This is a genomic window from Haladaptatus ordinarius (assembly GCF_054177595.1).
In genome coordinates this window covers 1-53,201 of record NZ_JBPEHH010000020.1, presented here as the reverse complement: position 1 = coordinate 53,201, position 53,201 = coordinate 1, and the positions used below count along the sequence as shown (strand labels likewise).

Sequence of the window (53,201 nt, the reverse complement as noted above, 5' to 3'; positions counted from 1 at the left end):
CATCCTAACCGAGTGGTATGACCACCGACGAGTGCGACGGCTGTGGGGCGGCAGTTCCCATCGCGGGCGGTATCGCTAACCTCTGGAACACGAACCCACAGTCGTCCGGCGGAATGACACTGGAGTTCGAGGACGGGAGCGAACACTTCCTCTGTTATGCCTGCATCGACCAGTTACCGGACTATCCGACGAAAGAGGACGTGGCGGCCTTAGAGGAGTGACCCCGCCGGTGTCATTTTGCTCTCCTGAGCAGGCGTCCGTCTCTCGCTCGCCGGTTTCGAATCCCGCTACTATATATTCTGATTCATCTACTTTGGCACAAAAATCTTCGGTGGTGAACCCGGAGGCTTTACGCCGCGGCCACGCGTTACCCCAACAGTGAACCCCGAGCGGATTCGAAACGAATTTCCCGCGCCCTCCTTTCGCGGCAACCAGCGAGACGCCCTCCGAGACATCAGAGACGCCTTCGAGGACGGTAACGACGTGGTGCTGGTTCGTGCCCCGACGGGAAGCGGTAAGTCGCTACTCGCCCGCGCCATCGCGGGGTGTGCCCGCCGCGTGGACGACGCCGCACCGAGCGACGCGACAGGGGCGTACTACACGACGCCGCAGGTGTCGCAACTCGACGACGTGGCCGGCGACGACCTGCTGGACGACCTCAAAATCATCCGCGGGAAGCGAAACTACTCCTGTATCCTGCCGGGCGAACACGACACCCCCGTCGATAGAGCGCCCTGTGCCCGCGAGAAGGGGTACGACTGCTCGGTGAAACATCGCTGTCCGTACTTCTCCGACCGCGCCATCGCCAGCAACCGCGAAATCGCGGCGATGACGCTCGCCTACTTCATGCGCACCGCTGGCTCGGAGGTGTTCCGCAAGCGCGACGTGGTGGTCATCGACGAAGCCCACGGGCTCGCCGAGTGGGCCGAGATGTATGCGACCATCGACCTGAATCCTCGAACCGTTCCCATCTGGGACGACCTGAAGATTCCCGAGGTGACCGGACTGGACAGGGCGGTGGAGTACGCCGAACGCCTCACGGGAACCTGCAAGCGCCGCAAAGACGACCTCGTCGCCAAGCCGGAACTCACCGCTCCGGAGGCAGCCCGCCGCGACCGGTTCCAGGAACTCGTCTCCGAACTCGACTGGTTCGTCGAGGACTACCGCAACCCGGACAGCGCGACGGAGTGGGTGGTCGACCAACCCGACGGGAAAGGTGGCCCGATTACCATCAAGCCGATGAACCCCGAGCGCTACCTCGCTCACACCGTCTGGGAGCGCGGGAACAAGTTCGCGCTCCTCTCTGCCACCATCCTGAACAAGGCGGCGTTCTGTCGGCAGGTCGGTCTCAACCCCGACCGCGTCGCGCTCGTGGACGTAGGCCACACCTTCCCGGTCGAGAATCGCCCGCTCTACGACGTGACCCAGGGGAAGATGACCTACGAGCACCGCGAGGAGACCCTGCCGAGGATAGCGCGAATCGTCGTCCGTGTCATGCAGGCCCACCCGGACGAGAAGGGAATCGTCCACGCCCACTCCTATCACATCCAGCAGCAACTCGCCGAGACGCTCCGCGAGTTCGGCGTCGGCGACCGGGTGCGCGCCCACGAACGCGATTCACGCGACGCCGACCTCGAAGCGTGGAAAGCCAGCGACAACCCCGACGTATTCCTCTCGGTGAAGATGGAAGAAGCCCTCGACCTGAACGATGACCTCGCACGCTGGCAGGTGCTTTGTAAGGCTCCGTTCTCGAACACCGGCGACTCGCGGGTCGCCCACCGACTCGAAGACGGCCAGTGGGCGTGGTACTACCGGACCGCGCTGCGAACCGTCATCCAAGCCTGCGGGCGCGTCGTTCGCTCGCCGGACGACTACGGCGCGACCTACCTCGCCGACTCCAGTCTCCTCCAGCTGTTCGACCGCGCTCGCACCGACATGCCCGACTGGTTCGCAGAGCAGGTCGACCGGATGTCCCACCCCGACCTGCCGGCGTTCGACCCCGGCAGTGCGAGTCGGGGGAGTAGCGGACGAGGTAGCGGAAGCGAGGGCGAGAGGAGTGGACGAGTTCGTAGCGACGCGGGGTCGAGCGGGCAGACGGGACGCTCGCGCGACCGAAAGAGTCCGATGGCGGACGTGTGGGAGACGGAATAGCCGACCACAGCGTCGCTCACAGCAGGGTTACGGTGTACGCGACCGCCGAGAACACCATCAGGCCGACGAAGAAAAGCGAGATCAGTTTCTGTCGAACGTTTTCCATACGACTGGCAAAACTATCCGGGGAAATAAATCTTCGGTAACGGTCGACACGCCGTCGCGGTCGGTCAGTCGACCTTCGCGTCTACGACGACGTGCCAGACGCCTTCGCTGTGGCTTTTCACTTTACGGCGGTCTATCACCTCGATTTCACGCCCGTGGTCGCTGGCTGTGTCCCGAAGCCTGCCGACGGGACGCTCCCAGAGTCGATTCTCGGGCGTCGTCTCGTGGAGGTGGACGACGCCGCCGGGTTCCAGCGCTGCGAGTGCGGTATCGAGGTATTCGTGGGCATCGTAGTAGCCCATGAGGACGCGTTCGGCACTCGCGTCGACGTCTCGACAGTCGGCCCGGTACGCGTCGATTCTGTCGGTCACGTCGTTCAACACGGCGTTTTCGAGGAGGAACCGAAACGCGGTCGGGTTGCGCTCGACCGCCGTCACCTGCGCTCCGGCGCGGGCCATCGGGAGCGTGAAGTAACCGATTCCGGCGAACATGTCGAGGACGCGCTCGCCGGGTTCGACCAGTTCGCCCATCCGGACGCGCTCTCGCTGGTTGCCGGGGGCGAACATCATACTCCGCAAGTCGAGTGCGTACTGCGTTCCGTGTTCGGTGTGGATGGTCTCCGTGTCGCCCGACCCCGCGACGACCGTCACGTCGGGTTCGCGGTGCTCACCCGAGATTCCACCGCGGGCGAGGACGGTCTCGGCCTCACCGTGCAGGGAGAGCAGTGCTTCCCCAACCTCCGCTTGCCGGGTGCAGTCGCCGAACTGTACGAGCACGACGCTGCCGACGACGGCCCACGATTTCGGCACGCGAGCGAGTTCGTCGTCGGACCACCCGTCCGCGCTGAGGTACGATTCGAGGTCTGGAAGCCGCCGCTCCGGATTCGCCTGTTCGACGACGTCTATCACCGGCGTCATCTCGGGTTCCCGGCTCACCGGTAGTTCGACCGTCTCCTCGTCGTGTTCGCACACCTTCCTGGAGTCGTCGTAGATGCCCTCCGCCGTGAGGTCGGCGATGGCGTCCTCGGCCCGCGACTTCTCGACCAGTGCGGCGAGATTACGCATCGGGCACCACGTAGAGACCGTTTCGGCTCTTGAACACCGAGACCATCTCGGCGTCCTCGTCCACGTACGAGGGGCGGGCGATGGTCTTCGTCTGGTACGTCTCCGGGTCGAGCACCTGCACTGCGTGGTCGTCTTCGACCGTCACGAGCGTCGTCTCCTGTGCGTCGTCGATGGTTCCCAGTTTCCGCGCGTCGGGGGCGTGTCCGTCCTCGAAGCGCGCTTCGTACTCCTCGCCGGTCGTGATGCGTCTCCCTTTCAGATTTCCTTGCACGCTTCGGACGAGCACCGGTCCCTCGTCGTCGTCGGGGCTGATGATGTCGCCCGGCGTGAACGGCGGGAGGCGGACAGCGTAGGTGACGCGGTACACCTCGTTGCCGTCCTCGTCTTCCGTGACGAGCGTCTCGGAGTCGCTGAAACTGCCGCCGAACTCCTCGACCAGTTTGTTCGAGATTTTCTTGCCGATGTTGTTGGTCGAGACCTTGAGATTTAGTCCGTCCGGCGTCTCGTCTACGTCGGTGACGAAGGCGTTTCGGTCGCCCGTCGCCTCCATGTCCGCGACGATTTCGGTGGCTATCTCGCGGGCGCGCTGTTTCTCTTCGGCCGTCGGCGTTCGTTCGACGCCCCGGACCTGCACGATGCTGGCGTAGTAGTCCCCCGCGATACGACCACAGCGGGTACAGGTCTGGCGGGCGAGCATGACGGGGACGACGACCTCCTCTTCGACGAACGTTCCCCGGACGACCCCCGAGAAGTAACAGTGCATCCGGATGGTGTTCTGGTCTACCTGCTCGGCTTCGACCTGCCAGGAGACGTCCTCTGCGTCCACGTGGACGGCGAGCGACTCGCTCACCTCTTCGATAGCGATGTCCGTGTAGTCGCGCGCACCGACGTCTACCCACCGCCTCCCTCGGTAGACTGCACCACACTGGGCACACACTCGGACTTCGATTCGTTCCGGGGCGTCCACGAGGTCGAACCGGTCGAAATAACACGCGTCACAGAGCTTTCGTTCCCGGCGGGATGCGGACGCTGGGTAGTCCCGTTCCGTGGTGTCCACCGAGATGGGGTCACCGCAGTTCGGGCAGAATTCGCGGGACTCGGTCATTACCGGTCGTTAGTCGTTCTCGCTTTTAAGCCTGTAGAAGACTCACGTGAGAACGGCCTCGTCTTCGTCGACCGCATCGCGCCACGAGTTCGTCGGCTGCCAGCCGAGCGTCGACTCGGCTTTCGCGGTCGAGAGTGCCGAGTCGTGTCCCGAGACGCGACAGTCGTCCGGAACCGCTCCGAAGAATTCGTGGAGGGCATCTTCGATTGGCCGGTCGAGATAGTTCTCCTCTGCTCCGACGAGAAACGGTTCGTGACCGTCGAATCTCGCCGTGATGGCACGTTCGATGGCGGTCGCGACGTCGCGAACGTCGACGTACGACCAGAAGTTGCCCGCACCGGTCGCGAGGTCACCGCGAGCGTCGACGCAGTCGTACTCGCCGGGAAACTGTACCCACGAGGCGCGAATCGACGCGACGGAGACGCCGTATCGCCGGGCGACCATCCGACCGATTTCCTCGCCGACGACTTTCGACGTTCCGTACGGGTCTTCTGGCTGGAGCGGGTGGTCTTCGTCCAGTGGCAGGTACTCCGGCAGCGACGGCTCTCCGGCGAGGGGAAACCCGTACGCGCTCTCGCCCGACGCCCACGCGATGCGTGCATTCGCCCGCCCGGCGGCGGTGAGAACGTTGTACGCGCTGATGACGTTGTTCTCGAAGACACGCATACCGGCGTGGCGTTCCGGCGACGGGAGCGGAGTCCAGTGGACGACCGCGTCGGGATTCTCGCTCGAAACGACCTCCGCCGTCTCGACCTGTTCGGTCAGGTCGGCAGCACGGAACGAGAGTCCCCGATACGCTTCGAGTTCCCACTCCGTTCGAGAGAGGCCGACGCAGGTCACGTCCCACCCCCGTTCGGCGAGATGAACGGCGAGCCACGGGGCGGTACGGTCGAGACTCCCGGTAACGAGGACCGTCCCGGTCATCGACGTACCCTCCCCGGTTCGTAGAACATACTCATCGGTACGCCACATTCGTGGGTAAGCGTTCTGGCCCACCCGGAGTGCAACAATCTCTCTTCGGCGATGCCCGTCTCTCTCCGCCGTCTTTCACCCAGCTATGAACGACGGAAGTGGGGGTCTCGGACATTCTTCGTCCGTGGACCGTACTACCTTCCTCGCGTATGCGACGAATCTTTAAACGGTCTGAATCCCTAGACTGGCGCATGAAGTGGAAAGCAGATTGGGGACTTCGAGCCAGAATGGGGCTGACGATGTTCCTATTGTTCGGATTGTACATCGTGTTCATCGGCGCGCTCGCGTACATGGACGTGGGCGTGTTGGTGATCGCGCTCGTGTTCGGCGGTTTCTCGCTCGCTCAGTTCTTCTTCAGCGACAGACTCACGCTGTGGAGCATGGGCGCACAAGAGGTGAGCGAGGAGGAGTATCCGCAACTCCACGCGACGGTGGGTCGTCTCTCACAGCAGGCCGACCTCCCGAAGCCGAAGGTGGCAGTCAGCGACCAGCGGGTGCCGAACGCCTTCGCGACGGGGCGCTCGCAGAAGAAGGCCGCCGTCTGCGTGACGACCGGACTGCTGCAGACGTTGAACGAGGAGGAACTGGAGGGCGTCATCGCACACGAACTCGCGCACGTCAAGAACCGCGACATGATGGTGATGACCATCGCGTCGTTCCTCTCGACCATCGCGTTCATGGTCGTCCGCTGGGGCTGGTTGTTCGGCGGCGGCGACCGACGTAATCAGGCACCTATCTGGGTCGCCATCCTCGTCTCGCTCGTCGTCTGGATAGTCAGCTACCTCCTCATCCGGGCGCTCTCGCGGTACCGCGAGTTCGCCGCAGACCGGGGCGGTGCGACTATCACCGGCAAACCGTCGGCGCTCGCCTCGGCCCTGATGACCATCGACGGACGGATGGACAAGGTGCCAAAAGAGGACCTGCGAGAGGAGGCGGAGATGAACGCTTTCTTCATCATCCCAATCCGGAGCGGTTTCGTCGGACGACTGTTCAGCACGCACCCGAGCACCGAACGCCGGGTTGAGCGACTGCGCGAACTGGAACGCGAGATGGAGTCGTTCTAGGGCGTCTTTATGTAGGCGTAGCCGTCCGCCTGCAGTTTCGTGAGTTCGCCGACGCCTGCCGGGACGGTTTCGACGCCTGCCAGCAGGTCTTCGGTCGAGAAGTTGAACGCCTCCATGCTGTTTTGACACGCTTTAAACTCGATGCCCTGTTCGGCGAGCGAGGTCACTCTGTCCGCCACGATCGACTCCCCTTTCACCACGAGTCGGATGCCCTGTCCGTTGGCGACCAGCGCTACCGGCTCGACGTCCGTCGTGTCGTCGTTGAGGAGGTTGGCGACGTTCGCCACCGCGTGTTCTTGATGTCCTTTGCCACTGCTGTAGTGAAATACCGTGCTCATCGTCGTCTCCTGTTTTTCCGTGGTCGTAGTTTGGCTGGTCGTCTCAGTCACCGTCTCCGTTCCGGATTCCGTGCCGGTCGGGTCGCCGCTGGTGCCGGGGTTCTGCCCCCCCGTACATCCCGCGAGCGCGATTGCCGTACCCGCGCCGGCGAGTTCGAGAAACCGGCGTCTCGACTGCGTCTTCATCGACTTCTCTGTTGTCCCCTAACCCCTTTATTAAGTACCGATTAACGACCGACCTCCTTTTTCCCCTTGCGCTCGTATCCCCGATATGGGACTGCTGGACGGACTCCGCGAAGTGCTCGGCATCCGGGCCGAAGCGGACGCCGGACGCGACGCCGACCCCGAAGACCTCTTCGGCATGAGCACGGCCTACGTCACGATGGAAGCAAACCTCGGGTACGAACCGGTCGGCATGGCCGCCCTCTGTTTCTCACAGGTCGATAGCACGGACTTCCGCGAGGCGGTGGACGAGGTACACACCATCCTCGAAGCCGGAAAGGAGGAAACTGGAACCGACGCGTGGGCGCACGTGGACACCCACGGCTACTCGTGGGTCGTCCTCGAAGACGACGACTTCGAAGACCTCGTGACGAGCCTCCACTTCGCCGCCGACACGTTCGTCGAGCAAGGCTACGGGTCGCGACTGCTCGCCGCGCTCTTTGGCTTCCAGCAGAACGGCGACTACGCCTACTGGGTGTACTCGTTCCGCCGGGGTGCGTACTACCCCTTCGCGCCGAAATCCGGCCACGAACGCGATTCGGCCGCGGAGTTCAAACTGGAGAGCAACCTGGACGGCGAACTCGAAATCGAACCCGACAAGGAGTACTGGTATCCCCTCTGGCCCGACCGCGCCGGCGACCACCCGTGGGACTAGTCACCACGCTCCCGACCCTTCCTATCTAAACCCTGCTATTTCGATTCGACCACCTCTCCGCAGTCGTCCATTTTCACTTTCACTCTGCTGTTAACGGAGCTTTATATGATGGGACGCACAAGAAGCGAGTACGATGGCAGACGTAGACCTCGAAGCACTACCGGGTGTTGGCCCAGCAACGGCAGAGAAACTCCGTGACGCAGGATTCGAATCGTACCAGAGCCTCGCAGTGGCGAGTCCCGGTGAGCTCGGCAACACTGCCGACGTCGGTGAGAGCACCGCCGCCGATATCATTCAGGCCGCGCGCAAAGAGGCCGACATCGGTGGGTTCGAAACCGGCTCGCAGGTGCTCGAACGACGTGAGCGAATCGGCAAACTCAGCTGGCAGATCGACGAGGTGGACGACCTCCTCGGTGGCGGCGTCGAAACGCAGTCTATCACCGAAGTCTACGGTGAGTTCGGTGCCGGGAAATCGCAGGTCACCCACCAGCTCGCGGTGAACGTACAACTCCCCAGCGAACAGGGCGGTCTCGGCGGTAGCACCATCTTCATCGACAGCGAGGACACGTTCCGCCCGGAGCGTATCGACGACATGGTTCGCGGGCTGCCGGAGGAAGCAATCCAGGCGACGATGGACGACCGCGAAATCGAAGGCTCGCCCGACGACGACGACGCGATGGAGGAACTCGTCGCCGACTTCCTCGACAAGATTCACGTCGCCAAGGCGTTCAACTCCAACCACCAAATGCTCCTCGCGGAGAAGGCCCAGGAACTCGCCGGCGAACACGAAGACAGCGAGTGGCCCGTTCGCCTGCTCTGTGTGGACAGTCTCACGGCTCACTTCCGCGCCGAATACGTCGGTCGTGGCCAACTCGCCGAACGCCAGCAGAAGCTGAACAAACACCTCCACGACATCGACAAGGTCGGCAACCTGTACAACACCGCTATCGTCGTAACGAATCAGGTCTCTTCGAACCCCGATTCGTTCTTCGGCGACCCGACCCAGCCCATCGGTGGCAACATCCTCGGTCACAAATCGACGTTCCGGATGTACCTCCGCAAATCGAAGGGTGACAAGCGTATCGTCCGTCTCGTGGACGCACCGAACCTCGCGGACGGCGAGGCTGTCATGCGCGTGCAGGACAGCGGACTGAAACCCGAATAACAGTTCGTCTCGTTCACTTCGTTTCCCAAGAGTATGACCTTTCTATCGAGCAGACCTCCCCCTTCTCGTCACCACAACGCTGAATAACCTCGCTTGCCTCGTTTCTACTAAGGGGGGTCGACTGCATCGCCACGACTACTCACGGAGCGTGACTAATGGGGACACACGGCATAATTCTCACAATCTTGGAATAGGCTCACAATACTATATCTACAAGGTACGTATCGATACATGTGAAAAACTCATGAATGGCTTTGCAATCGTCCTTGCCTCCGAGGACATCGAGAAGATTCAGGCTGCGAGTATCATTGGGTCGGTCGCTGCGGCGTCCGACATCCCGGTCGATATCTTCGTCACGATGAACGGTCTCAACCCCTTCGAGAAAGAGGCCGTCGAGAACATGGACTTCAAAGGCGGACGCGTCGCCGAGGCGATGATGAACGCGACCGAAGTCCACGTCCCCCTGTTCACCGAGCAGCTCGAACAGGCAAAAGAACTCGGTCCCCTGTCCGTCTACGCCTGCACGATGGCGATGGACATGCTCGGGAACACCCTCGACGACTACGTCGATATCTTCGACGACGACCTCGGTGTCGCCGGGTTCCTCGAGATGGCACAGGACAAGAACGTGATGTTCGTCTAAAAATACAACAAGGTGATTACAATGAGCGAATCCAAAATCGAAGCTGACGTAACGATCGACGCACGTGGAGCGACCTGCCCCGGTCCCCTGATGGACCTCATCGGGAAAATAAAGAGTGTCGACTCCGGCACCGTCGTCGAACTGCAGACCGAAGACGGCGGGTCGAAAAAGGACGTCCCGGAGTGGGTCGAGAAAGCCGGTCACGAGATGGTCGACACCGTCGACCACGGTGACTACTCGAGCCTCTACGTAAAGAAAGCATGAAACGAATCGCCATCGTCGGTGGCGGAACCGGCGGCACGGTCCTCGCCAACCGACTCGCAGACAAACTCGACTCGGAAATCGACGCGGGCGAGGTCGCGGTTACCCTCGTCACCGACGACCCGAACCACGTGTACAAGCCCATGTACCTCTACGTTCCGTTCGGGGAACGGGAGGTCGACGAGGCCAGTCGGCCAGTGTCTGAACTGCTGGACAGGCGCGTCGAGCTTCGCATCAACCGCGTCGTGGATATCGACACGGACGCAAAGCGCCTCCAGTGTCAGGACGGCCACGAGACGCTCGATTACGACCACCTCGTGCTCGCGACCGGTGCCACGCTCACGCCTGAAGAGGTGCCCGGCCTCAAAGAGGGCGGCCACCACTTCTACGGCCCCGAAGGAGCGGAGGCGCTGCGCGACGCCATGGCCGAGTTCGACGAGGGACACCTCGTACTCAGCGTCATCGGCGTGCCTCACATGTGCCCGGCCGCTCCGCTGGAATTCGTCTTCATGGCCGACGACTGGCTCCGCAAGCAGGGTCGGCGCGAGGACGTCGAGTTGACCTACACCTACCCCATCGGACGCGCCCACGGGCTCGAATCCATCGCCGAGTGGGCGACGCCGGAACTCGAAAAGCGGGACATCAACGTCGAGACGTTCTTCAACGTCGACGAGGTCGACCCCGATTCGAAGGTCATCCGGACGATGGAAGGTTCGGAGATGGACTACGATCTGCTGGTCGCCATCCCGCCCCACAGCGGCGACGACCTCATCAAGGAGGCCGGACTCGGCGACGACGGCTGGGTGTCTGTCGACAAGGAGACGCTCGAAGCGAACGACGCGGAGGACGTCTACGCCATCGGTGACACCGCCGACGTTCCGACGAGCAAGGCCGGAAGCGTCGCCCACTACGCGGCGGGCGTCGTCTCCGACCGTCTCGCCAGTCAGGTCCGGGGGCACACCCCGACCGCCAGATTCGACGGCAAGACGGTCTGTTTCATCGAATCCGGCATGGACGAAGCGACCTTCGTCGAGTTCGAGTACGGCCGACAGCCGACCGTGCGAGACCCCTCGAAGTTCGTCCACTGGGCGAAGCTCTCGTACAACGAGTCCTACTGGCTGACCGCACGGGGACTCCTGTGAGGTGACAGAGATGCCAGAACAGACCACAGAAACAGAGGCTCGAGATGCCCTCGAAGAGGCAATCGCCGAGAATCCCGAGGAAGTCGCCCGCCTGATGGAACGACTCGGGCTGGTAAACGGCGTCCTCGACGCGGTTGACGTCGGAACCTCCGCCCTCGACGACCAAATGGTCGCAGAGCTCGCCGGAACGGCGGGAACCCTCGCGGAGGCCGCAGACGGCCTCGCGACGCAGGAGACCGTCGAACTGTCCGAATCGGTCGGTCAGAACGGCGCGGAACTCGCCGACGCCATGCAAACGCTCGTACGTCTGCAAGAGAGCGGCACGTTGGACGAACTCGGCCAACTCGCCGACCTCATCTCGCTGGTGTCGGGCGCGCTCGACGACGAGATGGTCGCGACGCTGGTCGGTGCTGGTAGCTCGCTCGGCGAAGTCGCAGACACGGCGTCCGACCCCGATACGATTCGGGGGATGGAGACGCTGTTGCACGCGGTCGGTGACGCTAGCGACCCCGAATCGCCGCCGGAGCAAGTCGGCATGGTCGGCATGTTCCGTGCGCTCCGTGACCCGGAGGTTCAGACCGGACTGGGCTTCATGCTCGCCATCGCAAAAGCCCTCGGTCGGGATGTACAGCGCAAACCCGAACGGAAATAATCGGGTCCGCTGTCGGCTGGGTCACACCGCCGAGGACTCTCCACCTTGACTCTTCACCTCGAAACTGTACCTCGAAAAGAGCGGTTAGTCTTCGGTCGTCGTCTGGTCAAGTTGCTTCTCTCCTTCGTAGATTTCCGCTCCGTCCTGGACGACCTTCTCGGCGAGCACCGCGCATTTCACCCGCATCGGGCTGATCTCCACACCGAGCATGTCGATGACGTCGTCTCTGTCCAGTTTTTCGACTTCGGCGAGCGTCATCCCCGGGAGCTTCTGGGAGAGCATACTCGCGCTGGCCTGACTGATGGCACAGCCGTCGCCCCGGAACGCGACTCGCTCGATGGTGTCGCCGTCGTCTCCGAGAACCACGTCGAATTCGAGTTCGTCGCCACAGGAGGGGTTGACTCCCTCGTGGGTGAAGCTTGGTTCGTCCAGTTCACCGTAGTTTCGCGGGTTCCGGTAGTGGTCGAGAATCTGCTGCCGGTACATGTCCGAACCCATGCTCATCGTTGAATCTGGCTACGAGAGTCCCGCCTAAAAGGATTCCGACGATTCTGTCCGTGCCGGGCGAGCCAGTCCGTACCGCTCTCCCTCGATGTCTTCGACCGCCGAGAGGCTCCGGAGCAAGGGATGGGCCAACCAGTACAGCGAGAGGAAGACGAATCCGAAGCCGGCACTGGTCACGACGAGCCCACTCCCGAAGGCGTCGCCGGCGATGCCGCCGAGCAGTGCACCGACGGGCATCGCACCCGCAGAGGCGCTGGCGTTCACGGACGCGACGCGTCCCATGAGGGCTTCGGGGACGACCAGCTGTATCATCGCGGCGAAGATGACGTTCGTCGCGCCGACCGGAATCCACGCGAGGAAAAACAACCCCACCGTCGCGGGAAACCACCCAACCGCGACTGCGGCGAGCCACACGATACCGCCGAAGGCGAACCCGGCGACGCTCAGCGTAGAGAGCGAGAACCGCTTCAGCGGTGTCGCCGCCAGCGATCCGACGAGCATCCCGCCGACGACGGCGGCCAACATGAACCCGTACGCGTCGGGCCCGCCGAACGATTGCGCGTAGGCCGGGAGCACCGACATCATGATGCCGACGGTGAAGTTGACGACGAGGCTGGCGGCGAGAAGCCAGACGAGCACCGAGCTCCGGACGTACCGAATCCCCTCCCGTAGTTGTGTGAGATAGTCGTCCACGGCGGAGGTGACACTCTCCCCTTCGTCCGGTCGGTCGGCGGGCGGGACGCGGACGGTGAAAAAGACGAGTGCGGCGGCGGCGAACGTCACCGAATCGACGAGGTAGAGCGACACCGCACCGACCAGCGCGACTAAGACGCCGCCGAGCGCGGTGAAGGCGAAATCGACGCCCTGGTAGGCGAACGAGAACGCCGAGTTGGCCTCGACGAGTTCCTCTTTCTCCACGATGCGGGGCAGTGCGGCCTGTTGTGCCGGGTAGACGAACTGGTTCAGGAGCGAGACGACGGGCATCACGACGAGTACGACCCAGACCGAGAGCCACCCCATCGCGGCGGCGAGCGGGATAGAGAGGACGAGCACGCCCTGGGCGACCTGCGTCGCGACCAGGATTCGTCTGAGCTGCCACCGGTCGACGAACGGGCCGACGAGAAACTGGAGCGTCTGTGGGAGCATAGTCAGAAAGCCAGCCAGTCCGGTGTAGAACGACGACCCACCGAGTTCGAACGCGAGCCACATCGCCGCGACGGCGTAGATACTGTCGCCCGCGTTCGTTATCAACCGCCCCGCGAAGATGCGGGCGAACGCCCAATTTTCGAACACGGAGTGCATACGATAGAACAGGCGTCTTCTTCCAATATATATTAGCAGAATTACAGTTCTGTAAACGCGCTAGCCGAACGCAGGTTCTGTTGGGCAATTTTCACTTCTGGACGGTGACGGTCAGGTCGCCGTCCACGGTGAGTCAAAGTTCGTCGTCTTCGAGCTCGATGGCGTACTCGACAAGCAGCGGGTCGTCTGACGCGATTCGAGGCTCGTTTTCGAGGAGCCAGTCCAGTTCCCAGAGGGTGTGTTCGGCCAGGTCGATGCCGTGGTCGTAGTGGAAGGCGACGACTGCCGAGTGCTGGAGGAGGTACGATCAGCGCTCGCCAGCCACCTCGCGCTCAAACCGTTCGAGGAACTGCTGGACGAACACTCCACGCTCGTCGGCCAGTCGACGCCCTGCATCGGTGTACATCCGCCTGGGAAGCCGCAAAATCTTCTTGTGGAAGTGGTTGATAGCCGTCGCGCCTGCGGGTGTGTCGTCCGCGTCCAGCGGCAGGTCGGGGTCGTGGAGTGGCTGGTCGTGTTCGCCGCTGAAACAGAAGTTCCGGGCGATTCCGACCGCACCGAGGGCGTCGAGATTGTCCGCGTCCGAGAGCAGTTTCGCCTCCAGCGTCTCGGGTTCCACGTCGTTCGAGAAGCGATGCGCCCGGATGCAGTGTTGGACGGCTTCGATTTCCGAATCGGACACGTCGTACTCGGCGAGGATTCGCCCCGCCTCCTTCGCACCCCACTCTGCGTGGTCGTCTATCTCCCCCCGGTCTTCTCGCCCGCGGCCGACGTCGTGGAGCCAGACCGCCGTGAACAGAACCGTTTCGTCCGCGTCGTACTCCGAGACGAGCGTTTCCGCGAGGGTGGCGACTCGCTGGACGTGATGCCAGTCGTGTGCGGGAGCGACGTCTTCGAAGTAGGTCTTCGCTCGGGGTCGGACTGCTTCCGAAAGGTTCTGTGTCGTCATTCGTCTCTGACTCTGTTTTGTTAGCGTTATTAGAAAAGTCGTCTGACTTTTGGTCGTGTGCAGAGTCGTAACTATCGAAAGGTGGATTTCCAGAAGTAAATCAAAAAGGGCGCTACTGCGCGAACAACTGCCGGGCGTCGTTGACGGCCTCGACCAGTTTGTCGACCTCCTCGCGGGTGTTGTAGATGTAGAAGGACGCCCGCGCCGAGGCCGCGACGCCGAGTTTGTCGTGGAGTGGCTGGGTGCAGTGGTCGCCCGCCCGGATGGCGACTGCGTGGTCGTTGACGATGCTCGAGAGGTCGTGGGCGTGGACGCTGTCGACGTTGAACGAGACGAGACCGCCCCGGTCGTCGCCCGGCGGGCCGTAAATCTCCACGTCGCCCTCTTCGGTCAGGCGGTCGTAGGCGTACTCCGCGAGTTGCTCCTCGTGGCGCTGGATGCGCTCCATGCCAATGTCCTCCAGATAGTCCACCGCGGCGGCTAGCGCGATGCCCTGCGCGATGTTCGGCGTTCCGGCCTCGAACTTCCAGGGCAAGTCTTCCCACGTCGCGTCCTCGTAGGTCACCTTGCGAATCATATCGCCACCGTAGAGATAAGGCTCCATCTCTTCCAGGATGTGTTTCTTGCCGTACAGGCCGCCGATGCCGGTCGGCCCGGCCATCTTGTGCCCGGAGAAGGCGTAGAAGTCGGCGTCGATGGCTTCGACGTCCACGGGCCGGTTCGGTACCGCCTGCGCCCCGTCGACGAAGATGTAGGCGTCGTGGTCGTGTGCGATGTCCGCGAGTTCACCGACCGGGTTCGTCGTCCCGAGCGTGTTCGAGACGTGGACGACGCTCACCATCTTCGTGTCGTCGGTGATCATCTCCCGCGCGGCGTCCATGTCGAGATACCCCTGCTCGTCGATGGGGATGTACTTCACGTCCGCGCCGGTCTTCTTGCCGAGTTGCTGCCAGGTCACTAGCGAGGCGTGGTGTTCCATCTCGGTCAGGACGACTTCGTCGCCCGGCCCGAGTTCGGAGAGTCCCCAGGCGTAGGCGACGAGGTTCTCCGATTCGGTCGTGTTCTTGGTGAACACCATCTCCTCGCGTCCGCCGCTCGCACCGATGAACTCGGCGAGGCGGTCGTGGGCCTCCTCGTAGGCGATGGACGCCTCCTGACTCAACTGGTGGATGCCGCGGTGGACGTTCGCGTTGTAGTTGCGGTAGTACTCACAGATGGTTTCGACGACCGGTTCGGGCGTCTGGGTCGTCGCCGCGTTGTCGAGATACACCAACTGCGTCCCGTCGAACTCCCGCTGGAGAATCGGAAAGTCCTCCCGGATGTGCGCCACGTCCAGCGCGTCTGATCGTTGGGTTGCCATTACGGTTCGATTGGTGTTGGAGTCAAAACACTCCTTCGGTCGGCCGAGCCGAGCGAAACCGAAACCAGTTACGCTACCGGTGGTGTGGCTTAAGTGACTCCGCCCCTACGAGTTCGTATGGTCTCGAAGCGACGACTCGGTGCGAGTCTGCTCTTTCTCGGTCTCGCGTTCGTCGGTGTCTTTCACACCGTCCTCGCCTTCGCGTTCGACACGGGGCTGACGACCGTGGGCAGCGCCCTCGCCGTGGTTTCGTTACTCGGTCTGGTCACGGTGAACGTCCCGGCGTTCCTCGATTAATCACTGTCTCTTCGTCTCCGGATCCGGAACTTTCTGTCGTCTCGCTATGTATATATGACGTGCTCGTATCGACTCTGCCATGGTCGACGTCGTATTGACGAAACGGAAAATAAAACCGGGAAAGACGCAGCGATTGAAGGAGTGGATGGCCGAGATTCGGCGGCGCGAGGACGAAACCGTCGAGACGTACGAGAGCGAGGGGATGTACAGCGAATCCGCCTTCGTCGAGCGAACGGACGAGGGCGACTTTCTGGTGTACTACATGGAGTCCGAAGACGCACGGCGTGCGTACGAGGCTTTCGAGAACTCGACACACGAGATAGACCAGGAGCACAAGCGAGTGATGGCCGAAACCCTCGAAGACGAACGGAACGTCGGCGAGTACGAACTGCTCTATCATCTCACCGGTCCAGACCGACCGTAGGTCGCAGGGACGTACTCTCCTCACCGAGCGGGTTCGGGGAGACTACATCCGCAAGAACTGTGCGTGCCGCGTCGAATCGAGGTCGAGCACGTTCGATTCGTCTACGAAACCTTCCTTGATCGCGAGCGTCACGGCGTCGGTGCCGACGATGTTCGCGACGCTGGCGCGTGCGAGGCTGTCGACGACCTCGCCCTCGTCTACCTCGTCGCCGGCGTAGAACTCCTCGGTGACGGTGAGCGACACGTCCTCTGCTTCGAACGTCTCGCCGAGCACGTCGTCGTCGCAGACGGCGACCAACAACCCCTCTTTTGTTTCGCGCTCCCGAAGTATCATTCCTGAATCAGCTCTTGTTCTGCCTCCCTCCGCATCTCCTCGGCCTCCTCTGCGAGTCGTTCTGCCTCTTCGTCTTCGCCCAGCTGTTCCAGTGCGCGAGCCTTCTCCTCGACGACCTGCGCGTTCCGGAAGCCGAGTCGAATCGCGTTGTCGAGACAGTTCAGGGCGTCCTCGGCGAGGCCGCGTTCGAGCAGGAAGAAGCCGCGGTTGAACCACGCCTGGGGGAATCGCTGGTCGATTTCGACCGCGCGTTCGGAGTGTTCGAGCGCCTGTTCGGTCTGTCCGGACTCCCAGAGGGCGTAGGCCAGATTCGTCTCCGCAGTCGCGGCGTGTTCGCTGTCGTCGTCGATTCGCAGGGCTTCGCGGTACGAGCCGATTGCTTCGTCCCACTCCTCGAGTTGGCCGTGTGCCGCACCCTTGTTCACCCATGCTTCCTGGGCTTCCAGCGAATCTTCCTCGGCGAAGCGGGCCGCGCGCTCGAACGTCTCGGTCGCCTGTTCGAAGCGGTTGATCTGCATGTAACTCAGGCCGACTTCGACGAGGTCTTTGACGGACACGCGGTCGCGAGGCATCGCCTGCTGGTCTAGCATATCGGTGACGACACGCGAATCGACGGGGTCTACCTCGTCCGGGTTCACTTCGAGTTCCGGCGGGTCCAGGTCGAACCCTTCGTACGGGTCGTCGAAGCCCTCCCCTTCGGAGAACTTGTGACTTCGCTCGTCGGTCATTGTCAGTCGATTGGGGCGGCGTACTGTTAAGGTCTGCGCCATCCGAATCTGAAGAACCGGGCGTCGGAGGCTGTGTGAACTGTTATCTCTCCGTGTGCTCGGCGAATCGGTGTTCACGAAATTCGCACGAAGAGCGTTCATAAAGACCATCTGAGACGTGTCAGTAAGGACTACCAACCTTTATAAACCTTAAATACGACATTTAAGTCGCGCTATGACCGACCCCAAGGAAACCATCAACATTGAAAACGTGGTCGCTTCGACGGGAATTGGGCAGGAACTCGACCTTCAGAGTGTCGCTATGGACCTGGAAGGTGCGGATTACGACCCGGAGCAGTTCCCCGGACTCGTCTACCGCACTCAGAACCCCAAATCGGCCGCACTCATCTTCCGCTCCGGAAAAATCGTCTGCACTGGCGCGAAGAGTACTGCCGACGTCCACGAGAGTCTCGAAATCGTCTTCGACAAACTACGTGACCTGAACATCGAGGTCAACGAAAATCCCGAAATCGTCGTCCAGAACATCGTCACCAGTGCGGACCTCGGCCGCAACCTCAATCTCAACGCTATCGCTATCGGCCTCGGTCTGGAGAACATCGAGTACGAACCCGAGCAGTTCCCCGGCCTCGTCTACCGTCTCGACGAACCCGAAGTCGTCGCCTTGCTGTTTGGCTCCGGCAAACTCGTCATCACCGGTGGGAAGAAACCCGAAGACGCAGAGCAGGCAGTCGACAAGATCGTCTCACGTCTCGAAGAACTCGGTCTGCTGGAATAATCGGCACACCCAAGACTCTCGCTTTCGACCAACGAGTATGGCACTGCTGGGTGACCTGACGCCTATCGTTGGAACGTATCTCCTCCTCGCGGCCTTTCTCACGCTGACCGGTCACGTCGCCGCGCGCAATGTCCTCGGGAGCGTGCCGTTCACGCGCGCGCTGGCGGTCGGCCTCCCACTCGCGGCGCTCCCGTTTCTCCTCCAGCGGTACTTCCCGCCCGCCGTCCTCCTCCTCGCGCTTGCACTCGACCTGACTATCTTTCACATCGTCTACCGGTTGAAGTGGCGCACTGCGGGCTTCGTCACCTTCATCCACGTCGTCGTGAGCTTCCTGGCGAGTATCGTCGTCGGCGGCATCGTCTATCTCGTCTCACTCGGGCCGCCCGCAGCGCCGGGCTGAGCACCCGAAAAATACGGATTTGCCATTTGATGGTCAGGTCGAACCAATGTCCCTCTCCGACCGATTCGAACAGGTAGGCATCGTCGTCGGAAGCGCCCTGCTCTTCACGCTTCCGATGAGCGCGCTCTCTCCCTTCCTCGTCGACGACCCGTCACTCTGGCAGACTGCCCTCCTCTGGTACTCGCCGGGCACCCTCGTCGGTCTGCTCGTCGCCACGGACCGACTTCCCATCAGTTACGGTCAGGTGTTCACCTTCACCATCACGGCGTGGCTCACCGCGGCCGTGCTCTGGATGGTGTTCGAAGTACCGAGTGTGACCGCGAAACGGCCGATGGCACTCGGGTCCTTTGTCGTCGCGTTGCTCGTCGGCACGGTGCTGGCGTGGGCGAACCCTCGCGTCGAGTGGGTGTGGGACAGAACGTAGACACAGCAGACCACGAAGACCGACGAACTACCGGCGTTCGTACCGGACGAAATCGAACTCGCCGTACTCGTCGCGTTCGACTTCTCGCCACTCCTCCGCGTTCCACTCCGGAAAGTGCGTGTCGCCCTTGTACTCTTCGTGAATTTCGGTCAGCATCATCTCGTCGGCGTGGGGAAGGAACTGCTCGTAGACCGTCGCGCCGCCGACGACGAAGGCGACATCGTCCAGTTCCGCGACGGCGTCGAGCGCTTCCTTGACGCCGTGAACCAGCACCACCTCGTCCGGTAGGTCCGGATTCGACCGACTGAGCACGACGTTCGTCCGCCCCGGCAAGGGGCCGTCGATTCTGGCCGCGATGCTCTCGTACGTCGTCCGACCCATGACGACCGGATGCCCCATCGTCGTCTCCTTGAAGTGACGCAGGTCATCGGGGTAGTGCCACGGCATGCCGCCGTCGCGTCCGATGACGCCGTTCTCCGCGACGGCGGCGACGAAGACGAGACGCGTCACTCGGCCACCCGGAATCGGATGCCGGGGTGGGCGTCGTACTCCCGGAGCGCGATGTCTTCGTAGGTCAACTCGTCCAGCGAGTCCGCGCCGATTTCGATTTCGGGTCTCGATTTCGGCTCGCGCGCGAGCTGGGTCAGGAGTCCCGGCACGTGGTCGAAGTCGTCTTCGTTCTCGGCGGGTGCCTCGGATTCGAGCCACTCGCGCACTTCCTCGAACTCCGCTTTCGAGCCCACGGCGGCAAGTCGCGCCTGCAGGTCGCCGAGGTTGTCACGATACCACTCTCCACGTTCACCCTCGCCGCAGTAGATGTGTGCGTCCACGATGGTGTGGGCGAACTTCCCAACCTCGAAGTTGGTCTGGCGCGCGAGGACGGTCGCCAGCAGGGCGTACGCCGCGATGTTGAATGGGATGCCGAGCGCCACGTCGCCCGACCGCTGCGTGAGATGGAGGTTCAGCGTCTCGCCCTGGACGTTCACGACGAACGTGTAGTGGCAGGGCGGAAGCGTCGAGACGGCGGCGTTGGCGGGATGCCACGCGGAGACGACGAATCGCCGCGAGTTCGGATTCTCGCGCAGGCCGTCGACGACGTACTGTATCTGGTCGAAGGTCCCCTCGTCGTTCAGCCACCGGTGGCCGTCTTCGGGCCACGACTCGCCCGGCAGTCCCTCCTCGGGAACCGGGAACCGCCGCCAGAAGCGACCGTAAGCGGTGTCGAGGTTGCCGTCTTCGTCGGCCCACTCGTCCCAGATACCCGTCTTCTCGCGCAGGTTGCGGACGTGTTCCTCGCCGGAGAGATACCAGAGGAGTTCGTGCAGCATCGAATCCCAGCGAAAGCCGTCCATCTGTTTCGTCGTCAGGAGTGGAAAGCCCTCCTGCAGGTCGATTTCGTAGTGCTGACTGAACGTCGAAATCGTATCCACACCGGTTCGATTGGGCTTGTACTCCCCATCTCGGAGTACGTTCTCCACCAGCCTGAGATACTGCTCCATAGACGAGCGTTCTCACTCGATTCCTATTGTTCTTGCCGGTCTAGTACGACGATATGTCTGACAAGTGACTGATGGACGCGGCGCTCGAACTCGCATTCGACGGTCCACCCCGCGTCCCGGGCCTCTGCCGTCCACGGGCGGTCGCCGACGACCACCGCGCGAGACGCGACGCGGTGTGCTTCCGCGAGCGCACCCGAGACGAGGTCCGGAAGTTCGAGGTTGGCAATCTTCGACTGCCTGCCGTACGGCGCGTCGAACACCACCCCGTCGATGGAATCGTCGGGAAACGGGAGATGTGTCGCGTCGCCGCGAACCGTCGCAAAATCGTCATCGGGAGCGTAGTGTGCGAGGTTCTTCGCCGCCCCGCGAGCCATCTTCGCCTGTGCGTCGACGCCGAGCGGGCGCGCCCCCACGAGGGCGGCCTCGATGAGCACGCCGCCCGTCCCGCACATCGGGTCGAGGATGGTCGCGCCAGGTCGCGCGCCCGCCATGTTCGCCAGCGCGCGGGCGAGCAGCGGGTGCATGCTCCCCGGCTGGAAGAACGGTCGATCGGTCGGCATGCGGGTGCCGAAGTCTCGCTTGCTCTCGCGTTCGAGCCACCCGAGGATGCATCTGTCCGCCGAGAAGATCGCCCGCAGTTCGTGGTCCGGGTCGTCCAAATCGACCGAAAAGCCCCGCTCTACGAGCACCTGCCCGAGTTCGCGCTCTGCCTCCTGCGTGCTGATATTGGTCGTCTCGCGCACGTTCCGCGCGCGCACGGCGACCGTTCCCGCACGGTCGACGTTCGCAGCAGCGAGCAGCGTGCTGGCACTGTCGACGTCGGCGTCGGTATCTCCCACCATCTCGCTCGCCCGGTGGGTGTACGCGAGGTTCTCGATTCGTTCCGTGATGGTCGTCGCTCGCGCGAGTCCGGGCGCGACGAGTTCGACGCCGGTCGCCGCACTCGCCGTCTCACAGGCTGCGAATTCGTCGTCTTGGCCGCCGAGTTCGAGTACGTACACGGGTATTGTGCTGGACGGTCGGTTCGCTGTCGTTCGACAGAAATCGGCCGGCGGTCTTGGGGGTTGCGAATCACTCGTGCGATGATGAGTCTCTTCCTGGTGCCAATACCGCACCCGCACGAGGACGGGCGGCCCGAACCGCAGGGGCCGCCCGTCCGCGGCGTCCCCGTCCCTCCCCGGTCGTTCGGACAGTTCGCGCGCCCGGCGCGAACTGCCCTCGTCGCGCGACCTGAACGCGGGGTGTCGGCTGTGCGATTCGACCGTGGTCGCGTCGTTTTGCGAATCGAGGTTTCGGTGTCACACCTCTGGTTCGGGAGCGGCCGCGTCACTCTCTGGTCCCGGTCGCTGTGTCGCGTGGAAAAAGGTGTCGTCGGTTACTCCTCGTCGCCCAGCAGGCGTTCCACGAGGGTTTCGGGGTCGAACCGTTCTAAGTCGTCGTACTCCTGGCCAACACCGAGGAAGAGGATGGGCTTGCCCGTGACGTGGGCGATGGAGATAGCGGCCCCTCCTTTCGAGTCGGCGTCCGCCTTGGTCAGAATCGACCCATCGACTTCGACGGCCTCGTCGAACTCCTTGGCACGCTGGACGGCGTCCTGTCCGGCCACGGCCTCGTCAACAAAGAGGGTCATGTCCGGGTCGACGACGCGACCGATTTTCGCCAACTGGTCCATCAGCCCCTCGCTGGTGTGGAGTCGCCCCGCCGTGTCTCCCAGCACCACGTCGATGTCGTGGGCGTCGGCGTACTCCACGGCGTCGTAGATGACCGCCGCCGGGTCGCCGCCCTGCTCGTGGCTGATGAGCTTCTTGTCCAGCGAATCGGCGTGAACCTGTATCTGCTCGTTCGCCCCGGCACGGTAGGTGTCTCCGTTCGCCAGCACCGAGGAGTAGCCCCGCTCTTCGAGGTAGCGCGCCATCTTGGCGATGCTCGTCGTCTTGCCGACGCCGTTGACGCCGGTGAAGATGATGACGAGCGGTTTGTCGGCCTCGGCGATTCGCTGGTCGAAGTCGAACTGACCGACGCTGATGACCGACAGCAGGGCGTCGGCGAGGGCTTCCTCGACCACGTCACCCGTCTCGGCGCTGAACTTCCGCGTCGCGCCCACGAGGTCGTTTCGAATGCCTTCGAGCATCTCCTGTGCGACGGTCATCTCGACGTCGCTTTCGAGGAGCGCCATCTCGAGCTCCCAGAGCGGGTCTTCTACGTCCTGTTCTTCGATGACGATTTCACCGCGAGCGAACGACTTCGCTTTCTGCGCGAAGCTGCCGCGTCCGTCGTTCGTCCCGGCTTCCGTCTCCGACGCCTCGCTCTCGGCTTCTTCCGCGGTGGATTCGGCCTCGACTTCCGCTTCGTCGTGCTCGACCTCGCTATCTTCGATTTCCTCCGACTCTGCGGCTTCTTCTGCCTTCTCTTCGGTCGTCTCTTCGACGTCCTTCCGGAAGCCGCTGAGCTTATCCTTCAGACTGTCGAACATCGCCGGTTACTCGTCCTCGTCTTCCTGTTGCCCCTGCATCTGCTGCATCTGCTGTTGCATCTGCTGTTGTTGCATCTGGCGTGCCTGCTCTTCGAGCTGGTCGCTCTCGTCTTCGACCTCGCTGATTTCGTCCTGAATGCCCTCGATTCGCTCGTCGACGACGGACTTTCGGTTTTTCAGCGACTCGATTGCTCCATCCTGGTCTTGCTCTGCGGCGTAGCCACCGCCGAGTTTCACGATGACCTCGTCGATGTTCTCCACGCTGGCGCGGAGGTACGCGCCGCCACCCAGCGGGACCTGTACGACGGAGTCGGTTTCGAGCGTCTCGATAGCCTCGATGGCTTCGTCCATCTCGGTTTTCTCGTCGCGCAGTTCCTCGATTTCGCCCTCCAACTCCTCTTTCTCGGCTTCCAACTGCTGGAGTTGCTGGGAAAGCTGCTGGAGTTCCTGGTTGCCGCCACCCATCATCGTCCGTCGACCTCCGCTCCGCGAGTAATCGCTTTCATGTGCACACCTGCGGGAGCGAGCGGGAAGAATCTTCCTAACTCGGTTGCTCGTCGGCCGCGGATCGTTGCCGACGAACAGAAGTCCTCGACGCTCGGCTCCGGTGTGACTATCCCACCTCGTAACCCACGGTTCCGGACCGACGACAGAAGCCCTCCCAGCGTCGAGACCGGTCGAGTATCACCGCGCTCGATTACCGCTGGTCTTTCAGTAGCTCTGGTGGTTCGTCGTCTCCGAGTCGGACAGACCGGAGGGACATCGAGTGTGCGACGCCCGAAACCAGGAGTGCGACGGCGACGAACGACCCCCAGACAACGTCCGGAAGGAGGCTGAACGGAAACGCTTCCAGCCAGACGGCCAGCATGAGCACGATACTGACGCCACCCAACCCGAGATAGAACTGCGCCCACGGGAGTTCTCGTCCGGAAACGACTTCCAGGTAGATGTCGAGTCTGCTGGCCCTGTGGGTGAGTTCGACGTGACCACGTGATGCGTCGTACTCGACGAATCCCGACTGATGGAGTTTTGGAAGATGTGTCTGCTGAAGCGAGGTGCAACTGTTGCAACACCCCCTCTCGTGTCACGGTTCGGCCGCAGAGAGCCCGTCTAGTTTACGTTCTGCCAAAAGATGTGACGAAAAATGCGAACGAGTCGACCACGCGGAACGCTCAGTCGATGTAGCCGAGTGCGTCTTCGATACGTCCGAGTTCGGGTCCGGTCGTCTCCTGTCCGACCACGTAGCCGTGGGCGTTAGCGAGGAGTCCGGACCCGACGAGTGGACCGCCGTAGTTGATCGTTCCGATGTCGGCCGGAACCCCGAGGACGTCTTCGAGGTGGTCGAGTTCGTCGTCGGTCGCTTTCGGATGACAGAGGACGCCGGTGTTCGTCGTGACCGCGGCCGTCCCGACCGTCCGAACGCCGGCGATTTCACCGCGTTCGACCGGAACGTCGAGTCCGTCAGAAACCGCCTGCACTGCCTCGCGTGAGAGGTCGGGATGGACGTACGCCCCGGTATCGTTCGCCAGCACGACGTTTCCGGCGGCGTTGATTCGTCCCGGCAGTTCGGTTATGGAGAGGTCGACGACTTCCTCGATCTGTTCGCGCTCGTGGTCGGTCACACGATTGCTCACGAGTAGGCCGTTCTCGTTTCCCGTGACCAACGCACCGACGGTGGAGGACCCACCGAGCGTCGTTTCGACGAGTTCGGCGTCCAACTCGTCTTCAAGCGATTCGACCAGTTCGTCGTCTAAATCGGGCCGAATCAGAAGATACTCGTCAGTGACGCGAGCGAAGACACCGACGTACGACGACCCGTTGAACGCGGTACGAAGCAACGCTCTACTCTTCGTACTCCGCCTCGACGACAGATTCGCCCTCTTCCTCGAAGCGGGCCGCGTGAACGCGGAGCTTTCGCGGCGGGTTCTTGCGACCGCGCGACCAGATGGCCTCGTTTATCGAGGGGTCGAGGCGCACGTCGTCCTCGTCGACCTTGAAGTGCTGAGCGAGGTGTCCGCGCACCAGTTTCATCGCCTTTCCGGCGCGTTTGTGTTTCGGTTCTGCCTTCACGTCTCGGAGCGGAACCGTCACGACCCGCTCCTCGAAATCACTCGTGCTCATTATTCGTCCGTGTCACTGCGTCGCCAGCTTCGGCGTTTGGGGTTTCGCATCACGTCGCGGTCGGTCTTCATCATGACCCACGCGGGGACGCGGCTGTTCTGTCGCTCCAACTTTGCGAGCCGCTTTTTTTTGGCCTTCGACTTCTTGCCCATAGTGGTTGCCACTTTTCCGGCGTCGTTTAAAATCTTGTTCCTTTCAACCGGGGTCACAGCGGGAACGCCGCGACGGTCGAGTACGCCGGACCGTCCGCCGTCAACTCGCTTTTCGTCAGTCGAATCTCCTCGACCTGCATTCGGCCCACCGTGGGGTCCCGTTCCCGGACGGTCTCCTGGACGAGTTCCTTCCCGCCCGCGTGTTGCATCCTTGCGATGGTGACGTGCGGGACGAAGTCGTTGTCCTCGGGGGCGAACCCGAGTTCATACGTCTGCGATTCGACCGCGTCGTGGAGCAAGGTCATCTCCTCGCTTCCCTCTTCGACGCCGAGCCACACGACGCTGATGTAGTCCAGACTGGGGAAGACGCCCAGTCCCCCCACTGTCGCCCGAAAGGGGCCGAAATCGACGTCCTCGACGGCCGATTCGAGCGCCCGTTCGACCGCGGGTAGGCGGTCGGCATCTACGTCGCCGAGAAACTGCAGCGTCACGTGAGCCTGCGTCGGGTCGGTGAAGTTCAGCCCCGATGCGTCGCGAAAGCGGTCCTGGACGCCTTTGACCCCCTCCGCGAGGTCGCCCGGCAGGTCGATGCTCACGAACAGTCGCATATTCCGGATATTCGTCTCGCGAGGGTTTGAAGCTTGTCGCACGTGGACCTCGAGTTCCACACTACGAAATCAGCCCAACGAAACGCCGCATCGAGGGAAGCGACGACATGAACTCTTGGCGCTGTGGCTGAACCGACTAGAAAAAGGCTTTAAACCGCCAGAAAGCCAAACACTTCCTAACGATGGTGCTCGACAATCTCGGCAGTTCTCTTCGCGGTTCCCTCGACAAGTTGAGCGGGAAATCCCGCGTCACCGAGGAGGACATCGAGGAGATCGTAAAAGAGATCCAGCGCTCGCTGTTGCAGGCTGACGTGGACGTGAGCCTCGTGATGGAGCTTTCTGACTCCATCAAACAGCGAGCACTCGACGAAGAACCGCCAGGCGGAACGACGGCCCGCGACCACGTTCTCAGTATCGTCTACGAAGAACTCGTCTCGCTGGTCGGCGAGAGTACGGAAATCCCGCTCGAAAACCAGACGATTCTCCTCGCCGGTCTCCAGGGGTCGGGGAAGACGACCACCGCCGCCAAGATGGCGTGGTGGTTCTCGAAGAAGGGCCTTCGCCCCGCCGTCGTCCAGACCGACACCTTCCGTCCGGGTGCCTACGACCAGGCCAAAGAGATGTGTGCCCGCGCCGAGGTGGAGTTCTATGGCGACCCGGACAACGACGACCCGGTCGACATCGCCCGGAAGGGACTAGAAGAGACCGAAGACGCGGACGTCCACATTGTGGACACCGCCGGTCGGCACGCGCTCGAAGACGACCTCATCGACGAAATCGAAGAGATAGAGTCGGTCGTCGACCCCGACCGCAACCTGCTCGTGCTTGACGCGGCCATCGGACAGGGCGCGAAAGACCAGGCCCAGCAGTTCGACGAATCCATCGGCATCGACGGCGTCGTCATCACGAAACTCGACGGGACCGCGAAGGGTGGCGGCGCGCTCACCGCGGTCAACGAGACGGACTCGTCCATCGCCTTCCTCGGCTCCGGTGAGACGGTCCAGGACGTAGAGCGATTCGAGCCTAACGGTTTCATTTCCCGCTTGCTCGGGATGGGCGACCTGAAACAGCTCACCGAACGCGTCGAGCGGGCGATGACCGAAACCCAGGAAGAGGAAGAAGACTGGGACCCCGAGAACATGCTGAAGGGGAAGTTCACGCTCAAGGACATGCGCCACCAGATGAACGCGATGAACAAGATGGGGCCGCTCGACCAGGTGATGGACATGATTCCCGGCTTCGGTGGCGGCATCATGGACGAACTTCCGGACGACGCGATGGACGTGACCAAAGACCGGATGCGTTCGTTCGAGGTCATCATGGACTCGATGACCGAAGACGAACTCGAAAACCCACGTTCCATCGGTGCGAGCCAGATTCAGCGCATCTCGCGCGGGAGCGGACAGGACGAAGAACGCGTCCGTGAACTACTCCAGCAGCACAAGATGATGTCCCAGACGCTCAAACAGTTCCAGGGGATGGGACAGGGCGGTGACATGGAGCGCATGATGAAGAAGATGCAGGGCGGCGGCGGTGGCGGCGGCTTGGGCCCGTTCGGGTAGCGTACCGCCCCGATCGTTTTCGTCGTCTCACGCCCGAGAGTACCGGATTTTTGGCTACCGGCGGCGACTCGGTTCGATGGACCACGCGAGACGACTTAGCAGAACTCGTACTACCGACACGCCGAGACCGCCCGTTCGATTCTTCCGTCCTCCTCCCGTTCGATACCGACGACGGTCACCTGCCCGACTGGTGAGTCGTATTCGTGAACGCGGGACGCCACTCCCGCCGCAACACACCGGTTTTTTGTCCCGTGCGCGTGACCCCACCGATAGATGACCGTCTGGGAAGTCGCCGCCGAGGCGTATCGCGAGGCCCTCCCGGCGCTGGCCGCGAGCATGGTCGGCGGGCTATTCGCGGGCGTGGTTCTCGGCGGGATGCGCGCCGAACTCCGTGAAGTACAGGGGTTGCTCGTCCTCGTCCCCGCCCTGCTCGCGACCCGTGGGAACGTCTACGGGTCGCTCGGCGCGCGCCTCGCCTCCGGTCTCCACCAGGGGTTAGTCGAACCGTCGTTCGTCCCCGACGACGAGCGTGTGTGGGCCGCGATAGCGGCCTCGCTAGCGAATGGCATCCTCGCCAGCCTCTTCGCGTCGGTGGTAGCCTTTTCCGTGCTTCGTCTGCTCGCCGACCCGGTCGCACCGCTTCCGACGCTGGTCGCTATCGCCCTCATCGCTGGTCTGCTCTCGGGCGTGGCGTTGACCGTGGCCGTCGTCGTCGTCGTGTTCGCGGGCTACCGGCGCGGCCAGAATCCCGATACGCTCGTCGGGCCGCTGGTGACGACGACCGGCGACGTGTTCGGCATCTCGTTTCTCCTGCTCGCCGTCAGAATCGTCCTCGCACTCGGAGGGGGGTAGATGCCGACGCGCTGGACGGTCCGCGCCATCATGCGGGCGATGCTCCCGGTCTTGCTCGTGCTCACCGTGGTCGAAATCGGGAGCGGTCTCGTCCTCGGGTCATTCGAGAGCACGTTGCTTCGCTACCCGACGCTCCTCGCACTCGTGCCGGTCACCATCGGCACGGCGGGGAACCTCGGGAGCATCCTCGCCGCCAGACTCTCCACCGCGTTCCACCTCGGGACGCTCTCGTTCGACAGGGGGGACGACGTGCTCTCGGGCAACGCCGTGGCGACCGTGGCACTCGCGGTCACGGTGTTCCCCGCGGTCGGCGTCGGTGCGTGGGTGCTCACGTGGCTGGTCGGCACGACCGAACTCGGCCTGTCGACCGTCGTCCTCGTTTCGCTTTCGAGCGGTATCGCGCTGGCGTTCATCGCCGTGTTCGTTACGCTCGTCGCGACGTACGCCGCCTACCGGTTCGAACTCGACCCGGACGACGTCGTCATCCCTGTCGTGACGAACGCCTGTGACGTGCTGGGGGTCATCGTGTTGTTCGTCGTCGTCAGAATCGTGGTGTAATCAGTCGCTGTCATCGGTAATCGGCTTTCCGTCTTCGGTCGGCGGCGCGAGGTAGTCGATGAACTCCTCCACCGTGGGGTCGCTTACCCGGATGCGGACGTGGATGTCGCCGAGTTCGTCGGGATTTCCGACAGCGAAGTTGACGACGCCCTGGAAGGCGGCTTGCTTTTTCAGCGCGAACGTGAGGGTGTCTCCTTCTCGCCCGGAGAAGAACTCGCCGCGTGCCGTATCGAGGATGGCTTGCCGGTGGAGCAGTTCCGAGAAGTGTTCGACGCTGTGGGCTTCGGCGAGCAGTTCGCCGTGACTCGATTCTATCTCTGCGCCCGGAAAGATGCTCTCGATAGCATCGGCGACTCTGGCTTCGATTTCGGTGTCGTTCACGGGTGTCGTGACCTGGATGTCGATGCTGTAAATCATGGTTGTTCGGCAGTTCGTCCGTTCTCTAGCCCCGAAAGGCCGTCTTCGAGGAGCGCGCGAATCTGTTCCCGGAACGCTTCGAGCGACTCCGTGTTGTCGATGACGGCGTCCGCTCGCGCCATCGCGCGGTCGAGTCCGAAGCCGAGTTCGCGCTCGTCGCGCTGTCGGAGGCTCTCTTCGTTCTCGTCGGAGTGGTCGCGTCCCCGTGCGCCGAGACGTTCGGCGCGAACCTCGAACGGTGCCTCGATGCTCACCAGGACGAAGTCGGTGCCGAAGGCGTCCTCGAATCGTTCGACTTCCACGCCGGAGCGAATCCCGTCCACGAGCACGGTGTCTGCTTCCGTGAGTGCGGCTTCGATTTGCGGTAGTGACTCCTGTGCGATGGCGTCGGGGCCGTTTTCCTCCCGAAGCGCCTTCGCGATTTCGCCGTGGTGTTCCGCCGGGTCGAGACCCCGCGCGCGACACGCATCGCGGATGACGTCGCCCATTGTGACGACCGGGACGCCCATCTCCGCTGCGACCGTGGCGGCTTCGCCCTTGCCGCTTCCCGGTAGCCCGACGGTTCCGATTACTCGCATCGTTCTGTTTTTCTCGTGAACCGTGCTTAAGGGCTGTGCTCTCGGTGAGAATCCCAATCTCTTATGATGACGCGCCGACAACGACGTGTCGAGGGCACGTAGCTCAGTCTGGATAGAGCGTCGGACTTCTAATCCGACGGCCGTGGGTTCGAATCCCATCGTGCCCGCTGATTCTGCAACGAAAGGAGGTGAGGTGCGATTCAGCGTAAGCGATGGAATTAGAATCCCTGCCAACCGGTTACCATCTCGTGTCTGGGTCCGTCCCGCTAGTCTAGAATCGCGTTGACGTGTTCGACCAGTTCGGGTCGAATCTGTTCCCACGTGTATCTCTCCTCGATACGCGCCCGTGCCTGCCGACCGATTCGCTCGCGTTTCGTTTTCCAGCAGTTCGACCACCTCTCGGGCGAGTTCGTCCGGTGTCTCGCCGATACAGAGGTGTTCGTCGTCTGCGGCGTTGATTCCTTGCTGGCCGACTCCTCGCGGTCGGATTCCTCTCACACGCCATCACTGGTCCATCTGGAAACACGTTGACCTCGGCCGGAAAGACGAAACTCATCATGTACGAGAACGTCGCGACAGTGAACGTCGCGCTCAACCTCGTTTTGATTCCGCGCTACTCGTATCTCGGGGCTGCAGTCGTAATCACCCTCAGTTACTTGCTAATGAACGTTCTATATTTCTCGCAACACTACTGGACCGTCGGCATCCATCTGTTCAGAGGGATGTTCGTCCGGACTGCGGTCGCAGCAGGCGTGGCCGCTGGAGTCGCTCTTGCTCGACGTCACCCTCGTCGGCGCGTTCGCGCTGTTCTGTGCCATTTACAGATAAGCAAGGCGAGTGCCTTGGAGTCAAGCCCCCAGGGTGAAGCCGACACCCATTTTTATAAACAAAAGATAGTACTAAAGGTATAGTCAGAAACCCACAAAGACGGGTCAAAGACCTTAATCCAATGTTGACTGAAATGCGGTTTGGAAATGCGACACCTCTCAAAACCCGCCGTTGGCGGTGAGACGGGTGTTGTCGGGGGCTGGTGGTGGCCCCGACCCCACGGACACACTGGGTGTTCGGGTGTTAATTCCAAACCACCCAGCATGGGAAATCCAAGGGAAATTAAATTCGCCTGCGTCTATCCGTCCGTTTCTGGACGACACAGACAAAACGGTGAAGCCTCGGGGCTTGTCCCCCAAGGTACTTCACGTCGCGATGATACTCGCCTTCGGTGGCATCAAGGAAGAGGAACTCGCACTCGCCAAGAGCTTCGAAGACTGGTTTGGTGTCAACCTCGAAGGGGCAAAAGGGGTCGTACGTCGGGTTGCGAAGTAGTCGACGATTCGGGAGCTCTCGCCGACGGCCTACTGTCGATAACCATTGATGAGATACCCGAAGACCAGCGCAGAGAGGATCGTTGCAACAGCGATATTGAACATGGTATATTTTTCGAACATGTGGTGAACCGAGAAGCCAAACGCAAAAGCAAGCATTGGAACGTCGACGGTTTCGTATCTGAACACTCCTTCAGCAATGCTTCCAAGCGTCAATACGAGGTACGCGAGCCCACCGACAATTCCAACGTTAATGAATATTTCCACGTAGGAATTATGCGGTGAATACCCACGGAATTGTGGATCTGGCACGAACGGCGCGATGACTTTGTCTTCAGAGACAACGCCGTAGCCGAACGATCCTGGGGCGTTTAGTATGGCTCGAAAACCACCCTCCCAGAGTGCGAACCGGCCGTGGGGGTTGATCGGAACGATCGAGAAGAACATTCCAACGAAAAAGAGTACAGTCAGTCCGCCAAGTGCGAAGGTGGCATAGGCGGCGGCTCGTCGACCTAATCCGACGTAGGTGACGTATACCGCCCCCGCGAGTGCCAAAGCGAGCCAACTCGCCCGAGAATAACTCGCGTACAAACCGATACTGTTGAGCACGAACATCGCGCCTGCGATTGGAACGAGTGGGAACGACCGCCGCTGTAGGGCTTCGCCCGTGAGTACCAGTGCCGCAAACGCACCTGCAAACGCGAGTCCGCCAAGGGTGTTCGGGTTCTCGTAGATAGACTGCAAAAAGTGGAGTTTGGTGCCGAGCAGCGGTGGACTGAATTGAGCTCCGAACAGCTGTATCTGGAACCACGAGACCTGATACTCCCCGAGCACATAGGCCGGGAGTCCAAGTCCGACTGCGAATGACGATGCGAGACTCGCACCCCACAGAAAGACGTCACGGGAGACATGTCGCGGGATGAAAAATAGATTCATCCCAAAGAGTAGCCCGACAAAAACGACGAAACTGGCTCTTCCCGACCCGGCAGCCATCCCGTTGACGTGGAAGAAGTACACGCCGAGGACGGTGGCAAACGCTGCGATGTAGACCGCCCGTTCCCGGAGGAATTCGACGAGGTCGTATCCGAGCAATGGGTACGCTAGATAGTAGATGTAGAGGATAGCGACATGGACAGTACGCCCCTCGTCCGCGGGTGGGATGTACTTGTAATTCTGTCGCAGGAGGGTGAACGTCAGCAGTATCAATATCGCCAGCTGTGCGACGTGGAGCCAGAGGTTCCGATCTCTACGATAGTAAGCATGGACGAACAGGAGAACCGGGGCGAAGAAGACGTACAGAAGATTGAGGTGAAACGCGGTGAACCACTCGGGACTGTTCGTCGCACGAAGGAGTACTTCGGCGAAAAGAAGTGGGATTAGAAGAAGCTGTGCGAGCGCGAGTGGGAAGTATCCGTGCTGGAACGGGTTTGCCGGAAGCGTGGTGGAAGACGCTCGACGGTCTTCCAGCGTCATCGTTTCTCGACCCTCATGTCGGTAGTGTACTCACTACCCCATCATAGAACCTTTTCATCGAAACATGAAAATTAAAGTAGTGTTACTAAAATCGATAGTGGCTATTGCTCTCGTTATATCTGCACGTCTGAATACTCACGCAGAAAATATCATTTATATATTTTCGGAATTTAACCGGGGAGAGAGGAACGACGACGGCGAGTGAGCGATCGACTCCGTTTCATTCACTGTCGGAAACGAACGGTTTCGGACACGTTATCTGAACTATCTGGCAGCCGAATTCATCACTACACTATATATCGCGCTCGAACAGTCTTTCCCGTCTATCTAAATGAGTGTCTCGGAGAGAAGTTCGTCGCGGTCAGTCGGACTGAACGCGGTTCCCGAACCGACGATGCTGGTAGGTGCACAAGACTAATTATCCAACTTTGTTTTCCGGAGTCCATGCCAGAACCGATCATGGGAACACAGGAAGACGTGATCCTCAGCCGTGTTGACGCACTGATTATCGACGAGACCGTCGTGCTCGCCCTCGCCACCGGTTCCGGTGTGTTGATCGGGGTCTCTTCCGATCACGTGGTCTCGTGTTCCTCGTCGTACTCGTCGTCCTCGAAGGAATATACGGACAGACAGTGGGTAGCGGGCGCTCGGAATCATCGTCGTCAAGAGAAATGGCAACCCGTGCACGATAGGCGCATCGATCATCCGAAACGCCCTCCGCACCGTCTGCGGAATCGCATACTACGCCGTCACGCTCGTCGCCATGCTTGTCAACGACGACCGCCAGCGAATCGGCGACCTGGCCGCCGATACCGTCGTCGTCCGGGCGCGATAACTCCGCCGGACGCCTCGAAGTCTCCTTACCCTCCGCCGTCGCTTCGTGACGGCGATTCGACGACCTCTTTCTCCGGCGTCTCGACGACGGTTCGGCCGGGAATCTCGGGATCGGGCGGCGGTCGGCGGGTCAGCAGTCGCTGGAGCAGTGAGAGTTCTTTCGGCGGGTCTTTCTCGATGGTCCTGTACTCGACGAGGACGTTCCCCGCCTCCTCGCTGAGCCGGAAGTAGTTCAGTCGAAACGAGGGATAGTACACCGGCGGGAGGATACCGACCCACGTCGGCGTCCGGTGCAGTCGCTTGAGCCACGTGCCGGTGTTGATGATGACGCGCTCTCCTACCCTCGATAGCGACACGCGGTGGGTGTGGCCGTAGACGAACGCCACGACGTCCGGATTGGTCTCGAACACGTTGAGTGCAGCCTCGACGTAGGGTGTCTCGGGCGGTTCCGCGTTCCGTTCCGCCGCGACGATGTCAAATCGTTCGAGGGTTCGTCTCGCGTCGCGGACGAAGAAAAAGAGCGGAATCGAGAGGACAAACAGCAATCCGACGACGACGAGATTGACGTAAATGACGAACTTAACGAGGTCACCAACGAGTCCGAACTGGCGGAGGAACGCCGCGGTGAGATTCGAAACGGTGCTCGTTCCGAGGACACCCGTCGCCTCCAGCACGAGGACGACCAGATAGACGAGGCTCACCTGAAACAGCAACAGAAACGGGAGTGCGGCGTACCGAAGGAACGGATTCATCTCCCGGTAGAAGTAGTTCGAGGCGACCCAATCGGGTATCTCTTCGAGCGGCGTCACCGACTGGATGTCTTTGAGCCAGTTGTACCTACCGCGTCCCGAGAGCTGTCCGGCCTTGCTCGTGACGTGCCGGTTCACGAAGTAGCCCAGTGGGTTCGCCCGCGGATTGCCGAAATCGGGCATCCGGTTGTTCGAATCTCGTTGCATCCCGTGTTCTATCCAGATATCACCCCCGGCAACGTGCCTGACCAGCGAGACCGTCGAGTCGAGTTCGATGTTGTACGCACGCAGTCGCTCGACGTACTCCGAATAGCCCGCGAGTTCGGCGTCGTGGTTGCCGGGAATGAGCGTGATGGTGACGTCCTCGCCGGTCGCGCGGAACTGTTCGAACAACTGCGGATGGTGTTCGACGAGGAGGTCGAACTTCTCCATCCCCTCCGACTCGGTGAACTCCCAGAGGCCGAACGCGTCACCCAGGATAATCAGCTCTGCGTCTTCGTCCCTCGTTTCGAGTTCTCGGAGGAACTCGACGAACTCGTCTTCGAACGCACACTCCTGTAACTGCTCGTCGCCACCGACGTGAAGGTCGCTGACGAAGTAGTAGACCCCGGTCATCCTCCCCGAGATGACAGAACGGTCGCACGGGCGAAAGTGGTTTCGTCCGGAAGACGGTCGGTTTCGATGTGCTTTTAGGGAACGGTCGATATTTTTCCCGCATGGCAAACTTTCAGGTCGTCGTCGCGGACCCCGATTCCGGGATGGCGTATCAGCGCGATATCGACGGACAGGATGCGAATCGATTCCTCGGTAAGTCCATCGGAGACGACGTAGACGGCGGTGCCGTCGGTCTCAACGGCTACACGGTCGAGATTACGGGTGGTTCCGACAACGCCGGTCGTCCGATGCGTGGCGACATCAACGGGCCGAATCTCAAAGATGTGCTCCTCGAAGGCGGCACGGGGTACAACCCGGAGCGGGACGGCGAACGACGCCGTATCTCGGTCCGCGGCAAGGAAGTCAGCGATGCGGTCGCACAACTGAACGTCACCATCTCCGAGCGCGGTGAGCAGTCGGTCGAAGAACTGTTCGGCGAGGAAGACGGCGACGAATAAGCGACAGAACATTCAAACATCTCCACAGTCTTTTCATCATCATGACCCAGCGGGTTTCGAGTGATACCACCGACACTGTTCGGGCGACGTTGGTGCAAGCAGGTGCGACGAACCGCCCCCGTATCGAGATTTCGGCGGACGACGCAGACGCCTTTCCGACGGACGAACTCGTTCGGCTCGTCGTGGACGACACGGAGTTCCGGACGCTCGTCGAACGCCCACTGACCGGGGACGGACGAATCATCCGGGGTATGTACGACACCCCCCGACTCGCGCGCAATCCGGGCGACGCCGAGAACCGGCTATCGGAGTGGTTCGAACGGAGTAACCGCGAGTTCGGCCAATCCGTGCTTATCGACGTGGTAGAAGAGGGGTTCCAGTACGGGCTCCGCGAACCCGGCGAGCGGGCGGTGTACGTGGCGACCGAACAGCCGAGCGACAGTCTCGCCGACATCGCAAAACAGGTAGAGGAACGATGAGCAAGCGAGACGAGTTTCTGGCCGGCGAGCGCCCAGAGGACGTGGCACTGTTTCTCGCCGATTCGTTCGTCTCGGGCGATACGCTGGCCGATTACGGCAAGTCGGTTCCCGGTGGAACGCTCCTCGTCGTCTCGGGTGAGACGGGGCGGAACGTCTTCCAGAAGGCGACGGGCATGGACGCGATGGGCTTTGCCAAACGAGCGATGGACACCGACGGTGAGATTGCGCCCGACCTCACGGGCGGAGACTGCCCCGACGACCACGACGTGGAGTTCGTCTTCGCGTTCGCGGAAGCGCAAAACGAGGACGTCGGAGGGCTCTACGCCGAAGGCGACGTGATACACGCCTACGCGTACTGTGAGTGTGGGACGGCCTTCTCACAGAAGTGGGTCGCAGGCGAACGGTAGTCGATTCTCTGTTTTCCGGCAGGCCCGACCGAGACGATTCACGGCCAGTTTCTCGCCAGCGTTCCCGCATCGACCGTCACTGCTTTGCTCGCTCCCGGCGAGAGACTCCCTATGGTAGTGCGCGTGCCTCTCACCGAGTGGGACGAAGTCGAGTCGCATCTCCGCCGATTCGCCGGGGACGTCGACGCGTCCGATTCGAAACTCGTCACCCGGATGGGGGTGGCCCGATTCGCCGTCACGCGCGACGGTCGGGTGACCGCCGGAATGCCCCTCCACGATTTCGACGGGCGTGCCGACTCGCTCGTCTTCGACCACGACGCCGGTGCGATTCGCATCGAACGGGCCGGTTCGACCTACGTGTTCCGCAGACCGTAGGCGAGCTAGTCGTCTTCGATTCGAGACGATCTCCAGGTCTCCCGTCTTCGCGAGTGAACGGGCACGGCCGACTCACAGGCGCTTGCTCCGGGACGCACGCGTATCGACCCGAGGGCTGTACAGGAAAACCGGCTCCGTGTCGGGGGTATCGAAGCCGTTGGCCGGGAACAACGTATTCTCGTCCACCGTCACCCGCGCCCGGAACAACGGCCACCGTTCGTGGTCGACGATGGCGTATCTGACCGACCCGCCCGGCGATTCGGTGTAGTATCGGTCGCGCTCGGTGAGAAATTCGGCGAGCGACCCCGAGTCGGCCACGAACTCGTCTCCGACCGGTGCGTACGTCGCCCGGAAGTGAACCGGACGTGCGCCGGGATGGAGCCGTCTGCTGGCGAACCGTACCTCGTCGCCCTCGGTCGCGAGGGAGATTCGCGCGTAGTAGTACGGGAGGTGGTGAAACAACCGAGCGCCGAGAACGCCGGCGACGCCCTGTGCGTCGAGACTGAAGAAGTACACTCCCGGTTCGTCCTCGCAGACGACGTACGTCCGGAGATTGAGTTCGGGCAACGGGACGCCCCAGCCCGACGGCACCCAGGACGGACGAACGTCGACGTTCGTGAACGGAACGACCGACATCCACGCGCGTCCGTCGTAGGTGTCCAGACGCATCGCGTCCGGAACGTGTGGCGCGACGACAGCCGGATCGACGGGCCAGTTCGCAAAGAGGACGTGCCGCCAACCCATGAACAGCGACCGCATCAACTCGCACCTCGCGGGACGCATTTTCCGGTCACACTACTCACTCCGGTATCTGTACGGGTTCGAACTCGCGGAGCCCGAAATAGGTTATCAATATCGCGCCGAGGCCGACGACGACGAAGAGAAACTGAACGCCGACGCCGACGTACGGCACCCGCCCGACCAATTCGAGCCCGAGTCCGAACAGCCCGGCACCGACGCCCGAGGCCACGTCGACGCGCTCTATCGGCAGTTGCTGTCCGAGCAAGAACCCGTACACCGCGTAGCTGTAGACGACCATGAGGAACTCCACGAACAGCCCGAGAACGCTGATCGGGATGAGGATCAGCGTGAACGCCATGTACACGAACAGGACGAGGAGTGTCACACCAGCTATCGACCCCACGACGCCGCTGACGACCGAATGTTCGGTAATCGAATCGGCCACGTTGTGAACCAACGTCGGTCTTCGCCGACTGAGCACCGCTCCGACGACCACCAGCGCGAGGGTTCGAACGGCGAGAAATCCGGCGGTTGCGAACGGCGAGCGTGTCTGTTGGGTCGTCACGAGAGACGACTGCGAGCCGACGCTGGCTCCGCTCGCCACCGAGCGGTTCCCGGTCACCGTCTGCAGTTCACCCGTCACGACGGCCCCGTCGGTGACGGTCAGGTTCCCCGCGAGCAAGTGGACGTCGCCCTCGACTCGTCCGTCGATTCGCACGTCTCCACCGATGACGTAGAGTTGGCCCGCCGCGGTCGCGTTCGACGGAACCGTCACCGTCCCGCCGCCGACCACGAGCGCGTCCTCTATCTCCTTCGCAGTGTGGTCGCCGTCGAACACGACCTCCATCTTCTCCGGCTGTGCACCGCTCGCCGAGAGTAACAGGATGGCGACTATCAGCAACGGGAGGGTCTCGGTCGGGGTCATCGTGGCACCTCTCGGCCGAGCGCGACCATTCGATGGACGTAGATGCCGACGGCCAGCGCGAAAAACAGGAGGAGCGCGAGTGCGTTGACGATATTCAGGTGCGAGAGCAGTGTGACCTCGGTCTGTTCGAGATAGAGCGAGACGGCGGTGCTCAGGAAGGTCGCGAGCCACCCGGCCATTCCGATGCCGATGGCGGAGTGAGTTCCGACCGTTTCGGCGGTCGAGAGGTCGGGCCAGAGCGCGAAGTTCAGCGTCGTGTAGAAACTCACCGACAGCGAGTAAAAGAGCGGGTTGACGACCGACGGCGTATCCCGGGCGAGCACCGGAAACAGCCCGGCGATACGTAGATCGGAGGTGTAGAGGACGTACGTGAACGCGAAGAGTGCGAACACCCACAGGAACAGTCGGTTCCGGTCGAAGTTCACGTAGAGGACACCGGCCATGAACGCCCCGACCGCGTGGACGACGGCGATGCCGAGTCGCGTCGTGAGCGCCGGCGACTGCCACGAACTGAGGACGAGCGACGGCGTCTCGATGATTCGCAGGAATCCGAGGCTGTCGATGAAGAACACACCGAACATGAGCAAGACCGGCGACCAGAACGAGAGCGTTCGAACGGTTACCGTGGTCTGACGGCAGAATCTACCAGTTCCGAACTCGCGGTGTTGGACGGCGAGTCGTTCGACGACCGCGTTCAACACTGGAACGCGTTCGGAGACGAGGACGCCGAGAACGAGGATGCCAGGAATCATCGCGACGACCATGAGTCGACTGAACACGTCGACCGACCACTCGAGCGGGTAGGCGTTGGCGGCGAAGTACGTGACCGCCGTAATCGTCGCGGCGACGTAGCCTCGGTCGGGGACGGGGATACAATCGATCGCGAGACTGAACGAGACCGGAAATCCGACGCCGAGGGCGACCGAAGCGACGACGACCCACGTGCCGAAGGCCGCGACGCTCCGAATCGTGGGGGCGGCGACCGTCAGTCCGAACTGTACCACGACGACCGCGAGGAGCAACCGGAGTTTCGTTCGAAAATCGGTGCTCCACCCCCGACGGTCCATCGTCACGCCGACAACGACGGCGACGACGAACGTGAGCAACGCGAGACCGGCCATCCACGCCGACACCGCCGTCCGAGACATCCCCACCAGTCCGGTCCCGAGGTCAATGAGACCGAGTTGAACGAACGTGATGTTGTAGTAGTATCCGACAGCCATCAACACGACGAAGAGGAGATATCCGAGGACGGTCGGCCACTCGCCAGATTTGATATACGTGAAGAGGCGCACGTGAGACACCTGTCGGTATCCTCTCGCCCGCAGACGAAAGGTTTGTTCCCGATTCTTTCGGTCACCCGGTGACTGGGGGTCCGACGACGTCTACTGGCCGTGGCCGACGTGTCCGGGTCTGGGGTGTCTCTCTCGGGAGCGGTCGATACCGAACGAGACGAGTCGCTCCCTCGGGTCCACGCGACGAACGACGGGACGGCCGTGAGAGGCGTTCGAGACGCCTCCAGTCGCCGATTCGGAACCTCATTCGCGAGCGGTATATATTCTGTCCCTATAGGATAAATAAGAATACAACTACGAAAACGATAAATACTTTATGACTTCCATAAACTATACTTTCTCCTCTCGAGATACTTCTATCAAATGCCCGTTAGTCTCCGCGGTTGGATTTCCGAGTTTCGGGAGAACTACCGCGAGAACCCGTCACGCGCTTTGATGCAAGCCCTGTGGTGTACGTACCTGGGTCCGTGGTTCACCCTCACTTCACGGTATCCCTTCGGAACGAACGTCTACGACCGTGAGTGGGACGCGCTCGTCATCCTCGACGCTTGTCGTGTCGATGCGTTGCGGGCCGTCGCAGACGAGTACGACTTCCTCGACGAGAGTCGCATCGGCTCGATTTTGTCCGTCGGCAGTGGCTCCTACGAGTGGCTCGTCAAGACGTTCACGACCGACTATCTCTCGGACGTACGGGAGACGGCGCTCGTGACAGCAAACGGCTTCGACCGGGGTGCGTTCCTCCGCCAGCGATACGCACCCAGCGTCTCGCTGCCGTTCGGTTGGCCCCGGGACAACGTCGTCGTCGCCGAGGACTTCAAAGAGTACGTCCCGGCCTGGCGACACGGCCACGACGACCAACTCGGCAACGTTCCACCCCGGTATCTCACCGACCGAGCCATCGGAACTGCTCGCCGGGTCGACGCCGAGCGATACCTGTTCCACTACGCGCAACCGCACACGCCGTACATGTCGCGCGCTGCTCGCACCGGCGAAAAACTCATGCCGGTAGAGACGAAACCGTGGCCGGCGCTCCGTCGGGGTGACCTGAGCCGTGCAGAAGCGTGGGACATGTACCTCGACAACCTCCGATACGTGCTCGACGACGTCGAACTGCTGTTCGAAAACCTCGATGCGGAACGGGTCATCATCTCGGCCGACCACGGGGAGGCGTTCGGCGAGTGTCGTATCCACGGGCACCCGACGGGCGTCCCACTCTCCGTCGTCAAGAGGGTTCCCTGGGCCGTGACCACGGCCGCGGACGAGGAGACGTACACGCCCGAAGCGAGCACAGAACGTGACGACGAAGGCGACCCGATTGCCGCCGAAGAGCATCTCGAAGCGCTGGGGTACCGGTGAACGACTCTCCGCGAGTTCCCATCGACGAGAGCACCGTAAACGCGGCCGCGGGTACGCTGTGAGTCCGCTGTCGACCGTTGCCACCGACGGCACCGACCGGTTTTCACTCCTGGAGAACCACCGTACTCGCTTTCGACTCTCGCACCGTACCGAAGCGTATGCTCGCAGCAATATCGAATCGCGTGCGTCGCGACCCGACACGGTCGATGCTCATCGACGAACAGTTGCCGACGTACGATGCCGCTCAGCGTCGTCACCTCGTCGTGGACGCCGAACCGGAGGCGGCCTACGCCGCCGTCAAGACGTTGGATTTCATGCAGACGGGGCCCACCGTTCGTCTGCTCAGCGAACTCCGCATGCTCCCCGACCGCCTGTACGCACTCTGGCACGGTGAGAACCAGCCCGAATACCCGGATTCAGCCACGCTTGCGGACCTCACCGACAGCGGAATCTGGGTCTTGCTCGACGAACGACCGGGCGAGGAGGTCGTATTCGGAGGGGCCGGTCGGTTCTGGCAGCCGAAAATCGAGTGGGTGGAGATAGACGCCGCCGACTTCCGCGCATTCGACCGCCCGGGGTACGCGAAGTTGGCAATTAGTTTCTCGGTGCGGCCGTACGGCGCGAATCGGAGTCTCGTCACGTACGAGGCACGAACGGCGACGACCGACGAGACTGCTCGAACCCGCTTCCGTCGTTACTGGACGCTCATTGGCCCGTTCGCCGGATATTTGATGGGACGAGCGCTCGCTCGCGTCGAGGCGACTGCCGAAGGCCGGAAACCGGCCTGAACGCCGTCTCCGACGTCCTTTCGAGCGCCGAGGGAGGAAAATTCTATCTCGGTAGTCAGACGTATATTATCACGTATAGAATCGACTGCGATAAATTCGTCTGACGGGGTTTTTTATACTACGTCGTTGCGTGAAGTGTTGTTCTAACTGGACCACGACCATGACCCCAAACGATCAGCCACTGATGCCCGACGCGCCATCGATACGACCAGGTGAATCGTTCCACTGCTCCGCGGTTCGGCCGGAAGAACAGTTCAGCGAGGCAGTCGTCAGAACAGTCGCGACGGCGATGGGAGACGAACCGACGACCCTCGACCCGCTGTACGAGTCCGTCAATCCCGACGCACTGGATGCGCTCTTTCGCCCCGACTCTCACACAGCACGAGCGGACAACACCGTCCAGTTCGACTACGCTGGTTTCACCGTCGTCGTTCGGGAAACCGGAACTATCGAACTGCGCTGAGGCCGGCGTCCAGCGGTACGCGCCGCCGTCAGCTGTTCACCGAGCCCATGGCGGTCCGAACAACAACCGGTTACCGACGACCGTCGACTGAGCGGTTTCACCGTGTACGAGGCCGAGCGCCGGTCGACGGTCACGAATCGCTGGCAGTAGAGAGGAGCTAATTTCTCCCTTCCACGTGTCCACTTCCACGCTCGTTTCACGGAAACTGTACGGTCACACTAGTAGTTGCTCCGCGCGCGAGACCGTCGTCTCGGTCGACGTCCTCTTCCGGTAGTGACGTGGACTTTGACTTGCAACCTACGTAAACTGTGCTTACTCCAATTTCATCCACGAAACGTTGCATTTCTCTAATTTAACCGACGCAATACTAAGTACGTCGCGTCTGACCTCATATCCATGTCGATGGCGGACTTACTCAACCAAGAACTGGGGGATATCTTCGAAGAACTTTTCGAAGAAACAGCAGAACCGATTCTAATAGTCAACCCATCCAGGGCACAACTGGAAGCAGCAATCGTCACCGCGAGCGACCTGGAGGGTAGTCGTCCGGAACTCCGAATCATGGCGAGTTCGGAGACGCTCAAATCGATAGCCGACGATTTCCTCATCGCCAGCGAAGCGGCCGACCTCATCCATCGAGACGAGTTGTCCATCCGAACGTCGGACGACGTAAACCGGAACTCGATGGTCGTGCTCGACGACAGACTCGTCTCGCTCGTCCAGCTAGACGACAGGATAGATGGCTTACAGTCCGACGATTCCGACTTCGTACGGACGGCGCGTGAGTCGCTGATGACTGCGTGGGAGGACGGCGACGAGTTTACGCTTCGAACGCCGCCGATTTCGCAGGTGCGTGAAACCCTCTCGGAGGAGATCGACCCGCAGGTCGAAGACGACTTCATGACGGTGCTCGGGTCGTTGGACGAACTGCGCGGCGCGGACGAACTGGACGAAGTCGCTATCAGTCTCCTCGTCGCAGCCCGAAACAACGTCCTACTGTACGACATCAGTAAGTGGGGCGAAGACGTCGGTCTGGCGAGCAAGGCGACGTTCTCGCGAACCAAAACGCGACTCGAAGACCTCGGCGTGCTGGACACGGAGAAAGTCCCGATCGACGTGGGACGCCCACGACTCAGGCTGAAACTCGTCGACGATTCGTTGACGGACGTTCCAGCCGACGAGATGGTCGAAGCCGTCGAAGAGGACGTCCGAAGGTAGCGTCTCACGATTCGAAGCGAAACGTCGACCGGCGGACCTCGACTGTCCCGTGTCGGTCTCCAGTTGGACTTCTCGCAGATGGCGTCGTTCGAGCGACCGTCACCTGACGACTGGCTGTGAGATGATCCAGAGTGAGAGGACGGTATAGCCGACCATCAATACGACGAAGGGGGCGTGTCCGCGCCGCGCCGCCGAGGGTGTTTCGAATCGCTCGACTGCGACGTAGTGTGCGGCGACGACAGCGACGACGTGTCCGGCGACGATGAGCAGGACCTGCGACGCCCAGAACGCCGGGAGCGAGAGCCAGCCGAGCAGAGTCAGCGGTTCGACGCCCGGCTCGACCGGCGCGAGTGCGATAGCGACGAGTTGCCCGACACTCCGAAACACGTACGGATAGTTGTGCGCGACTTCGTAGGCGGCCGCGATGGGGAGTACGGTCGGCGCGAACCGTCGTGCTGTCTCGTACCACCCCGACGCAAGTCGTTCGTCACCTACCCCGTCGGTCGAGAGACCGTCGTCCACAGTCGCCTCGGACGGGCGTGCATCTCGGCTATCAGTCGTCTCGGTACCGAGGCGGTCGACGAGCCAACTCGCGAGGACGAATACGCCGACGAACGCCACGAGTCCAGCCCCGTACAGCAACACGCTCGTCTTGGGGCCAGTGCCGAGGAGCGTTCGCGTGTCGAAGAGGACCGTCTGGAACATCTGTGTGTTCGTGAAGCCGTCGAAGCTCACCGTGTAGACCGCTGCGACGATGAACGCGACGAGCGGGAAGTTCGAGACCGGGACGAGGCATCCGCGCCACGGCGGCCGCACGGCGATTTCGCAACCGCCGTCGTCAGCGCGCGAGACGGTGACCGACGCGACTCGGCCGAACAGCCGGTAGAAGACACCGAGCGGGTCTGCCCGGTTGAGCCACGCGGGACCGAAGAGCACGCTTCCGCCGACCATCACGAGAGCGTAGACGGCGAGGACGACGGTCGTCAGCAGCGGAACTTGCGGAACGACCGTCAGGTTTTCGAGCACGCCGATGAGAACGAGAAATCCGCCGAAGGCGACCCAGGTGCTGAGAACCGAAAGAGACCGTTCGAACAGCGCGACCGTCCTCCCTTCGAGCCAGACGAGTCCTCGATAGAGCGTTCGCCACGGCGACAGCGTCGGCCACGGCGTTCCGAAGAGAATCGCGAGCAGGGCGACCCCTCGGAACCAGACCGCCCAGGTGAAGACGGTCGAGAAGTTCTCCGCTGGCACCTGTCGACCGACGATTCCGAGCACGAATGCGGCGACCAACCCGAGGAAAAAGAAGAGACGGAGCCCTCGCCGGACCGGGACGGCGAGGGACGAGGGGACCCGCGCGACCACGTTCCGACGCGTCGTCTCCGGGGGGGTTCGTTCGGTGACCGCGAGCCAGCCAGCCGTCAGTGCCACGGTCACGCCCGCACCCACGAAGAGGAGCGAGAGGGGCAACGGTGCGTCGAACCTCGACCCACCGACCTCGTGTGCGCTCGCGACCCCTGGAACGAACCCGAGCGTGAAAAGAACCGAAACCACCGTTCCAACGTGCGTTTTCGGTCGCCGATTGGGCATCGTCCGTCGCTAGTCGATGGAGGGGTAAAAGTCGTCCCAATTCGACTCTCCGCCCGACTACGCGATGGTCGACATCCATCGAGGGGACGACGGTCGGTTCGGAGAGCAAAAATCGCGGGCGACGACGGTCGGAGCGACGATTTGACAGTCCGACGAAATCCATATGACGGTCTCGCTCCAACGCGTTGCTAATGTCTTCTCAGAGGATTACTGAGATCGACGCCCTCCCGACGCACGCGGCACTCGAAGCGATGCCCGTCCTGACCGGCGAGAAACGTGGAGCGAGCGTTCAGTTGAGTGACGTCTACTTCGAGAACCAACTTTCGGTCCTTCGACGACTCGACGAGACGGCGTTCGCAGAGCGAATCGGCGCCCTGCAACGTTCGTACGAAACGCTCGATTCCATCCAGATGCGCATCGACGCGTTCGAACAGTCCGCCCTGCAGGATGCCGCGATGGAACTCTACGAGACGGCTCGGGAGACGCCGGAAGCGATTCAGTTTCGGGAGAACTTCCCCGGCACCAGTTTCACCGTTCCGGAGCTTCTCAGAACCGAAAATAGCAGCATCGACTTCGGTTGGCGGACGTACTTCTTCCGAGCGGACGAAGCCCCCGAGCCTCAGGAGGTTGTTCGTCGCAACGTCGCCGAGGTGATAAACGATTCCGAGCGCGAGTTCGAGCGGTATCAGGGGGGGTTACACGGCTATCCCGACTGCTGTATCGAGCGCTTTCTCGACCGACCGTCGACCGGTCCGCCACCGGAACAACGCTCCGTCGACGCACTCGAATCGGTGGTTCGTTCGAGCCGAATCGGGCAGTCCGGCGTCTCGATTACGGACATCCTGCCCGACTTTTTCGAACATCGACACGCCTACGCCTTTTTCTCGCGCGCGTTCTTCCCCGAACCCGACTGTGGAACCGCTCAGTCCCGGGGAAAACGCATCTACGAATCGCTGGTCACCGAAGTCCCCGAACCGCTGGTCCGCGATTACTTCCGGCTGAACTACGCGCTCTGTTACACGCTCGCTCACAGTCTCACGCCGCGAGGCGGCGAACTACCACGGGTCGGAACGCTGGGAACCGAGCACGTCTACTCCTATCTCCCGCTCGCCAACGCGTTGACGGTTCCACGGTACGACCACGGGTGAGCACGGGGTCGAACGCGAACCTCCGTGCTTACTCTCCACCGAACTCGAGGGCGACGACCCGACCGTCGCCGTACACCGCGAGTATCTCTTTCTCACCGTCGCCGTCGATGTCATCGAGTGCGGGGTAGGTCCAGATAGGAACGTCACGCTCGTACGTGGCGAGGACGGCACCGGATTTCGGATTCACCACTGAAACCGTCCCCGTCTGGGTGACGGCGACGAGTTCGTCGTCGCCGTCCGAATCGATATCGTCCACGACCGGAGGCGGTGTCATCTGGACGTCATCGGTCGTGAGCGTCGTCGTCCACTCGGTCGTGCCGTCGCTGGCGTCGAGTGCCCGGAGTTTCCCGTCTTTCGCCGTGACGTACACTTCCGCCTGTCCGTCACCGTCGGCGTTACCGAACGCATCGACAGCGGCCGCCTTTCCGACCGCTTTCGTCCACTCTCGTTCCCCCGTCCGTCCATCGAACGCTATCACTCGCCCATCGAGCATCCCGGCGACGACTTCGATCGCTTCGTCGTCGTCGGCCTGCCCGGTCGTCATCCAGGTCACGCTCTTGTCGAGCGTCGCTTTCCAGCGGGTGGTTCCGTTTCGCTCCAGGAGGCTGACGTTTGACCCACCCACGACGAGTTCCGAGGTCCCGTCGGCATCGAAGTCGTCGACTGCCGGCGGGGCGACGACGACCGACCCGTTGAGCGACTTCTTCCAGACCACACTGCCGTTCTGCGAGAAGACGAACACCGTCCCCTTCATGTCCGTGACGACGAGCTCAGTCCCCGGCGTCGGCGCGAAGTCCGTGACGATTGGCGGCGTGTATCCCCACCACGACAGGTCGTAGCGGAACTCCTCTTTCCCGGTGGTGGGGTCGTAGCCGAGCACCACCTCTTCGGTCGACCCGACGATGACTTCCTCCGTCCCGTCGCCATCGTAATCGGCGACGATCGGGTCGCCGTACCCGTGGATGTTACAGGCCTGCTCTGGCATACTGTCTTCCCACTGGCGCGTCGCGTTCTCGTCGACGGCGACGACCGAGCAGGCACCGTTGTTTCGCTCGGCATTGACGGGCACGATGATTCGTGTCGTTCCGTCGACGTGCCCGACGGCGGGAACGTGGTGGTTTCCGATCGTATCCCGTGCCGTATCGGAGACCCACATCTCGGTCAACTGGCCTCCCTGTGTCGGTTGCAACAGGGCGTAAGCACCGGCCCCGACCAGACTGAGGAGAAGAATGCCGACGACTGCGGTCGTTCGCGCACGCATTGAGTAGTCGTAGCGGGTACCGACAGAAAAGTGCGCGCATCGTGGTTCGGCAGAATCCCGCAGACGTGCGACTTCGTCGCAGCGACGAACGGAGACCGGCCGTCGGTGTCGAACGCCGGACGGGATGTGGTGCCAGGTCGAGAAACGAGACGGGGTTTCCCAGGTTAGCAGATCCGTCGCGTGATGCTACGGTTCGGCGAAGGGAAGTGCATCCAGCAGCGCGTCTATCTCGTCTTCGGTGTTCACCGCGTGGACGGAGACCCGGAGTGCGCCAATCAGAGGGATAGCGCGGACGGCAATTCCCGCGTCGGCGAGTCGTTCGACCGTCGCCGTCGGGTCGTCCACGTCGATTGTCACGAGGCCGGACTCGAAGGTGCGCGGACTCAGGAGATACTCGTCCGGAATCCCTCGTTTCAGTCGGTCGGTGAGGTGCTCGATGCGAGCCTCGATATCGTCGACGCCGACCCGCTGGATGCCCCGAATCGCCTCGGCCAGTGCCACGTGCGGTGCCGGCGACGCCGACCCCACCTCGAACCGGGGTGCTCCACGTTTGTACTCGATATCCCGACTGCCTGGTTCTTCGACGCTGCGGTAGCCGACCGTCCGCGGGTGGAGCTGGTCGGCGAAATCGCGGTCGACGTACAGGAATCCGCCGCCCCACAGGCCGAGCAGCCACTTGTGACCGGCGGCGGCGACGGCGTCGGCACCCCACTCCGAGACGTCCATCGCCGTCTGTCCCGGTACCTGAACGGCGTCGACGAGCGTTCGCACACCGGCATCGTGGGCGATTTCGACCAGTTCGCGAACCGGCAGTCGGGTCCCGTGTGTCCACGTTATCGCGCTGAAGGAAGCGACGTCAGCGTCGGCCACCGCGTCGGCGAACGCCTCGCGGTCGACTCTCCCGTTCTCGGTTCCGACGACGCGGACCTCGACGCCTTCGCGGGCGAGGCGTCGCCACGGCAACACCCCTGCTGGGTGTTCGAGGTCGGTTCGAACGACCACGTCGCCGGGTTCCCAGTCTATCGCGCCGGCGATGGCATTGATACCGGCGGTCGTACTTTCGGTGAGTGCGATTTCGTCGTGAGCAGCACCGACGAAATCGGCGACAGTCTCGCGCGACCTGTCGTACGTGTCGAAGGCGGTATCGTACGGCCCAACGGTGGTCGGCGAGACGTACTCGTGGGTATCGAGAAACTCCTCGGCCGCCTCGACCACGTACCGCGGACTCGGTCCGTGGGCACCGAAGTTCATGTACGTCGTCTCTTCGAGCGCAGGGACGTCCGCCCGGAGTTCGTTCGGCGTCATCTCTCGTCCCGTTCGACCGATGCGAGTGTCTTTGCTGTGCGTACCGCCGGTTCGTTCGCTGTCGGACCCTCGGTGGCGAGTCGAACCGGTCGCGTCGTCTTTCCGGTATGGGTTGCCATAAATAGAAGATAGGTGATACCGGCGGTAATAGTTTTGGGGTTATAGTACAATACTATCCGGTCTGCGCGGTCCCGCCCGGAGGCCGTTGTGAGCCGGTCGACGACCGATTTTCGGGGCGGCCACTTTTTCGACTCGCCCCGACATCCCACGCGAGGTCCATGGGGCGTAGAGCTTCGACACGTTTCGGTGGCGTCTATTATAAAGTATTAATATTATAATATGGAATTTAACGTCTCTATCGGATTTTCACCGGTGTGCCCCCACCGCTTCGCCGCCAGTAGAAGACTATCCACGAAACCCAGCCGTTGCAGTACGGCCTCTTACACGCCCACTGTACCGAAATCCGACACGGAATCGAGCGTTGCTCACGCAATTACCCGTCGACCGCACAGTTAGCTGAGACGCTAGAGAGTTCGCACATCACACCACAGATGCTCGGTAACGTCCTCTCGCTTCTCGTTCAGTTGAACGTCATCGGCGTCTACAGCGACCGGAACAACGGAAATCGATACGACCTCACGCAGTACGACTACGACAGGATGCATCATCTCACCGGTTTGCTCGAAACAGCGTCCCTCCGTAGCGTCTCGATACCGCACGTCCCGCAAGAACGACACTGCTGCCCAGAACGAGATGAGTGGCCCAGAACCGAGACCGCCGGTTGGAGGGCCGACGGTACAGGTATTCGTCCCGTGTTCTCGTTCAGTGCCCCGCGTAACCGGGTTCGGTGAGCGTGATATCGTCGTAGTAGTAGTCCTGGTCGACGCCAGCGTTACGGCTGTTTACTATCACTTCGAGGAGTTGCGTGGACGCGTCGTACGCGCCGATAGTATCGTCGGTCGTGAGGTGGACGCCGTTGACACTCCACTTCAGTTTGGCGTCGTGTGTCCCGCCGACGAGCGCGGCTTCGACGTCGACCCAGCCACCGTCGGTGGGGTCGATTTTGAGATTCTTCGGCAGACCGAGCCAGCGCCACTCGCCACCGTTCGATTGAACGAACAGTCGGAAGCCGGGTTCACCGGTGGCACTCGCGTCGCTGTCCTGGTACTCCATTATGGAGTACGCGGAGATATCTCCGGCCGCGTTTCCGGGAACGAGCCAGACTCCGGTCTGCTGTTCGACGCCGTCGGACTCCCACTCCGAGTCGATGTGGATGCGGTAGCTGAGTCGTGAACCGTGTTTCGCGTGCCAGTACTCGCCGTCCGGTGCCTGGTACTTCTGGCCCTGGTACGCCTGGAAGCCACTCGTCGGGCCACACGCGTCGATGTCGATGTGGAGACGCTCGTCTCCGTCGAACGTCTTCGTCTCCCAGGCCTCTGGAGCGAAGCGGTCCGGTGTCCACCCGGCACTGGTGGAACCCACCGTCGCCGCGTCGTCCGAGGTGGAGAAATCGAGGTCGAACACCGCGTTGGGCGACGATTTCGCGCTGACTGTGGGCGTGACGAGTCCAGCGAACAAGGCCGCGCCGCTGAGCTTGAGGAAAGTACGTCGGTTGTTGTACGTTTGAGTCATATTGCACATAATAGTTGATTTTGATACTATATATAGTAGTATTCTTGTATAATGGCACTGCCGTATACCTTACCGTATCGTTTATTCGACTCGTTCGAAGACGTAATCGGCACGTGGAGGGACGCCGACCGCGACTTCTCGATGGTCGGCGAAGAGAGGTTCGTCTGCGAATCGACGGGTCGAACACGAACCGTCGTCCGGGGCCCGGTCTCGGTCTAGTCGTCTCTCTGATGACTGACCGCCGGTCGTAGCCTGAAAAACTCGGACGCTTTTAAAATACTTTGTATCCTAACCAGAAAACATCACGCTGCCGTCCCTCAACGCGTAATCGCAGGGAGAACGATCACACCCCACTTGACACCAGAGACTGGACATCGTGAAAGTGATCATGACATGACACCACTCTCTCCTTGCTTTCGGTGCTCCTTGCTCCAGCAATTCGTCGACTGTCCGTGAGACGATTCCGAACGCTCCTGAAGGCCTCGTCTTGAATACCGTCACCGTTCCTCGCCGTCCGTCTCGATACGAAGGGCGACATCTGTCCAGTCCCGCTCGTCCAGCTGTAATCGAAAGTAGGTACTGCCACTCTCTGCCGCCGACTGAGACGGTACGACTCACCCCTCAAAACCGCGAGACGAGCGTTGAAACGCGAGATTCGTCCACCGGACTCGTCGTCTTGCCATCCTCTTTCAGTGCAGTCCCGACTATCGCACCGTCGGCCACGTCAAGCAGGTCGGAGACGTTCTCGGGCGTCGTGCCACTGCCGACCAACACGGGGGCCGTCGACCCGAGGCCGTCTCGACTGGCCACGACCGATTCCAGCACTTCGGCGTCCACTGCTCGGCCCGTGGACGGTCCGCTGACGACGAGACCGTCCGCCTTCCCGCGTTCGAGCGTCTCGGCGACCTGCTCGTCGATGGGTCGTTCCGCGAGCGGGGCAGAGTGTTTCACGTCCACGTCGGCCAGAATCGCGACGTCCGAACCGAGTTCGTCGCGGAGGCGAAGTGTCTCGTGCGCCCGACTTTCGACGATGCCTTGGTCGGTCAGGCGCGCACCCGTGTGGACGTTCACGCGCACGAACTCAGCCCCGGCGGCGGTCGCAATCGACAGCGCCGCCTCGGCGTCGTTCCGGAGGACGTTCACGCCGAGTGGGCAATCTGTCGCCTGCCGTAGTTCGGTTGCGATGCGCGTCATCGACGCGACGACGTGTTTCGGCACCTCGTCCGGGTAGAACGGCGCGTCTCCAAAGTTTTCGACCACGATGGCGTCCACGCCCCCCGACTCCAGTGCGTACGCGTCGGCGAGTGCGCGGGTTCGAATCGCGTCGAAGTTCCCTTCGTAGTCGGGCGCGCCCGGCAGGGCTGGCAGGTGAACCACGCCGACGATGGTATCGTCGGTGTCGAAGATGCTCATGGTGGGCTGTCGTCGCGCCCCGAATTAAGCGAACCGTGTCGCTGTCGGGCGACGGGAACCCGCTCTCCGTCGTCGGTAGCCGGGTCGCTCAGTCGTCGTCCGATTCGCCAGAGCCGTCTCCCTCGTCTCCTTCGGGTTCCAGATTCCGGAACCCGTCCAGGATGACTTGCTTCGCTACCGCTCCCTGCGTCGTCCAGTGGTGGGCGTAATCGAGCATGTCCTCGTAGATGTCGGGTTTGCATCCCGCGGCTTTCGGGTGGCCGCCACCGTTGACCTGTCGGGCGACCTCGTGACACCGTTCGAACTCGTCGGTGCCGCGGATGCTCGCGCTCCCGGCAGGTTTGACGACGACCGACGCGTCCGCACCCCGCTCTCGCATCGCTTCGGCGACCTCGTTCTGGGAACAGCGCCCGTAGGTGACACCGACCGTCCAGTCGCCGATTTCTTTCGTGTCGGCGCGCTCGACCGCTCGTTCGACGAGCGCGTCTTTCTCGACGCGCTGTTCGGCGAGGAACGTCTGTACCTCCTCGGGGAGGTCTGCGCCGTGTTCCTGGATAACTTCCATGTACTCTTCGGGTTCGGACCAGTAAGAGTAGTCGGCGAGGTCGTCGCTCCGCGGGTCCTCGCGGAGCCAGAGGTCGTGGTCGCGCGTGACGGCGGCGAGCTCGACGAGGTAGTCCGGAAACTCGTAGTCAAGCGACCGCGCCACCACGTCGGCGGTACACTCTTCGTCCGACTCGCCGACAACGAGTTCGACACCCGTATCGCGGACCGCGTCGGCTACGGCATCGTCCCACTGGTGGTGATCGAACCAGTACACCTCGTCGGCTTCGGCGACGAGCGTCGCCAGTTCCTCCGCGATGGGTTCGTAAGCGTCGGGACAGAGGTCGCAGACCAAGACCGTCGCACCGGGTTCGCTGTAGGCGACCACGCGCTCCAGCGCGTCGTCTAAGTCGTGTGGTCCCGCGGCGATGAGCGCGCCCTCGCCGTAGGCTTCACGGACGAGTGCCGTCGCTGCCAGTCCGTCGGAGTCCGGGTCGGCGACGACCGCCACGTCGGCATCGGAGAGCGTCTCCCGTGCTTCCTGTTCTTCTTTCTGCTCTTCGACGGAATCGGGGACGAAAAAGCCCTCACCCGGCAACAACGATTTCCGTTCGAGCGAGAGATTCTCGTCGTCGATGACCCAATCTTTCATACTCCACATCCGACGTCGGGGGCAAAGAGGGCTCGGTTGTGACATCCTCCCGTGGCTCAAGACCTGTCTCTTACCCATAAGTCAGTGATAGAGAGAAAATCTAATCAAATGAGATCTGAGAAGAAGGAATGAGTCAAAATGCGGTCATCATTGGAACTGAACCTTGAGTCGCTATGAGTACTCTGTCTTTGATACCGGAGAGAAGCTGAGATTCATGGTGAGTATCGCTGAATGAGCGCTTTCACCGCTCATTCAGCACCAAGTTCGT

General features: G+C 61.9%; 64 protein-coding genes, 1 tRNA gene and 2 pseudogenes. 31 read left to right on the top strand and 36 right to left on the bottom strand.

Annotation, left to right across the window (positions count from 1 at the left end):
- Nucleotides 1-17: 17 nt before the first annotated feature.
- Together ACR3FF_RS09530 and ACR3FF_RS09525 are read left to right on the top strand one after the other, a co-directional pair.
- Complete coding sequence (locus ACR3FF_RS09530) at nt 18-221, top strand: DUF7561 family protein (RefSeq protein ID WP_458187776.1); 204 nt, start codon at nt 18-20, stop codon at nt 219-221.
- A 157-nt stretch (nt 222-378) separates the two neighbouring features.
- On the top strand, nt 379-2,151 hold the full coding sequence (locus ACR3FF_RS09525) for a helicase C-terminal domain-containing protein (protein WP_458187775.1): 1,773 nt from the start codon (nt 379-381) through the stop codon (nt 2,149-2,151).
- A gap of 170 nt (nt 2,152-2,321) precedes the next feature.
- On the opposite strand, the gene ACR3FF_RS09520 is transcribed toward ACR3FF_RS09525, so the two are convergent.
- Genes ACR3FF_RS09520 through ACR3FF_RS09510 form a run of 3 tightly spaced genes read right to left on the bottom strand, consistent with a single transcriptional unit; the run spans nt 2,322 to nt 5,349 of the window.
- Nucleotides 2,322-3,320 (bottom strand): class I SAM-dependent methyltransferase, encoded by a 999-nt coding sequence (locus tag ACR3FF_RS09520; protein WP_458187774.1) that lies wholly within the window; start codon nt 3,318-3,320, stop codon nt 2,322-2,324.
- Nucleotides 3,313-4,425, bottom strand: coding sequence for a 60S ribosomal export protein NMD3 (locus ACR3FF_RS09515; RefSeq protein ID WP_458187773.1), 1,113 nt, complete (start codon nt 4,423-4,425; stop codon nt 3,313-3,315). The genes ACR3FF_RS09520 and ACR3FF_RS09515 overlap by 8 nt, the downstream gene beginning before the upstream one ends.
- A 42-nt stretch (nt 4,426-4,467) precedes the next feature.
- Nucleotides 4,468-5,349 carry an NAD-dependent epimerase/dehydratase family protein gene (locus tag ACR3FF_RS09510; RefSeq protein ID WP_458187772.1) on the bottom strand — a complete coding sequence of 294 codons (882 nt, stop codon included), beginning with the start codon at nt 5,347-5,349 and terminating at the stop codon, nt 4,468-4,470.
- A gap of 239 nt (nt 5,350-5,588) precedes the next feature.
- Between ACR3FF_RS09510 and htpX the strand changes: the two genes are divergently transcribed.
- The gene (gene htpX / locus ACR3FF_RS09505; RefSeq protein WP_458187771.1) at nt 5,589-6,461 is read left to right on the top strand and encodes a zinc metalloprotease HtpX; all 873 of its coding nucleotides are present in this window, start codon (nt 5,589-5,591) and stop codon (nt 6,459-6,461) included.
- Here the strand turns inward: htpX and ACR3FF_RS09500 are convergent.
- Entirely contained in the window at nt 6,458-6,985 is a 528-nt protein-coding gene (locus ACR3FF_RS09500) for a DsrE family protein (RefSeq protein WP_458187770.1), read from the bottom strand. The genes htpX and ACR3FF_RS09500 overlap by 4 nt on opposite strands.
- A gap of 85 nt (nt 6,986-7,070) precedes the next feature.
- On the opposite strand from ACR3FF_RS09500, the gene pspAB reads away from it, so the two are divergent.
- The 6 genes from pspAB (at nt 7,071) to ACR3FF_RS09470 (ending at nt 11,539) form a co-directional block, all read left to right on the top strand.
- Nucleotides 7,071-7,676: a PspA-associated protein PspAB gene (gene pspAB, locus ACR3FF_RS09495; protein WP_458187769.1), complete on the top strand. Its 606-nt coding sequence runs from the start codon at nt 7,071-7,073 to the stop codon at nt 7,674-7,676.
- A 133-nt stretch (nt 7,677-7,809) separates the two neighbouring features.
- On the top strand, nt 7,810-8,841 hold the full coding sequence (gene radA / locus ACR3FF_RS09490; RefSeq protein WP_458187768.1) for a DNA repair and recombination protein RadA: 1,032 nt from the start codon (nt 7,810-7,812) through the stop codon (nt 8,839-8,841).
- Between the two features lie 244 nt (nt 8,842-9,085).
- Entirely contained in the window at nt 9,086-9,484 is a 399-nt protein-coding gene (locus tag ACR3FF_RS09485) for a DsrE/DsrF/DrsH-like family protein (RefSeq protein ID WP_458187767.1), read from the top strand.
- A gap of 21 nt (nt 9,485-9,505) precedes the next feature.
- On the top strand, nt 9,506-9,748 hold the full coding sequence (locus ACR3FF_RS09480) for a sulfurtransferase TusA family protein (protein WP_458187766.1): 243 nt from the start codon (nt 9,506-9,508) through the stop codon (nt 9,746-9,748).
- On the top strand, nt 9,745-10,887 hold the full coding sequence (locus ACR3FF_RS09475) for an NAD(P)/FAD-dependent oxidoreductase (protein WP_458187765.1): 1,143 nt from the start codon (nt 9,745-9,747) through the stop codon (nt 10,885-10,887). Before ACR3FF_RS09480 ends, ACR3FF_RS09475 begins: the two co-directional genes overlap by 4 nt.
- 10 nt (nt 10,888-10,897) lie before the next feature.
- Nucleotides 10,898-11,539, top strand: a complete 642-nt coding sequence (locus ACR3FF_RS09470; RefSeq protein ID WP_458187764.1) for a helical membrane plugin domain-containing protein — start codon at nt 10,898-10,900, stop codon at nt 11,537-11,539.
- Nucleotides 11,540-11,623: 84 nt separating this feature from the next.
- Here the strand turns inward: ACR3FF_RS09470 and ACR3FF_RS09465 are convergent, their stop codons facing one another.
- The 5 genes and pseudogenes from ACR3FF_RS09465 to ACR3FF_RS09445 all read right to left on the bottom strand — a co-directional run bounded on the left by ACR3FF_RS09465 (nt 11,624) and on the right by ACR3FF_RS09445 (nt 15,654).
- Complete coding sequence (locus ACR3FF_RS09465; protein ID WP_458187763.1) at nt 11,624-12,043, bottom strand: iron-sulfur cluster assembly scaffold protein; 420 nt, start codon at nt 12,041-12,043, stop codon at nt 11,624-11,626.
- A gap of 27 nt (nt 12,044-12,070) precedes the next feature.
- Complete coding sequence (locus ACR3FF_RS09460; RefSeq protein WP_458187762.1) at nt 12,071-13,345, bottom strand: MFS transporter; 1,275 nt, start codon at nt 13,343-13,345, stop codon at nt 12,071-12,073.
- A 133-nt stretch (nt 13,346-13,478) separates the two neighbouring features.
- Nucleotides 13,479-13,634 (bottom strand): annotated as a pseudogene (locus ACR3FF_RS09455) (DUF7351 domain-containing protein); the annotation flags it as partial.
- 18 nt (nt 13,635-13,652) lie between these two features.
- Nucleotides 13,653-14,294: an HD domain-containing protein gene (locus tag ACR3FF_RS09450; protein ID WP_458187761.1), complete on the bottom strand. Its 642-nt coding sequence runs from the start codon at nt 14,292-14,294 to the stop codon at nt 13,653-13,655.
- Between the two features lie 112 nt (nt 14,295-14,406).
- Nucleotides 14,407-15,654, bottom strand: a complete 1,248-nt coding sequence (locus ACR3FF_RS09445; protein ID WP_458187760.1) for an aminotransferase class V-fold PLP-dependent enzyme — start codon at nt 15,652-15,654, stop codon at nt 14,407-14,409.
- 117 nt (nt 15,655-15,771) lie between these two features.
- Between ACR3FF_RS09445 and ACR3FF_RS09440 the strand changes: the two genes are divergently transcribed.
- Together ACR3FF_RS09440 and ACR3FF_RS09435 are read left to right on the top strand one after the other, a co-directional pair.
- The gene (locus ACR3FF_RS09440; protein WP_458187759.1) at nt 15,772-15,951 is read left to right on the top strand and encodes a hypothetical protein; all 180 of its coding nucleotides are present in this window, start codon (nt 15,772-15,774) and stop codon (nt 15,949-15,951) included.
- A 79-nt stretch (nt 15,952-16,030) separates the two neighbouring features.
- Entirely contained in the window at nt 16,031-16,375 is a 345-nt protein-coding gene (locus ACR3FF_RS09435) for a DUF6176 family protein (protein WP_458187758.1), read from the top strand.
- 42 nt (nt 16,376-16,417) lie between these two features.
- Here the strand turns inward: ACR3FF_RS09435 and ACR3FF_RS09430 are convergent, their stop codons facing one another.
- A complete protein-coding gene (locus ACR3FF_RS09430) occupies nt 16,418-16,708 on the bottom strand; it encodes a DUF424 domain-containing protein (protein WP_458187757.1) in 291 nt (96 codons plus the stop codon).
- Nucleotides 16,705-17,436 carry a tetratricopeptide repeat protein gene (locus ACR3FF_RS09425; protein ID WP_458187756.1) on the bottom strand — a complete coding sequence of 244 codons (732 nt, stop codon included), beginning with the start codon at nt 17,434-17,436 and terminating at the stop codon, nt 16,705-16,707. The genes ACR3FF_RS09430 and ACR3FF_RS09425 overlap by 4 nt, the downstream gene beginning before the upstream one ends.
- A 214-nt stretch (nt 17,437-17,650) precedes the next feature.
- Between ACR3FF_RS09425 and ACR3FF_RS09420 the strand changes: the two genes are divergently transcribed.
- The 3 genes from ACR3FF_RS09420 to ACR3FF_RS09410 are packed head-to-tail and all read left to right on the top strand — an operon-like array spanning nt 17,651 to nt 19,035.
- Nucleotides 17,651-18,211 carry a TATA-box-binding protein gene (locus ACR3FF_RS09420; protein ID WP_458187755.1) on the top strand — a complete coding sequence of 187 codons (561 nt, stop codon included), beginning with the start codon at nt 17,651-17,653 and terminating at the stop codon, nt 18,209-18,211.
- 37 nt (nt 18,212-18,248) lie between these two features.
- Entirely contained in the window at nt 18,249-18,611 is a 363-nt protein-coding gene (locus tag ACR3FF_RS09415) for a DUF7473 family protein (protein ID WP_458187754.1), read from the top strand.
- A gap of 46 nt (nt 18,612-18,657) precedes the next feature.
- Entirely contained in the window at nt 18,658-19,035 is a 378-nt protein-coding gene (locus ACR3FF_RS09410; RefSeq protein WP_458187753.1) for a hypothetical protein, read from the top strand.
- Nucleotides 19,036-19,062: 27 nt separating this feature from the next.
- Here the strand turns inward: ACR3FF_RS09410 and ACR3FF_RS09405 are convergent, their stop codons facing one another.
- From ACR3FF_RS09405 to thpR, 11 genes and pseudogenes are all read right to left on the bottom strand, one after another.
- The gene (locus ACR3FF_RS09405) at nt 19,063-19,545 is read right to left on the bottom strand and encodes a dihydrofolate reductase (RefSeq protein ID WP_458187752.1); all 483 of its coding nucleotides are present in this window, start codon (nt 19,543-19,545) and stop codon (nt 19,063-19,065) included.
- A complete protein-coding gene (gene thyA, locus ACR3FF_RS09400) occupies nt 19,542-20,534 on the bottom strand; it encodes a thymidylate synthase (RefSeq protein ID WP_458187751.1) in 993 nt (330 codons plus the stop codon). The genes ACR3FF_RS09405 and thyA overlap by 4 nt, the downstream gene beginning before the upstream one ends.
- A 23-nt stretch (nt 20,535-20,557) precedes the next feature.
- Nucleotides 20,558-21,535, bottom strand: coding sequence for a methyltransferase domain-containing protein (locus tag ACR3FF_RS09395; RefSeq protein ID WP_458187750.1), 978 nt, complete (start codon nt 21,533-21,535; stop codon nt 20,558-20,560).
- A gap of 374 nt (nt 21,536-21,909) precedes the next feature.
- A complete protein-coding gene (gene ftsY, locus ACR3FF_RS09390) occupies nt 21,910-23,007 on the bottom strand; it encodes a signal recognition particle-docking protein FtsY (RefSeq protein WP_458187749.1) in 1,098 nt (365 codons plus the stop codon).
- A 6-nt stretch (nt 23,008-23,013) separates the two neighbouring features.
- Complete coding sequence (gene pfdA, locus ACR3FF_RS09385) at nt 23,014-23,472, bottom strand: prefoldin subunit alpha (protein WP_458187790.1); 459 nt, start codon at nt 23,470-23,472, stop codon at nt 23,014-23,016.
- A 232-nt stretch (nt 23,473-23,704) separates the two neighbouring features.
- Nucleotides 23,705-23,881, bottom strand: a complete 177-nt coding sequence (locus ACR3FF_RS09380; RefSeq protein ID WP_458187748.1) for a hypothetical protein — start codon at nt 23,879-23,881, stop codon at nt 23,705-23,707.
- 114 nt (nt 23,882-23,995) lie between these two features.
- Nucleotides 23,996-24,052: pseudogene (locus tag ACR3FF_RS09375) on the bottom strand (hypothetical protein); the annotation flags it as partial.
- A gap of 127 nt (nt 24,053-24,179) precedes the next feature.
- A complete protein-coding gene (locus tag ACR3FF_RS09370; protein ID WP_458187747.1) occupies nt 24,180-24,845 on the bottom strand; it encodes a translation initiation factor IF-6 in 666 nt (221 codons plus the stop codon).
- A 4-nt stretch (nt 24,846-24,849) separates the two neighbouring features.
- Nucleotides 24,850-25,128, bottom strand: coding sequence for a 50S ribosomal protein L31e (locus tag ACR3FF_RS09365; RefSeq protein ID WP_458187746.1), 279 nt, complete (start codon nt 25,126-25,128; stop codon nt 24,850-24,852).
- On the bottom strand, nt 25,128-25,280 hold the full coding sequence (locus ACR3FF_RS09360; protein WP_458187745.1) for a 50S ribosomal protein L39e: 153 nt from the start codon (nt 25,278-25,280) through the stop codon (nt 25,128-25,130). The genes ACR3FF_RS09365 and ACR3FF_RS09360 overlap by 1 nt, the downstream gene beginning before the upstream one ends.
- A gap of 53 nt (nt 25,281-25,333) precedes the next feature.
- The gene (gene thpR, locus ACR3FF_RS09355; RefSeq protein ID WP_458187744.1) at nt 25,334-25,888 is read right to left on the bottom strand and encodes an RNA 2',3'-cyclic phosphodiesterase; all 555 of its coding nucleotides are present in this window, start codon (nt 25,886-25,888) and stop codon (nt 25,334-25,336) included.
- A 182-nt stretch (nt 25,889-26,070) separates the two neighbouring features.
- Between thpR and ACR3FF_RS09350 the strand changes: the two genes are divergently transcribed.
- The 3 genes from ACR3FF_RS09350 (at nt 26,071) to ACR3FF_RS09340 (ending at nt 28,860) form a co-directional block, all read left to right on the top strand.
- Complete coding sequence (locus ACR3FF_RS09350) at nt 26,071-27,450, top strand: signal recognition particle protein Srp54 (protein WP_458187743.1); 1,380 nt, start codon at nt 26,071-26,073, stop codon at nt 27,448-27,450.
- Between the two features lie 273 nt (nt 27,451-27,723).
- Nucleotides 27,724-28,302 (top strand): magnesium transporter, encoded by a 579-nt coding sequence (locus ACR3FF_RS09345; protein ID WP_458187742.1) that lies wholly within the window; start codon nt 27,724-27,726, stop codon nt 28,300-28,302.
- Nucleotides 28,303-28,860, top strand: coding sequence for a magnesium transporter (locus ACR3FF_RS09340; RefSeq protein WP_458187741.1), 558 nt, complete (start codon nt 28,303-28,305; stop codon nt 28,858-28,860).
- Here the strand turns inward: ACR3FF_RS09340 and ACR3FF_RS09335 are convergent, their stop codons facing one another.
- Both ACR3FF_RS09335 and ACR3FF_RS09330 read right to left on the bottom strand, forming a co-directional pair.
- Complete coding sequence (locus tag ACR3FF_RS09335) at nt 28,861-29,277, bottom strand: RNA-binding domain-containing protein (RefSeq protein WP_458187740.1); 417 nt, start codon at nt 29,275-29,277, stop codon at nt 28,861-28,863.
- Nucleotides 29,274-29,855: an AAA family ATPase gene (locus ACR3FF_RS09330; protein WP_458187739.1), complete on the bottom strand. Its 582-nt coding sequence runs from the start codon at nt 29,853-29,855 to the stop codon at nt 29,274-29,276. The genes ACR3FF_RS09335 and ACR3FF_RS09330 overlap by 4 nt, the downstream gene beginning before the upstream one ends.
- Before the next feature lie 92 nt (nt 29,856-29,947).
- Between ACR3FF_RS09330 and ACR3FF_RS09325 the strand changes: the two genes are divergently transcribed.
- From ACR3FF_RS09325 to ACR3FF_RS09315, 3 genes are all read left to right on the top strand, one after another.
- Nucleotides 29,948-30,022 (top strand) — tRNA-Arg (locus ACR3FF_RS09325).
- A 154-nt stretch (nt 30,023-30,176) separates the two neighbouring features.
- Nucleotides 30,177-30,386 (top strand): hypothetical protein, encoded by a 210-nt coding sequence (locus tag ACR3FF_RS09320; protein WP_458187738.1) that lies wholly within the window; start codon nt 30,177-30,179, stop codon nt 30,384-30,386.
- Nucleotides 30,387-30,412: 26 nt separating this feature from the next.
- Nucleotides 30,413-30,766 (top strand): hypothetical protein, encoded by a 354-nt coding sequence (locus tag ACR3FF_RS09315; protein ID WP_458187737.1) that lies wholly within the window; start codon nt 30,413-30,415, stop codon nt 30,764-30,766.
- 441 nt (nt 30,767-31,207) lie between these two features.
- Here the strand turns inward: ACR3FF_RS09315 and ACR3FF_RS09310 are convergent, their stop codons facing one another.
- The gene (locus tag ACR3FF_RS09310) at nt 31,208-32,650 is read right to left on the bottom strand and encodes an O-antigen ligase family protein (protein ID WP_458187736.1); all 1,443 of its coding nucleotides are present in this window, start codon (nt 32,648-32,650) and stop codon (nt 31,208-31,210) included.
- A 652-nt stretch (nt 32,651-33,302) separates the two neighbouring features.
- Between ACR3FF_RS09310 and ACR3FF_RS09305 the strand changes: the two genes are divergently transcribed.
- The gene (locus ACR3FF_RS09305) at nt 33,303-33,485 is read left to right on the top strand and encodes an RDD family protein (protein WP_458187789.1); all 183 of its coding nucleotides are present in this window, start codon (nt 33,303-33,305) and stop codon (nt 33,483-33,485) included.
- A 25-nt stretch (nt 33,486-33,510) separates the two neighbouring features.
- Here ACR3FF_RS09305 and ACR3FF_RS09300 read toward each other — a convergent pair whose 3' ends face one another.
- Entirely contained in the window at nt 33,511-34,848 is a 1,338-nt protein-coding gene (locus ACR3FF_RS09300; RefSeq protein ID WP_458187735.1) for a metallophosphoesterase, read from the bottom strand.
- A 101-nt stretch (nt 34,849-34,949) separates the two neighbouring features.
- Between ACR3FF_RS09300 and ACR3FF_RS09295 the strand changes: the two genes are divergently transcribed.
- The 4 genes from ACR3FF_RS09295 to ACR3FF_RS09280 all read left to right on the top strand — a co-directional run bounded on the left by ACR3FF_RS09295 (nt 34,950) and on the right by ACR3FF_RS09280 (nt 36,606).
- On the top strand, nt 34,950-35,345 hold the full coding sequence (locus tag ACR3FF_RS09295) for a 30S ribosomal protein S6e (protein WP_458187734.1): 396 nt from the start codon (nt 34,950-34,952) through the stop codon (nt 35,343-35,345).
- Between the two features lie 41 nt (nt 35,346-35,386).
- A complete protein-coding gene (locus ACR3FF_RS09290; protein ID WP_458187733.1) occupies nt 35,387-35,824 on the top strand; it encodes a DUF7112 family protein in 438 nt (145 codons plus the stop codon).
- Nucleotides 35,821-36,231, top strand: a complete 411-nt coding sequence (locus ACR3FF_RS09285) for a DUF5807 family protein (RefSeq protein WP_458187732.1) — start codon at nt 35,821-35,823, stop codon at nt 36,229-36,231. The genes ACR3FF_RS09290 and ACR3FF_RS09285 overlap by 4 nt, the downstream gene beginning before the upstream one ends.
- A gap of 111 nt (nt 36,232-36,342) precedes the next feature.
- Nucleotides 36,343-36,606: a hypothetical protein gene (locus ACR3FF_RS09280; RefSeq protein WP_458187731.1), complete on the top strand. Its 264-nt coding sequence runs from the start codon at nt 36,343-36,345 to the stop codon at nt 36,604-36,606.
- 72 nt (nt 36,607-36,678) lie between these two features.
- Here the strand turns inward: ACR3FF_RS09280 and ACR3FF_RS09275 are convergent, their stop codons facing one another.
- From ACR3FF_RS09275 to ACR3FF_RS09265, 3 genes are read right to left on the bottom strand one after another with little or no spacing between them, the layout of a single operon-like run.
- Nucleotides 36,679-37,368: a YqjF family protein gene (locus ACR3FF_RS09275; protein ID WP_458187788.1), complete on the bottom strand. Its 690-nt coding sequence runs from the start codon at nt 37,366-37,368 to the stop codon at nt 36,679-36,681.
- 37 nt (nt 37,369-37,405) lie between these two features.
- Complete coding sequence (locus ACR3FF_RS09270; protein ID WP_458187730.1) at nt 37,406-38,272, bottom strand: bactofilin family protein; 867 nt, start codon at nt 38,270-38,272, stop codon at nt 37,406-37,408.
- Nucleotides 38,269-39,576 carry an MFS transporter gene (locus ACR3FF_RS09265; protein ID WP_458187729.1) on the bottom strand — a complete coding sequence of 436 codons (1,308 nt, stop codon included), beginning with the start codon at nt 39,574-39,576 and terminating at the stop codon, nt 38,269-38,271. Before ACR3FF_RS09265 ends, ACR3FF_RS09270 begins: the two co-directional genes overlap by 4 nt.
- A gap of 354 nt (nt 39,577-39,930) precedes the next feature.
- Between ACR3FF_RS09265 and ACR3FF_RS09260 the strand changes: the two genes are divergently transcribed.
- From ACR3FF_RS09260 to tbsP, 4 genes are all read left to right on the top strand, one after another.
- The gene (locus ACR3FF_RS09260) at nt 39,931-40,923 is read left to right on the top strand and encodes an alkaline phosphatase family protein (protein WP_458187728.1); all 993 of its coding nucleotides are present in this window, start codon (nt 39,931-39,933) and stop codon (nt 40,921-40,923) included.
- 158 nt (nt 40,924-41,081) lie between these two features.
- Nucleotides 41,082-41,711, top strand: coding sequence for a hypothetical protein (locus ACR3FF_RS09255; protein WP_458187726.1), 630 nt, complete (start codon nt 41,082-41,084; stop codon nt 41,709-41,711).
- A 160-nt stretch (nt 41,712-41,871) separates the two neighbouring features.
- The gene (locus ACR3FF_RS09250) at nt 41,872-42,174 is read left to right on the top strand and encodes a HalOD1 output domain-containing protein (protein ID WP_458187725.1); all 303 of its coding nucleotides are present in this window, start codon (nt 41,872-41,874) and stop codon (nt 42,172-42,174) included.
- 396 nt (nt 42,175-42,570) lie between these two features.
- Entirely contained in the window at nt 42,571-43,392 is an 822-nt protein-coding gene (gene tbsP, locus ACR3FF_RS09245; RefSeq protein WP_458187723.1) for a transcriptional regulator TbsP, read from the top strand.
- Nucleotides 43,393-43,491: 99 nt separating this feature from the next.
- On the opposite strand, the gene ACR3FF_RS09240 is transcribed toward tbsP, so the two are convergent.
- The gene (locus ACR3FF_RS09240) at nt 43,492-44,979 is read right to left on the bottom strand and encodes a hypothetical protein (protein ID WP_458187721.1); all 1,488 of its coding nucleotides are present in this window, start codon (nt 44,977-44,979) and stop codon (nt 43,492-43,494) included.
- A 191-nt stretch (nt 44,980-45,170) separates the two neighbouring features.
- Here ACR3FF_RS09240 and ACR3FF_RS09235 point away from each other — a divergent pair, with 191 nt between their 5' ends.
- Nucleotides 45,171-46,127, top strand: a complete 957-nt coding sequence (locus ACR3FF_RS09235) for a hypothetical protein (RefSeq protein WP_458187720.1) — start codon at nt 45,171-45,173, stop codon at nt 46,125-46,127.
- Nucleotides 46,128-46,155: 28 nt separating this feature from the next.
- Here ACR3FF_RS09235 and ACR3FF_RS09230 read toward each other — a convergent pair whose 3' ends face one another.
- The 3 genes from ACR3FF_RS09230 to ACR3FF_RS09220 all read right to left on the bottom strand — a co-directional run bounded on the left by ACR3FF_RS09230 (nt 46,156) and on the right by ACR3FF_RS09220 (nt 48,812).
- Complete coding sequence (locus ACR3FF_RS09230; RefSeq protein WP_458187718.1) at nt 46,156-47,388, bottom strand: outer membrane protein assembly factor BamB family protein; 1,233 nt, start codon at nt 47,386-47,388, stop codon at nt 46,156-46,158.
- Between the two features lie 186 nt (nt 47,389-47,574).
- Nucleotides 47,575-48,693 carry an aminotransferase class V-fold PLP-dependent enzyme gene (locus ACR3FF_RS09225; protein ID WP_458187716.1) on the bottom strand — a complete coding sequence of 373 codons (1,119 nt, stop codon included), beginning with the start codon at nt 48,691-48,693 and terminating at the stop codon, nt 47,575-47,577.
- Complete coding sequence (locus ACR3FF_RS09220) at nt 48,690-48,812, bottom strand: hypothetical protein (protein ID WP_458187714.1); 123 nt, start codon at nt 48,810-48,812, stop codon at nt 48,690-48,692. Before ACR3FF_RS09220 ends, ACR3FF_RS09225 begins: the two co-directional genes overlap by 4 nt.
- A 306-nt stretch (nt 48,813-49,118) precedes the next feature.
- On the opposite strand from ACR3FF_RS09220, the gene ACR3FF_RS09215 reads away from it, so the two are divergent.
- Nucleotides 49,119-49,544: a hypothetical protein gene (locus ACR3FF_RS09215; protein ID WP_458187713.1), complete on the top strand. Its 426-nt coding sequence runs from the start codon at nt 49,119-49,121 to the stop codon at nt 49,542-49,544.
- Here the strand turns inward: ACR3FF_RS09215 and ACR3FF_RS09210 are convergent.
- From ACR3FF_RS09210 to ACR3FF_RS09200, 3 genes are all read right to left on the bottom strand, one after another.
- Nucleotides 49,516-50,325 carry a hypothetical protein gene (locus ACR3FF_RS09210; protein ID WP_458187711.1) on the bottom strand — a complete coding sequence of 270 codons (810 nt, stop codon included), beginning with the start codon at nt 50,323-50,325 and terminating at the stop codon, nt 49,516-49,518. The genes ACR3FF_RS09215 and ACR3FF_RS09210 overlap by 29 nt on opposite strands.
- A gap of 621 nt (nt 50,326-50,946) precedes the next feature.
- Nucleotides 50,947-51,738 (bottom strand): BtpA/SgcQ family protein, encoded by a 792-nt coding sequence (locus ACR3FF_RS09205; RefSeq protein WP_458187709.1) that lies wholly within the window; start codon nt 51,736-51,738, stop codon nt 50,947-50,949.
- An 88-nt stretch (nt 51,739-51,826) separates the two neighbouring features.
- On the bottom strand, nt 51,827-52,933 hold the full coding sequence (locus ACR3FF_RS09200) for a DHH family phosphoesterase (RefSeq protein WP_458187708.1): 1,107 nt from the start codon (nt 52,931-52,933) through the stop codon (nt 51,827-51,829).
- Nucleotides 52,934-53,201: the final 268 nt, after the last annotated feature.

Excerpts from the sequence above, each read along its gene's own strand:
- ACR3FF_RS09530 (WP_458187776.1), top strand. The coding sequence starts at position 18 with ATGACCACCGACGAGTGCGACGGCTGTGGGGCGGCAGTTCCCATCGCG.
- ACR3FF_RS09520 (WP_458187774.1), bottom strand. The coding sequence starts at position 3,320 with ATGCGTAATCTCGCCGCACTGGTCGAGAAGTCGCGGGCCGAGGACGCC.
- ACR3FF_RS09515 (WP_458187773.1), bottom strand. The coding sequence starts at position 4,425 with ATGACCGAGTCCCGCGAATTCTGCCCGAACTGCGGTGACCCCATCTCG.
- ACR3FF_RS09510 (WP_458187772.1), bottom strand. The coding sequence starts at position 5,349 with ATGACCGGGACGGTCCTCGTTACCGGGAGTCTCGACCGTACCGCCCCG.
- htpX (WP_458187771.1), top strand. The coding sequence starts at position 5,589 with ATGAAGTGGAAAGCAGATTGGGGACTTCGAGCCAGAATGGGGCTGACG.
- ACR3FF_RS09500 (WP_458187770.1), bottom strand. The coding sequence starts at position 6,985 with ATGAAGACGCAGTCGAGACGCCGGTTTCTCGAACTCGCCGGCGCGGGT.
- pspAB (WP_458187769.1), top strand. The coding sequence starts at position 7,071 with ATGGGACTGCTGGACGGACTCCGCGAAGTGCTCGGCATCCGGGCCGAA.
- radA (WP_458187768.1), top strand. The coding sequence starts at position 7,810 with ATGGCAGACGTAGACCTCGAAGCACTACCGGGTGTTGGCCCAGCAACG.
- ACR3FF_RS09485 (WP_458187767.1), top strand. The coding sequence starts at position 9,086 with ATGAATGGCTTTGCAATCGTCCTTGCCTCCGAGGACATCGAGAAGATT.
- ACR3FF_RS09480 (WP_458187766.1), top strand. The coding sequence starts at position 9,506 with ATGAGCGAATCCAAAATCGAAGCTGACGTAACGATCGACGCACGTGGA.
- ACR3FF_RS09475 (WP_458187765.1), top strand. The coding sequence starts at position 9,745 with ATGAAACGAATCGCCATCGTCGGTGGCGGAACCGGCGGCACGGTCCTC.
- ACR3FF_RS09470 (WP_458187764.1), top strand. The coding sequence starts at position 10,898 with ATGCCAGAACAGACCACAGAAACAGAGGCTCGAGATGCCCTCGAAGAG.
- ACR3FF_RS09465 (WP_458187763.1), bottom strand. The coding sequence starts at position 12,043 with ATGAGCATGGGTTCGGACATGTACCGGCAGCAGATTCTCGACCACTAC.
- ACR3FF_RS09460 (WP_458187762.1), bottom strand. The coding sequence starts at position 13,345 with ATGCACTCCGTGTTCGAAAATTGGGCGTTCGCCCGCATCTTCGCGGGG.
- ACR3FF_RS09450 (WP_458187761.1), bottom strand. The coding sequence starts at position 14,294 with ATGACGACACAGAACCTTTCGGAAGCAGTCCGACCCCGAGCGAAGACC.
- ACR3FF_RS09445 (WP_458187760.1), bottom strand. The coding sequence starts at position 15,654 with ATGGCAACCCAACGATCAGACGCGCTGGACGTGGCGCACATCCGGGAG.
- ACR3FF_RS09440 (WP_458187759.1), top strand. The coding sequence starts at position 15,772 with ATGGTCTCGAAGCGACGACTCGGTGCGAGTCTGCTCTTTCTCGGTCTC.
- ACR3FF_RS09435 (WP_458187758.1), top strand. The coding sequence starts at position 16,031 with ATGGTCGACGTCGTATTGACGAAACGGAAAATAAAACCGGGAAAGACG.
- ACR3FF_RS09430 (WP_458187757.1), bottom strand. The coding sequence starts at position 16,708 with ATGATACTTCGGGAGCGCGAAACAAAAGAGGGGTTGTTGGTCGCCGTC.
- ACR3FF_RS09425 (WP_458187756.1), bottom strand. The coding sequence starts at position 17,436 with ATGACCGACGAGCGAAGTCACAAGTTCTCCGAAGGGGAGGGCTTCGAC.
- ACR3FF_RS09420 (WP_458187755.1), top strand. The coding sequence starts at position 17,651 with ATGACCGACCCCAAGGAAACCATCAACATTGAAAACGTGGTCGCTTCG.
- ACR3FF_RS09415 (WP_458187754.1), top strand. The coding sequence starts at position 18,249 with ATGGCACTGCTGGGTGACCTGACGCCTATCGTTGGAACGTATCTCCTC.
- ACR3FF_RS09410 (WP_458187753.1), top strand. The coding sequence starts at position 18,658 with ATGTCCCTCTCCGACCGATTCGAACAGGTAGGCATCGTCGTCGGAAGC.
- thyA (WP_458187751.1), bottom strand. The coding sequence starts at position 20,534 with ATGGAGCAGTATCTCAGGCTGGTGGAGAACGTACTCCGAGATGGGGAG.
- ftsY (WP_458187749.1), bottom strand. The coding sequence starts at position 23,007 with ATGTTCGACAGTCTGAAGGATAAGCTCAGCGGCTTCCGGAAGGACGTC.
- pfdA (WP_458187790.1), bottom strand. The coding sequence starts at position 23,472 with ATGGGTGGCGGCAACCAGGAACTCCAGCAGCTTTCCCAGCAACTCCAG.
- ACR3FF_RS09365 (WP_458187746.1), bottom strand. The coding sequence starts at position 25,128 with ATGAGCACGAGTGATTTCGAGGAGCGGGTCGTGACGGTTCCGCTCCGA.
- ACR3FF_RS09360 (WP_458187745.1), bottom strand. The coding sequence starts at position 25,280 with ATGGGCAAGAAGTCGAAGGCCAAAAAAAAGCGGCTCGCAAAGTTGGAG.
- thpR (WP_458187744.1), bottom strand. The coding sequence starts at position 25,888 with ATGCGACTGTTCGTGAGCATCGACCTGCCGGGCGACCTCGCGGAGGGG.
- ACR3FF_RS09350 (WP_458187743.1), top strand. The coding sequence starts at position 26,071 with ATGGTGCTCGACAATCTCGGCAGTTCTCTTCGCGGTTCCCTCGACAAG.
- ACR3FF_RS09345 (WP_458187742.1), top strand. The coding sequence starts at position 27,724 with ATGACCGTCTGGGAAGTCGCCGCCGAGGCGTATCGCGAGGCCCTCCCG.
- ACR3FF_RS09340 (WP_458187741.1), top strand. The coding sequence starts at position 28,303 with ATGCCGACGCGCTGGACGGTCCGCGCCATCATGCGGGCGATGCTCCCG.
- ACR3FF_RS09335 (WP_458187740.1), bottom strand. The coding sequence starts at position 29,277 with ATGATTTACAGCATCGACATCCAGGTCACGACACCCGTGAACGACACC.
- ACR3FF_RS09330 (WP_458187739.1), bottom strand. The coding sequence starts at position 29,855 with ATGCGAGTAATCGGAACCGTCGGGCTACCGGGAAGCGGCAAGGGCGAA.
- ACR3FF_RS09315 (WP_458187737.1), top strand. The coding sequence starts at position 30,413 with ATGTACGAGAACGTCGCGACAGTGAACGTCGCGCTCAACCTCGTTTTG.
- ACR3FF_RS09310 (WP_458187736.1), bottom strand. The coding sequence starts at position 32,650 with ATGACGCTGGAAGACCGTCGAGCGTCTTCCACCACGCTTCCGGCAAAC.
- ACR3FF_RS09300 (WP_458187735.1), bottom strand. The coding sequence starts at position 34,848 with ATGACCGGGGTCTACTACTTCGTCAGCGACCTTCACGTCGGTGGCGAC.
- ACR3FF_RS09295 (WP_458187734.1), top strand. The coding sequence starts at position 34,950 with ATGGCAAACTTTCAGGTCGTCGTCGCGGACCCCGATTCCGGGATGGCG.
- ACR3FF_RS09290 (WP_458187733.1), top strand. The coding sequence starts at position 35,387 with ATGACCCAGCGGGTTTCGAGTGATACCACCGACACTGTTCGGGCGACG.
- ACR3FF_RS09285 (WP_458187732.1), top strand. The coding sequence starts at position 35,821 with ATGAGCAAGCGAGACGAGTTTCTGGCCGGCGAGCGCCCAGAGGACGTG.
- ACR3FF_RS09280 (WP_458187731.1), top strand. The coding sequence starts at position 36,343 with ATGGTAGTGCGCGTGCCTCTCACCGAGTGGGACGAAGTCGAGTCGCAT.
- ACR3FF_RS09270 (WP_458187730.1), bottom strand. The coding sequence starts at position 38,272 with ATGACCCCGACCGAGACCCTCCCGTTGCTGATAGTCGCCATCCTGTTA.
- ACR3FF_RS09260 (WP_458187728.1), top strand. The coding sequence starts at position 39,931 with ATGCCCGTTAGTCTCCGCGGTTGGATTTCCGAGTTTCGGGAGAACTAC.
- ACR3FF_RS09255 (WP_458187726.1), top strand. The coding sequence starts at position 41,082 with ATGCTCGCAGCAATATCGAATCGCGTGCGTCGCGACCCGACACGGTCG.
- ACR3FF_RS09250 (WP_458187725.1), top strand. The coding sequence starts at position 41,872 with ATGACCCCAAACGATCAGCCACTGATGCCCGACGCGCCATCGATACGA.
- tbsP (WP_458187723.1), top strand. The coding sequence starts at position 42,571 with ATGTCGATGGCGGACTTACTCAACCAAGAACTGGGGGATATCTTCGAA.
- ACR3FF_RS09240 (WP_458187721.1), bottom strand. The coding sequence starts at position 44,979 with ATGCCCAATCGGCGACCGAAAACGCACGTTGGAACGGTGGTTTCGGTT.
- ACR3FF_RS09235 (WP_458187720.1), top strand. The coding sequence starts at position 45,171 with ATGTCTTCTCAGAGGATTACTGAGATCGACGCCCTCCCGACGCACGCG.
- ACR3FF_RS09230 (WP_458187718.1), bottom strand. The coding sequence starts at position 47,388 with ATGCGTGCGCGAACGACCGCAGTCGTCGGCATTCTTCTCCTCAGTCTG.
- ACR3FF_RS09225 (WP_458187716.1), bottom strand. The coding sequence starts at position 48,693 with ATGACGCCGAACGAACTCCGGGCGGACGTCCCTGCGCTCGAAGAGACG.
- ACR3FF_RS09220 (WP_458187714.1), bottom strand. The coding sequence starts at position 48,812 with ATGGCAACCCATACCGGAAAGACGACGCGACCGGTTCGACTCGCCACC.
- ACR3FF_RS09210 (WP_458187711.1), bottom strand. The coding sequence starts at position 50,325 with ATGACTCAAACGTACAACAACCGACGTACTTTCCTCAAGCTCAGCGGC.
- ACR3FF_RS09205 (WP_458187709.1), bottom strand. The coding sequence starts at position 51,738 with ATGAGCATCTTCGACACCGACGATACCATCGTCGGCGTGGTTCACCTG.
- ACR3FF_RS09200 (WP_458187708.1), bottom strand. The coding sequence starts at position 52,933 with ATGAAAGATTGGGTCATCGACGACGAGAATCTCTCGCTCGAACGGAAA.